This window comes from Blastococcus saxobsidens DD2 (genome assembly GCF_000284015.1).
GTDB lineage: Bacteria > Actinomycetota > Actinomycetes > Mycobacteriales > Geodermatophilaceae > Blastococcus > Blastococcus saxobsidens_A.
The window spans coordinates 858,256-915,134 of record NC_016943.1 but is presented as its reverse complement, the minus strand read 5'-3'; the positions used below and the strand labels follow the sequence as shown (position 1 = coordinate 915,134).

General features: G+C 72.0%; 55 protein-coding genes, 1 pseudogene and 1 riboswitch (1 of these 57 running past the window's edge). Of the genes and pseudogenes, 29 read left to right on the top strand and 27 right to left on the bottom strand.

Features of this window, described 5'->3' with window-relative positions; translation table 11 throughout:
* Window positions 1–52 precede the first annotated feature (52 nt).
* From BLASA_RS23295 to BLASA_RS04325, 3 genes are all read left to right on the top strand, one after another.
* Window positions 53–1,462 carry a sensor histidine kinase gene (locus BLASA_RS23295; protein ID WP_014374803.1) on the top strand — a complete coding sequence of 470 codons (1,410 nt, stop codon included), beginning with the start codon at window positions 53–55 and terminating at the stop codon, window positions 1,460–1,462.
* Window positions 1,459–2,127: a response regulator gene (locus tag BLASA_RS04330; RefSeq protein ID WP_014374802.1), complete on the top strand. Its 669-nt coding sequence runs from the start codon at window positions 1,459–1,461 to the stop codon at window positions 2,125–2,127. Before BLASA_RS23295 ends, BLASA_RS04330 begins: the two co-directional genes overlap by 4 nt.
* A gap of 102 nt (window positions 2,128–2,229) precedes the next feature.
* Window positions 2,230–2,313: riboswitch (cyclic di-GMP riboswitch) on the top strand.
* A gap of 38 nt (window positions 2,314–2,351) precedes the next feature.
* Entirely contained in the window at window positions 2,352–4,091 is a 1,740-nt protein-coding gene (locus BLASA_RS04325) for a PxKF domain-containing protein (RefSeq protein ID WP_014374800.1), read from the top strand.
* Between the two features lie 84 nt (window positions 4,092–4,175).
* Here BLASA_RS04325 and dapC read toward each other — a convergent pair whose 3' ends face one another.
* Window positions 4,176–5,288 carry a succinyldiaminopimelate transaminase gene (gene dapC / locus BLASA_RS04320; protein ID WP_041775601.1) on the bottom strand — a complete coding sequence of 371 codons (1,113 nt, stop codon included), beginning with the start codon at window positions 5,286–5,288 and terminating at the stop codon, window positions 4,176–4,178.
* Window positions 5,289–5,293: 5 nt separating this feature from the next.
* Window positions 5,294–5,620, bottom strand: coding sequence for a ferredoxin (gene fdxA, locus BLASA_RS25470; RefSeq protein ID WP_014374798.1), 327 nt, complete (start codon window positions 5,618–5,620; stop codon window positions 5,294–5,296).
* Window positions 5,621–5,841: 221 nt separating this feature from the next.
* On the opposite strand from fdxA, the gene BLASA_RS23290 reads away from it, so the two are divergent.
* A complete protein-coding gene (locus BLASA_RS23290; RefSeq protein WP_014374797.1) occupies window positions 5,842–8,697 on the top strand; it encodes an EAL domain-containing protein in 2,856 nt (951 codons plus the stop codon).
* A gap of 50 nt (window positions 8,698–8,747) precedes the next feature.
* Here BLASA_RS23290 and BLASA_RS04305 read toward each other — a convergent pair whose 3' ends face one another.
* From BLASA_RS04305 to BLASA_RS25465, 8 genes are all read right to left on the bottom strand, one after another.
* Complete coding sequence (locus BLASA_RS04305; protein ID WP_231839549.1) at window positions 8,748–9,131, bottom strand: DUF6113 family protein; 384 nt, start codon at window positions 9,129–9,131, stop codon at window positions 8,748–8,750.
* A 41-nt stretch (window positions 9,132–9,172) separates the two neighbouring features.
* Window positions 9,173–10,072: an N-acetyl-1-D-myo-inositol-2-amino-2-deoxy-alpha-D-glucopyranoside deacetylase gene (gene mshB, locus BLASA_RS04300; RefSeq protein WP_014374795.1), complete on the bottom strand. Its 900-nt coding sequence runs from the start codon at window positions 10,070–10,072 to the stop codon at window positions 9,173–9,175.
* A gap of 162 nt (window positions 10,073–10,234) precedes the next feature.
* Window positions 10,235–11,227, bottom strand: coding sequence for a dipeptide ABC transporter ATP-binding protein (locus tag BLASA_RS04295; RefSeq protein ID WP_041776108.1), 993 nt, complete (start codon window positions 11,225–11,227; stop codon window positions 10,235–10,237).
* Between the two features lie 70 nt (window positions 11,228–11,297).
* A complete protein-coding gene (locus tag BLASA_RS04290; RefSeq protein WP_014374793.1) occupies window positions 11,298–12,362 on the bottom strand; it encodes an ABC transporter ATP-binding protein in 1,065 nt (354 codons plus the stop codon).
* On the bottom strand, window positions 12,359–13,312 hold the full coding sequence (locus tag BLASA_RS04285; RefSeq protein ID WP_014374792.1) for an ABC transporter permease: 954 nt from the start codon (window positions 13,310–13,312) through the stop codon (window positions 12,359–12,361). Before BLASA_RS04285 ends, BLASA_RS04290 begins: the two co-directional genes overlap by 4 nt.
* Window positions 13,305–14,228 (bottom strand): ABC transporter permease, encoded by a 924-nt coding sequence (locus BLASA_RS04280; RefSeq protein WP_014374791.1) that lies wholly within the window; start codon window positions 14,226–14,228, stop codon window positions 13,305–13,307. Before BLASA_RS04280 ends, BLASA_RS04285 begins: the two co-directional genes overlap by 8 nt.
* Window positions 14,229–14,421: 193 nt before the next feature.
* A complete protein-coding gene (locus BLASA_RS04275; protein ID WP_014374790.1) occupies window positions 14,422–16,077 on the bottom strand; it encodes a peptide ABC transporter substrate-binding protein in 1,656 nt (551 codons plus the stop codon).
* Between the two features lie 320 nt (window positions 16,078–16,397).
* Window positions 16,398–17,183 (bottom strand): (deoxy)nucleoside triphosphate pyrophosphohydrolase, encoded by a 786-nt coding sequence (locus BLASA_RS25465; RefSeq protein WP_014374789.1) that lies wholly within the window; start codon window positions 17,181–17,183, stop codon window positions 16,398–16,400.
* A 27-nt stretch (window positions 17,184–17,210) separates the two neighbouring features.
* Here BLASA_RS25465 and BLASA_RS04265 point away from each other — a divergent pair, with 27 nt between their 5' ends.
* From BLASA_RS04265 to BLASA_RS04245, 6 genes are all read left to right on the top strand, one after another.
* Window positions 17,211–17,693 carry an RrF2 family transcriptional regulator gene (locus BLASA_RS04265; protein WP_419761015.1) on the top strand — a complete coding sequence of 161 codons (483 nt, stop codon included), beginning with the start codon at window positions 17,211–17,213 and terminating at the stop codon, window positions 17,691–17,693.
* 30 nt (window positions 17,694–17,723) lie between these two features.
* Complete coding sequence (locus BLASA_RS04260) at window positions 17,724–17,945, top strand: hypothetical protein (protein ID WP_041775600.1); 222 nt, start codon at window positions 17,724–17,726, stop codon at window positions 17,943–17,945.
* A 106-nt stretch (window positions 17,946–18,051) separates the two neighbouring features.
* Window positions 18,052–19,725, top strand: coding sequence for a nitrite/sulfite reductase (locus tag BLASA_RS04255; RefSeq protein ID WP_014374786.1), 1,674 nt, complete (start codon window positions 18,052–18,054; stop codon window positions 19,723–19,725).
* A complete protein-coding gene (locus BLASA_RS24510) occupies window positions 19,722–19,892 on the top strand; it encodes a hypothetical protein (RefSeq protein WP_197536373.1) in 171 nt (56 codons plus the stop codon). The genes BLASA_RS04255 and BLASA_RS24510 overlap by 4 nt, the downstream gene beginning before the upstream one ends.
* Window positions 19,889–20,599, top strand: a complete 711-nt coding sequence (locus BLASA_RS04250; RefSeq protein WP_014374785.1) for a phosphoadenylyl-sulfate reductase — start codon at window positions 19,889–19,891, stop codon at window positions 20,597–20,599. Before BLASA_RS24510 ends, BLASA_RS04250 begins: the two co-directional genes overlap by 4 nt.
* Window positions 20,600–20,663: 64 nt before the next feature.
* Window positions 20,664–20,957 carry a 4a-hydroxytetrahydrobiopterin dehydratase gene (locus BLASA_RS04245; RefSeq protein WP_014374784.1) on the top strand — a complete coding sequence of 98 codons (294 nt, stop codon included), beginning with the start codon at window positions 20,664–20,666 and terminating at the stop codon, window positions 20,955–20,957.
* Window positions 20,958–21,029: 72 nt separating this feature from the next.
* Here the strand turns inward: BLASA_RS04245 and BLASA_RS04240 are convergent, their stop codons facing one another.
* The 3 genes from BLASA_RS04240 to BLASA_RS04230 form a co-directional block, all read right to left on the bottom strand.
* Complete coding sequence (locus BLASA_RS04240; RefSeq protein ID WP_085972501.1) at window positions 21,030–21,425, bottom strand: DUF3037 domain-containing protein; 396 nt, start codon at window positions 21,423–21,425, stop codon at window positions 21,030–21,032.
* A 20-nt stretch (window positions 21,426–21,445) separates the two neighbouring features.
* Complete coding sequence (locus BLASA_RS04235) at window positions 21,446–22,303, bottom strand: HipA family kinase (protein WP_014374782.1); 858 nt, start codon at window positions 22,301–22,303, stop codon at window positions 21,446–21,448.
* 187 nt (window positions 22,304–22,490) lie between these two features.
* The gene (locus BLASA_RS04230; protein WP_166486467.1) at window positions 22,491–22,721 is read right to left on the bottom strand and encodes a hypothetical protein; all 231 of its coding nucleotides are present in this window, start codon (window positions 22,719–22,721) and stop codon (window positions 22,491–22,493) included.
* Between the two features lie 25 nt (window positions 22,722–22,746).
* Between BLASA_RS04230 and BLASA_RS26490 the strand changes: the two are divergent.
* Both BLASA_RS26490 and BLASA_RS04220 read left to right on the top strand, forming a co-directional pair.
* Window positions 22,747–23,652 (top strand): annotated as a pseudogene (locus BLASA_RS26490) (putative bifunctional diguanylate cyclase/phosphodiesterase); the annotation flags it as partial.
* Between the two features lie 205 nt (window positions 23,653–23,857).
* Window positions 23,858–24,403 (top strand): DUF1990 family protein, encoded by a 546-nt coding sequence (locus tag BLASA_RS04220; protein ID WP_051004824.1) that lies wholly within the window; start codon window positions 23,858–23,860, stop codon window positions 24,401–24,403.
* Here the strand turns inward: BLASA_RS04220 and BLASA_RS04215 are convergent.
* Complete coding sequence (locus BLASA_RS04215; RefSeq protein ID WP_014374778.1) at window positions 24,400–25,221, bottom strand: formate/nitrite transporter family protein; 822 nt, start codon at window positions 25,219–25,221, stop codon at window positions 24,400–24,402. The genes BLASA_RS04220 and BLASA_RS04215 overlap by 4 nt on opposite strands.
* Window positions 25,222–25,411: 190 nt before the next feature.
* On the opposite strand from BLASA_RS04215, the gene BLASA_RS04210 reads away from it, so the two are divergent.
* Window positions 25,412–26,137, top strand: coding sequence for a hypothetical protein (locus BLASA_RS04210; protein WP_014374776.1), 726 nt, complete (start codon window positions 25,412–25,414; stop codon window positions 26,135–26,137).
* A gap of 88 nt (window positions 26,138–26,225) precedes the next feature.
* Here BLASA_RS04210 and BLASA_RS04205 read toward each other — a convergent pair whose 3' ends face one another.
* Together BLASA_RS04205 and BLASA_RS04200 are read right to left on the bottom strand one after the other, a co-directional pair.
* Window positions 26,226–26,864, bottom strand: a complete 639-nt coding sequence (locus BLASA_RS04205) for an FAD-binding oxidoreductase (RefSeq protein WP_014374775.1) — start codon at window positions 26,862–26,864, stop codon at window positions 26,226–26,228.
* Window positions 26,865–26,997: 133 nt separating this feature from the next.
* Window positions 26,998–27,606, bottom strand: a complete 609-nt coding sequence (locus BLASA_RS04200) for a sulfite oxidase-like oxidoreductase (protein ID WP_014374774.1) — start codon at window positions 27,604–27,606, stop codon at window positions 26,998–27,000.
* Window positions 27,607–27,861: 255 nt separating this feature from the next.
* Here BLASA_RS04200 and BLASA_RS04195 point away from each other — a divergent pair, with 255 nt between their 5' ends.
* The 4 genes from BLASA_RS04195 (at window position 27,862) to BLASA_RS04175 (ending at window position 34,465) form a co-directional block, all read left to right on the top strand.
* Window positions 27,862–28,560, top strand: coding sequence for a succinate dehydrogenase cytochrome b subunit (locus BLASA_RS04195; RefSeq protein WP_231839548.1), 699 nt, complete (start codon window positions 27,862–27,864; stop codon window positions 28,558–28,560).
* 12 nt (window positions 28,561–28,572) lie between these two features.
* A complete protein-coding gene (locus tag BLASA_RS04190; RefSeq protein WP_014374772.1) occupies window positions 28,573–30,519 on the top strand; it encodes a fumarate reductase/succinate dehydrogenase flavoprotein subunit in 1,947 nt (648 codons plus the stop codon).
* Between the two features lie 2 nt (window positions 30,520–30,521).
* The gene (locus BLASA_RS04185; protein ID WP_014374771.1) at window positions 30,522–31,328 is read left to right on the top strand and encodes a succinate dehydrogenase/fumarate reductase iron-sulfur subunit; all 807 of its coding nucleotides are present in this window, start codon (window positions 30,522–30,524) and stop codon (window positions 31,326–31,328) included.
* 581 nt (window positions 31,329–31,909) lie between these two features.
* Window positions 31,910–34,465: a putative bifunctional diguanylate cyclase/phosphodiesterase gene (locus tag BLASA_RS04175; RefSeq protein WP_014374770.1), complete on the top strand. Its 2,556-nt coding sequence runs from the start codon at window positions 31,910–31,912 to the stop codon at window positions 34,463–34,465.
* 7 nt (window positions 34,466–34,472) lie between these two features.
* Here BLASA_RS04175 and BLASA_RS23285 read toward each other — a convergent pair whose 3' ends face one another.
* The 5 genes from BLASA_RS23285 to BLASA_RS04150 all read right to left on the bottom strand — a co-directional run bounded on the left by BLASA_RS23285 (window position 34,473) and on the right by BLASA_RS04150 (window position 38,210).
* Entirely contained in the window at window positions 34,473–35,378 is a 906-nt protein-coding gene (locus BLASA_RS23285; RefSeq protein ID WP_014374769.1) for a DUF1028 domain-containing protein, read from the bottom strand.
* Window positions 35,379–35,424: 46 nt separating this feature from the next.
* Entirely contained in the window at window positions 35,425–36,414 is a 990-nt protein-coding gene (locus BLASA_RS04165; protein ID WP_014374768.1) for an LLM class flavin-dependent oxidoreductase, read from the bottom strand.
* Between the two features lie 133 nt (window positions 36,415–36,547).
* Window positions 36,548–37,168, bottom strand: coding sequence for a hypothetical protein (locus BLASA_RS04160; protein WP_014374767.1), 621 nt, complete (start codon window positions 37,166–37,168; stop codon window positions 36,548–36,550).
* 109 nt (window positions 37,169–37,277) lie between these two features.
* Window positions 37,278–37,595, bottom strand: a complete 318-nt coding sequence (locus tag BLASA_RS04155) for a PspC domain-containing protein (RefSeq protein WP_014374766.1) — start codon at window positions 37,593–37,595, stop codon at window positions 37,278–37,280.
* A 162-nt stretch (window positions 37,596–37,757) separates the two neighbouring features.
* Window positions 37,758–38,210 (bottom strand): nuclear transport factor 2 family protein, encoded by a 453-nt coding sequence (locus BLASA_RS04150; protein WP_014374765.1) that lies wholly within the window; start codon window positions 38,208–38,210, stop codon window positions 37,758–37,760.
* A gap of 149 nt (window positions 38,211–38,359) precedes the next feature.
* On the opposite strand from BLASA_RS04150, the gene BLASA_RS04145 reads away from it, so the two are divergent.
* The 5 genes from BLASA_RS04145 (at window position 38,360) to BLASA_RS04125 (ending at window position 41,777) form a co-directional block, all read left to right on the top strand.
* Window positions 38,360–38,899 carry a dihydrofolate reductase family protein gene (locus tag BLASA_RS04145; RefSeq protein WP_014374764.1) on the top strand — a complete coding sequence of 180 codons (540 nt, stop codon included), beginning with the start codon at window positions 38,360–38,362 and terminating at the stop codon, window positions 38,897–38,899.
* Between the two features lie 96 nt (window positions 38,900–38,995).
* Window positions 38,996–39,553, top strand: coding sequence for a hypothetical protein (locus tag BLASA_RS04140; RefSeq protein WP_014374763.1), 558 nt, complete (start codon window positions 38,996–38,998; stop codon window positions 39,551–39,553).
* A gap of 237 nt (window positions 39,554–39,790) precedes the next feature.
* The gene (locus BLASA_RS04135; RefSeq protein WP_014374762.1) at window positions 39,791–40,075 is read left to right on the top strand and encodes a hypothetical protein; all 285 of its coding nucleotides are present in this window, start codon (window positions 39,791–39,793) and stop codon (window positions 40,073–40,075) included.
* A gap of 47 nt (window positions 40,076–40,122) precedes the next feature.
* Window positions 40,123–40,356 (top strand): hypothetical protein, encoded by a 234-nt coding sequence (locus tag BLASA_RS04130; RefSeq protein WP_014374761.1) that lies wholly within the window; start codon window positions 40,123–40,125, stop codon window positions 40,354–40,356.
* A 236-nt stretch (window positions 40,357–40,592) separates the two neighbouring features.
* Entirely contained in the window at window positions 40,593–41,777 is a 1,185-nt protein-coding gene (locus BLASA_RS04125) for an FAD/NAD(P)-binding oxidoreductase (RefSeq protein WP_014374760.1), read from the top strand.
* Window positions 41,778–42,072: 295 nt separating this feature from the next.
* Here the strand turns inward: BLASA_RS04125 and mobF are convergent, their stop codons facing one another.
* Window positions 42,073–45,738: a MobF family relaxase gene (gene mobF, locus BLASA_RS04120; RefSeq protein ID WP_014374759.1), complete on the bottom strand. Its 3,666-nt coding sequence runs from the start codon at window positions 45,736–45,738 to the stop codon at window positions 42,073–42,075.
* Between the two features lie 425 nt (window positions 45,739–46,163).
* Here mobF and BLASA_RS25460 point away from each other — a divergent pair, with 425 nt between their 5' ends.
* The gene (locus BLASA_RS25460; RefSeq protein ID WP_014374757.1) at window positions 46,164–47,189 is read left to right on the top strand and encodes a helix-turn-helix domain-containing protein; all 1,026 of its coding nucleotides are present in this window, start codon (window positions 46,164–46,166) and stop codon (window positions 47,187–47,189) included.
* Window positions 47,077–47,919: an IS30 family transposase gene (locus BLASA_RS25455; RefSeq protein ID WP_197536304.1), complete on the top strand. Its 843-nt coding sequence runs from the start codon at window positions 47,077–47,079 to the stop codon at window positions 47,917–47,919. The genes BLASA_RS25460 and BLASA_RS25455 overlap by 113 nt, the downstream gene beginning before the upstream one ends.
* A gap of 631 nt (window positions 47,920–48,550) precedes the next feature.
* On the opposite strand, the gene BLASA_RS04110 is transcribed toward BLASA_RS25455, so the two are convergent.
* Both BLASA_RS04110 and BLASA_RS04105 read right to left on the bottom strand, forming a co-directional pair.
* Window positions 48,551–49,006 (bottom strand): PaaI family thioesterase, encoded by a 456-nt coding sequence (locus BLASA_RS04110; RefSeq protein WP_041775594.1) that lies wholly within the window; start codon window positions 49,004–49,006, stop codon window positions 48,551–48,553.
* Window positions 49,003–49,473 (bottom strand): winged helix-turn-helix transcriptional regulator, encoded by a 471-nt coding sequence (locus BLASA_RS04105; protein WP_014374754.1) that lies wholly within the window; start codon window positions 49,471–49,473, stop codon window positions 49,003–49,005. The genes BLASA_RS04110 and BLASA_RS04105 overlap by 4 nt, the downstream gene beginning before the upstream one ends.
* Window positions 49,474–49,723: 250 nt before the next feature.
* On the opposite strand from BLASA_RS04105, the gene BLASA_RS04100 reads away from it, so the two are divergent.
* Entirely contained in the window at window positions 49,724–51,097 is a 1,374-nt protein-coding gene (locus BLASA_RS04100; protein WP_014374752.1) for a DHA2 family efflux MFS transporter permease subunit, read from the top strand.
* Between the two features lie 19 nt (window positions 51,098–51,116).
* Window positions 51,117–51,350: a zinc-binding dehydrogenase gene (locus BLASA_RS04095; protein WP_014374751.1), complete on the top strand. Its 234-nt coding sequence runs from the start codon at window positions 51,117–51,119 to the stop codon at window positions 51,348–51,350.
* Window positions 51,351–51,575: 225 nt separating this feature from the next.
* Here the strand turns inward: BLASA_RS04095 and BLASA_RS04090 are convergent, their stop codons facing one another.
* Window positions 51,576–52,799 (bottom strand): ATP-binding protein, encoded by a 1,224-nt coding sequence (locus BLASA_RS04090; protein ID WP_014374749.1) that lies wholly within the window; start codon window positions 52,797–52,799, stop codon window positions 51,576–51,578.
* 196 nt (window positions 52,800–52,995) lie between these two features.
* Entirely contained in the window at window positions 52,996–53,529 is a 534-nt protein-coding gene (locus BLASA_RS04085; protein ID WP_014374747.1) for a hypothetical protein, read from the bottom strand.
* A 309-nt stretch (window positions 53,530–53,838) separates the two neighbouring features.
* Here BLASA_RS04085 and BLASA_RS04080 point away from each other — a divergent pair, with 309 nt between their 5' ends.
* The 3 genes from BLASA_RS04080 to BLASA_RS04070 all read left to right on the top strand — a co-directional run bounded on the left by BLASA_RS04080 (window position 53,839) and on the right by BLASA_RS04070 (window position 55,821).
* Window positions 53,839–54,099, top strand: coding sequence for a hypothetical protein (locus BLASA_RS04080; RefSeq protein ID WP_014374746.1), 261 nt, complete (start codon window positions 53,839–53,841; stop codon window positions 54,097–54,099).
* Complete coding sequence (locus tag BLASA_RS04075; RefSeq protein WP_014374745.1) at window positions 54,096–54,521, top strand: type II toxin-antitoxin system VapC family toxin; 426 nt, start codon at window positions 54,096–54,098, stop codon at window positions 54,519–54,521. The genes BLASA_RS04080 and BLASA_RS04075 overlap by 4 nt, the downstream gene beginning before the upstream one ends.
* 145 nt (window positions 54,522–54,666) lie before the next feature.
* Window positions 54,667–55,821, top strand: a complete 1,155-nt coding sequence (locus BLASA_RS04070; RefSeq protein ID WP_014374744.1) for a tyrosine-type recombinase/integrase — start codon at window positions 54,667–54,669, stop codon at window positions 55,819–55,821.
* Window positions 55,822–55,840: 19 nt separating this feature from the next.
* Here BLASA_RS04070 and ychF read toward each other — a convergent pair whose 3' ends face one another.
* On the bottom strand, window positions 55,841–56,879 hold the 3' portion of the coding sequence (gene ychF, locus BLASA_RS04065) for a redox-regulated ATPase YchF (RefSeq protein ID WP_014374743.1). The gene runs 35 nt beyond the window's last position; only the last 1,039 of its 1,074 coding nucleotides appear in the window; its start codon lies off the right edge, out of view; it ends in the stop codon at window positions 55,841–55,843.

Here is a 56,879-nt window from a genome sequence, read left to right as displayed (position 1 = left end):
ATTCCGGTGGCCGCGGCCAACCGGACCGAGCAGGCCCCTAACCTTGCTCCTGATGTCCACGACGAGGTTCGAGGAGCGGCCGCCCGCCGTCGCGCTCGTCGCCTGGACCGCCGCGGTGGCCGCAGTCGCGACGGTGGCCGTTGCCGTGCTGCCGTTCGTGCGGTTCGCCTACCCGGCACCGGCTCTCCACGTGGTGCTGGAGACGACGAACGCGCTCATCGCCCTCCTCGTTGCTTATCTTATCTACGGGCGGTACCGGGAGAGCCGGCGCTGGCAGGACCTGCTCCTGCTCCTCGCGCTGTGCACGGTGGCCACGGCGAACCTCGTGCTCACCGCTCTCCCGTCGGCGGTCGCCCTCGCCTCCGGTGACGAGCTCCACCGGTGGCAGGCCCTGCTCATCCGCCTGGTGGGCACCCTCGTGCTCACCCTCGCCGCCCTGGCCCCCGCCGAGCGGCGGGTTCGCCGCTGGCACGCAGTGTCGGCAGCCATGTCGATCGCCGCGCTCGTGGTGGTCGTGTCCGTGGCCGCCACGCTGCTCGCCGACGGCCTGCCGCCCACGGTCGATCCGGCGCTTGCGCTGCCCGACGCCAGCAGGCCCCGTCTGGTGGCCCACCCGGTGGTGCTCGTCGCCCAGGCGGTCGGTGCGGTCCTGTACACGGTGGCCGCCGTGGCCTTCACCTGGCGCGCACTGCGGGGCGGGGATGAGCTCATGCGCTGGGTCGGTGCGGGATGCGTGCTCGCCGCGTTCTCGCGGGTGCACTACCTCCTCTTCCCCTCCCTGTACTCGGATTTCGTCTACACCGGGGACCTCCTGCGGCTGGGCTTCTTCGTCTTCATGCTCATCGGCGCCAGCCGCGAGATCCGTTCGTACTGGGCGGTGCGGGCACGGGCCGCCGTCCTCGAGGACCGGCGCCGCATGGCCCGGGACCTGCACGACGGCCTCGCACAAGAGCTGACCTACATCCGGGCCCAGGCGCAGCGACTGGCGGCCGACCAGGACGTCGACATCGCCCGTCGCATCACCGCCGCGGCCGGGCGGGCTGCCGACGAGGCCCGACGCGCCATCTCCGCCCTGACCCGGCCGGTGGGCGAAGCGTTCCCGGCCGCCCTCGAGCGGGTGGTCGACGAACTCGCGCACCGGCACGACATCAAGATCGTCACCGGTCTGGACCAGACGACGGAGGTCGATCCCGCCGTGGAGGAGGCCCTTCTTCGCATAGTGTCCGAGGCCGTGCACAACGGCGTCCGTCACGGCGGGGCGTCGCGGATCGAGGTCCGGCTCACCGCGCAACCGCTGCAGGTCAGCGTGAGGGACGATGGCCGGGGCTTCGACGCCTCCACCAGGGCCGCCGGGGGGTTCGGGTTGACGAGCATGCGCGAGCGCGCCCAGGGAGTCGGCGCAGCACTCGACATCTCCTCCGTGCCGGGCGAGGGGACGACAGTGACGGTGAGGTGGCCATGAGCGGCGTCCTCCGCGTGGTGATCGCCGACGACCACGTGCCCACGCGGCAGAGCGTCCGGGAAGCCCTCGAACAGCAGGACTGCGAGGTGCTGGCCGACGTGGGCACCGCCGAGGCCGCCGTGGCGGCCGCGACCCGACACCGGCCCGACGTCTGCCTGCTCGACATCCACATGCCGGGAAGCGGTATCGTCGCGGCGGCCGACATCATCCGGGCGCTACCGGACACGACGGTCGTCATGCTCACCGCTTCAGCCGATGACGAGGACCTCTTCGCCGCCCTGCGCGCCGGCGCGTCCGGATATCTGGCCAAGGGGATGGCCCCCTCCCGCCTCGGGCCGGCGCTGCGGTCGGTACTGGCCGGTGAATCCGTGCTGCCCCGCTGGCTGGTGCGCAAGGTCGTCCAGGAGTTCCAGCCGCCGGCGCGCCGCAAGATCTCGCTGCCCAACCGCAGCAGCGCCGTCCGACTCACCGAGCGGGAGGCGGAGATCCTCGACCTGATGGCGGAGGGGCTGTCGACCGAGGAGATCGCCGGCCGGCTGTTCGTCGCGCAGGTGACCGTGCGCACGCACATCTCCGCCGTCCTGCGCAAGCTGCGGGTCCCGGACCGCGAGGCCGCCGTCCGACTCGCCCGCGGTGGGAGCGGCAGCAGCGAACCGCCCCGCTGATCGATCCCCGGTCGGGGGCCCGCGTTGAGACTCCTCAACGTCGAGGCATCTCAACGCGACGGCCATTGTGGCCATGACCTGCGGGTTCGTAGCGTTCCGCCTGTCAGACCGTGACGCACTGATCCGGGGCCTCCATCTGGTCGCTTGGGCCCCGGGGAGCGAGTAGCGAAACCACCGCGGGAACCCGGGCTCCGCAACGAGCCCTACATCTCGGGAGACATCTCATGCGGACGCTCACGCGTTCCAAGGCCGTCGCGGGACTCACCGCAGGCCTCGTCGTGGCCGGCGGCGGGATCGCCTGGGCCGACAACATCCAGGACGACATCGTGAACAGCAGCACAGGCGTGACGCTCGTCGCCGGCTCTGCCACAGGAGGTACGGCCAACATCAAGGTGATCGGCAACAACTCCGACGGCGCCGTGACCGACCCGGGATGCAACTGGGACACCGGCGAGAATCCCCTGGTCCTGGACATCGTCACGCCCAGCGGGGTCACCGCGAACCCGGATCCGCTGAGCATCACGGGATGTGGCGTGGACAAGACCATCACCTTCACCGCGAGCGCCACGGCGCAGAGCGGGACGGCCACCGTCACGATCCAGTCCAGCCCGGCCGGGGGAGGCGGCTACAACAACCAGGTCAGCATCCCCATCACCGTGACCAGGCCCAACACACCCCCGACCGTGTCCGTCACCGGGATCGACAGCACGAGCTACGTCATCGGCTCGGAGCCGACCGCCGGGTGTTCCGTGACCGATGCGCAGGAGCCGGGCCTCACCGCCACCCCGGTGGTGAACCGCGACGCGCTGGTCGACGGCCTCGGTGACGTCACCGTCACCTGCTCGGTCACCGACGCCGGCGGCCTCCGCGGCAGCGCGAGCACGAGCTACACCATCGTTGCTCCGCCCAACACCAAGCCCTCCGTCGCCGTCACCGGCGTTGCCCACGGGGCCTCCTACGAGATCGGCACCGCCCCGACGGCCGGTTGCGAGGTCACCGACGCCGAGGACGGCAACAGCTCCCCGGCGGCGGTGGTCACCGGCACCCTGTCGCACGGCCTGGGCAGCCAGACGGCGACCTGCGACTACACCGACGAGGGTGGCCTCGCCGCCGACACGGCGAGCGCGACCTACACGATCGTGGACACCGGCGACCCGACGATCGAAGGCCGCATCTCCCCGACCGCGCCCGACGGGAGCAACGGCTGGTACCGGACCGCGCCGACCATCAGCTTCGCCTGCGACGACGCCGGCGGGTCCGGCATCCAGTCCTGCACGGCCGGCACGACCCTCGGCGAGGGTGCAGGCCAGTCCGTGACCGGGACTGCTACCGACTGGGCCGGCAACACCGCCACCGACGCCGTCTCCGGGATCGACGTCGACCTGACCGACCCGACGGCGGGGTTCGACGGCAGCATCGGCTCCGTCTACTTCGGCACGGTCCCGCCGGCACCGACCTGCACCGCCGGAGACACGGCCACCGGCTCCGGCGCGGCCGGCTGCGTGGTCACCGGTTACAGCACCGCGGTCGGGACGCACACCCTGACGGCCACCGCCACGGACGTCGCCGGGCGGACCGGCACGGAGAGGCTGACGTACACCGTCTCGGCGTGGACCCTCAACGGCTTGTACTCGCCGGTGGACATGAACGGCGTGTGGAACACCGTCAAGGGCGGCAGCACGGTTCCGCTCAAGTTCGAGGTGTTCGCCGGCTCCACCGAGCTGACCACGACCGCCGGGATCGGCGCGGCTTTCACGGCGAAGGCGATCACCTGCCCGAGCGGTGCGGCCACCACCGACGAGATCGAGATCCTCTCCACCGGGGGCACGAGCCTCCGCTTCGACACCACGGCCGGCCAGTTCATCCAGAACTGGGCGACCCCCAAGAAGCCCGGCAGCTGCTACGCGGTGACGGTCACGACGGCGGACGGCTCGAAGCAGACGGCCAACTTCATCCTGAAGTAGTCCGTGAGCGGTAGACGAGAGGGGCCGGTCCTCCGGGACCGGCCCCTCTTCCGTTGTCCGCGCCGGGGTGAGGGGCCCCTGCTGTCAGGCGGTGAGTCGCTCGACCGCCGCGACGATCCGCTCGTCGGTGGCGGTCAGCGCCAGCCGGACGTGGCGGGCGCCCGCGGGACCGTAGAAGCTGCCGGGGGCGACGACGATCCCCAGGGCGGCCAACCGGTCGATGGTGCCCCAGCAGTCCTCGTCGCGGGTGGCCCACAGGTACAGCCCGGCCTCGGAGTGGTCGATCCGCATCCCGGCGGCCCGCACGGCGGCCGCCAGCCGCTCCCGCCGGCCGCGGTACCGCTCGCGCTGGGCGTCGACGTGCGCGTCGTCGTCGAAGGCGGCAGCCATCGCGGCCTGGACCGGACCCGGCACCAGCAGACCGAGGTGGCGGCGCACCTCCCAGACCCGGCGCACCAGCGCGGGGTCGCCGGAGAGCAGGCCACCGCGGTACCCGGCCGCGGTCGACTGCTTGGACAGCGAGTGCACCGCCAGGAGGCCGGTGTGGTCCTCCCCCGCCACGGCGGGGTGCAGGATCGACCGCGGCGCCACGTCCCAGCCGAGGGTGATGTAGCACTCGTCGGCCACGACCGGGACGTCGTGGGCACGTCCCCACGCCACCCAGGCCCGCAGTTCGTCGTCGGTGAGCACCCGGCCGTGCGGGTTCCCCGGGGAGTTCAGCCAGACCAGGGAGATGCCGGCCGCGTCGGCCGGCAGGGTGTCCGCGCGGCGCACCGCGAGCCCGGCCAGGACCGCACCCACCTCGTAGGTGGGGTAGGCGACCTCGGGGACGACCACGGTGGTCGCGCTGCCCTGCAGACCCAGGAGCGTGGGTAGCAGCGCCACGAGCTCCTTGGAACCGACCGTCGGGATCACCGAGGGATCCGCACCCACCGGGTCGGCGACCTGGACCCCCAGGCGCCGCCGGAGCCAGCCCGCCGCGGCCGTACGGAGCGCGGCGGTGCCCAGGGCCGTCGGGTAGCCGGGCGCGTCAGCGGCCTCGGCGAGGGCCGCGCGGAGCACACCCGGGGTGTCGTCGACCGGCGTGCCGATCGACAGGTCGACCACGCCGCCGGGGTGCTGGGCCGCACGGTTCCGCGCCGCGGTCAGGGAATCCCACGGGAAGTCCGGCAGAGCCCGGGAGGGCCCTGCCGGCACAGCCGTCAGTGCTCTTCGCCCTGCGGCGGCAGGGCGGCCACGAGGGGGTGGTCCTTGCCGATCTTGCCGGTCTTCGCGGCGCCGCCGGGGCTCCCCAGGTCGGAGAAGAACTCCACGTTGGCGTTGTAGAAGTCCTTCCACTTGTCCGGGACGTCGTCCTCGTAGTAGATCGCCTCGACCGGGCACACCGGCTCGCACGCCCCGCAGTCGACGCACTCGTCGGGGTGGATGTACAGCATCCGGTCGCCCTCGTAGATGCAGTCCACCGGACACTCGTCGATGCACGCCTTGTCGAGAACGTCGACACAGGCCTGAGTGATGACGTAGGTCACGAAGTTCCCTCCGGGGGACGTTCGGGCAGCGCAACCGGCCGGGACCGGAGCAGCAGGACGGACACCTAGTATCACCTCTCCCGCCCGCCGCCGTTCGGCGGGCCACCGGGACGTCCCCCGGCCGGGGAGGGCACGGCGGGCTGCGGACGCCGGCCTCCCCCCACGGGGGGAGGCCGCGGAGCCCGGCTCAAGCATCCGGTTCCAGGGCCGATCTTGGTCACGTGTCCCAGACGCCGCATTCCCCGGCTGCGCCGCGACGCCTCTCGACCGCCTCGCCCTACGACGCCCAGGCGGCCCTGGAGCAGCTCCTCGACCGGCTGCGCTCGTCGTCCGGGGCCACGCGGGTGTCCGTGTGGGTGCACGAGTCGACCACCGAGCTGGTGATCCCCTTCCGGCAGGCGTCGTGCCCAGGGGCCCAGGTGCCCATGCACCCGGCGCTGCGCATCCCCGCGTTCGTGTCCGACTCCCCGTTCCTCTCCGCCGTCATCGCCAGCCGCCAGCCCGTCGTCGCCCGGGCCGACGGCCGCCGCGCCGCCGATCGCCAGCTGGCCGAGGTCGGCATCCGGTCGGGCCACGGCGAGCCGCTGATCCTCGACGGCGAGGTCGTCGGCATCCTGACCGTCGAACCCGCGGCCGCTGCCGCGCCGCACCTGCTGCGCCAGGTGGTCCCGAAGCTGGCGGCCGCCCTCGCCGAGGCGTGGACCCGCCGCACGGAGCAGCGCCGGCTGGAGCAGGCAGCCGTGCTGCTCGGGCTGATCGAGTCCGCCGCCCAGGCCCAGTCGATGGACCATCTGCTCGGCTCGGCCTGCCGTCAGCTCGCCGAGCTGGGCGAGGTCGAGCGCGCCTGCATCTTCCTGCTCGAGGACGGCCGGCTCGTCCCCCGGATGGCCGCCTACGCCGACGGCCGCCGGGACCTCGCCACCTGGCAGCAGTTCCGCAACGCACCGGTCGCCCTCGAGCTGGCCGAGACGGTGCTGCGCACCGGCACGCCGATGACCGCCGACCGCTCGTCCGACCTGGTCGCGGGCTGGTGGGTGGACTCCTTCCAGATCGCCTCGGCGCTGGCGGTGCCCCTGGGTCGCGGACAGGAGCTGGCCGGCGTGCTGACGCTCGACAGCACCCAGGTGCGCCCGTTCTCCGAAGCCGTACGCCGGCTGGCCGCCGCGGCGGGAGCGCACCTGGGCGGCGTCATCGAGCAGGCCCGCACCAGCCAGGCCCGGGCGGCGTCCCTGGCCACGGCCCAGATCGTCCGGCAGCTGCTGGTGGACGGATCGGCGGTCACCGGGGCGGCGGAGGCGGCCGAGGTGCTCGCCCGCGCCGTCCAGCGTCTGGCCGGCACCGACCGCAGCGCCGCCTACCTGGTCGACGCCGACGGCCGCATCGCCGAGGTCCGCCACGTCGACTGGCCGCAGTCGCACCAGGAGGTCGTCGCCACCCGGCTGGTCGGCAGCCCCGCCGCCGCCGTACCGCTGTGGCGGCTCACCTCCGAGCAGCGCAGCCCGGTCTTCGTCGAGGATGCCGCCGCCAGCGACCTGCTCGACCCCCAGCTGGTGCAGGCGCTGGACCTGTCCTCCTACGTCAGCGTCCCGCTGCTGTCCGGCGACCGCCTCATGGGTCTGGTCGTCACCGGGTCGGTCGGCTCCACCCGCAGGTGGTCCTCGTCGGTGCGGGCCGCCGTCCGGCAGGTCACCCTGGAGGGCTCGCTGGTGGTGGAGAACGCCGAGCTGCGGGCCGCCGAGCAGCGACGGCTCGCGCAGCTGGCCACCGAGGCGCACCACGACCCCCTCACCGGACTGGCCAACCGGCGTCGGTTCATCGAGCAGGTCGAGTCGGCCGTCTACGCCGACGGGGAGCCCCGGTGCGCCCTGCTGATGATCGACCTGGACCGGTTCAAGGAGATCAACGACAGCTTCGGGCACAGCGTGGGCGACGACCTGCTGTGCCTCGTCGGCCCGCGCCTGCAGGACGTCCTGCACGACGGGGACCTGCTCGCCCGCATGGGTGGGGACGAGTTCGCCGTCCTGCTGCCCGACGCGGACGAGCAGCGCGCACGGGAGGTGGCTGAAGGCCTGGGCGCCGCGCTGCGCGAGGCCTTCGTCCTGGACGGCATGGCGCTGCACGTCGACGCCAGCATCGGCATCGCCCTGTGCCCCGGCCACGGCCGTGACCGTTCCCTCCTGCTCGCCCGCGCCGACACCGCGATGTACGCGGCCAAGCGCGGGAAGCACGGCTACGAGGTGTGGGCGCCCGACGGCACCCCCGCCTCGCGGGACCGGCTGGAGACCCTGGAGCAGCTGCGGGCGGCCCTCGACAGCGAGCAGCTCGACAACCACTACCAGCCCCAGCTCGACCTGCGCACCGGTGCGGTGGTCGGGGTCGAGGCGCTGGTCCGCTGGAACCACCCGGACCGCGGCCTGCTGTACCCCGGCGTCTTCCTGCCCCTGGCCGAGCAGGCCGGGCTCATGCGCCGGCTGGCCCTGCGCGTGCTGGAGCGCGCCCTGCGCGACCTGCAGATCTGGCGGAGCGCGGGGCACGACCTCTCCGTCGCGGTGAACCTGTCGGTCTCCAACCTCCAGGACGTCGCCCTCCCGGGGCAGGTGGAGATGCTGCTCGACGCCTGCAAGGTGCCGGCCGGGGCGCTGGTGCTGGAGATCACCGAGGACGTCCTCATGGCCGACGCCGCGCGCAGCCAGCAGGTCATGGCCGGCCTGCGCCGGCTGGGCGTCCGGCTGTCGGTCGACGACTACGGGACCGGCTACTCCTCGCTGTCCTACCTGCGCGCGCTCCCGGTGGACGAGCTCAAGCTCGACCGCAGCTTCGTCACCCACCTGACCACCGACGCGCGCGCCGCCGCGATCGTGCGCAGCACCCTGCAGCTCAGCCGCGACCTGGGCATGAGCATGGTGGTGGAGGGCGTGGAGGACGCCGACTCCCTCGCCGCGCTGCGCGAGTGGGGCTGCGACGTCGCACAGGGCTACCACATCTCCCGGCCCATGCCGGCCGAGCGGGTGCTGTCCTGGCTGACCAGCCGTCCCGTCCCGGCCGCCCTCAAGCCGGGTGTGCGCACCGGCGACTGACGCGGAGCGGCGGCCGGCTCCGCCGCGCCGGCGCTACGCCCGGCACGGCTTCACCGAGCACCACCGCTACCGCTACCGGACGGCGCCGCCACCGGAGCCGGCCGCGGCGGGGCGCCCAGGGCCAGACCCGCGCCGAAGGCGGCGGCCAGCACCCCCAGCAGCAGAAACGCCGTGTTGACGATGCCGGTGGCGCCCCCGCCGACGAGGAGCAGGTCCCCCTCGGGCCGGCGCACCATCGCCGCCACAACCACGACCAGCCAGCTCGCGGCGGGGAGGACGGCGACCACCTTCGATCCCGACAGCCGCAGGGCTGCGCCGACCAGCAGCAGGTTCCCCACCACGGCGGCGGCCACCGACACCGGCACCAGCACGCCGCCCACCCGCAACGGGAGCCAGAAGACCTCCACCAGCGCCAGCCAAGAGGAGGCGGCCACGGCGCAGAGTCCCCAGCCGGCCACCGCCCACCGCGCTCCGCTCACCCGCGGAGCCCGGCGAACAGGTCGTCCTCCCAGCCGTGCCCGTGCCCGTTCCCGGCCGGCCCGGGCTCCCCGCGGACCAGCCGGTAGTACTCGGTGCCGAGGATCTGCTGCCCGAGGTCGTTCGACAGGGCGAAGAACTCCCCGTCGACGGTGATCTGCGTGGCGTGCGCCCGCATGGCCGCCGCCTTCCGCCCGACGTGCCCACCCGCGTCGATCGCCGTCGTCACCTGCTCGTCGGGCACCGCGAACGGCGCGTCCTCCACGGCGCCGGGGCGCTGGAACGGCACCCGCTCCCCCGCGGCGGCCAGCGCCCGGGCCCCCTCCTGGACGACCGACCGCGGCACGCAGGACCAGTACACCTTGGCGACCTCCCAGGGCGCGCCGAGGTCCGGCCGGAACGCCGGGTCGGCGGCGGCCTGCACCGCCCGCATGGCGACGCGGTGCGCCTGGACGTGGTCGGGGTGCCCGTAGCCGCCGTCGGGGTCGTAGGTGACCACCACCTGGGGCCGGACCTCGCGCACGACCGCGACCGCGTGCCCGACCGCCTCGGTCAGGTCGGCGTTCCAGAAGGCGCGCGGGTGGTCGTTGGCCGGCGTCCCGACCATCCCGGAGTCCCGGTGCCGGCCGGCACCGCCCAGGAACCGGACGTCCTCGACCCCGAGCGCCGCCATCGCGGCGCGCAGCTCGCCGATCCGGTAGCCGCCCAGCTGGTCGGCCTGGTCGGCCGCCAGCCGGCCCAGCTCCGGGACGATGATCTCGCCCTCCTCGCCCAGCGTGCAGGTGAGCAGGGTGACGGCGGCGCCCTCGGCGACGTAGCGCGCCATCGTGGCCCCGGTTGTGATCGTCTCGTCGTCGGGATGGGCGTGCACGAACAGCACGCGCCTGTCAGCGGTCACCGCTGCATCATCCCAGGTGACGCTCCCGCCCCGATGCGGACGGCAAGCAGCTGGAGTGGATCGGTCGCGGGGCCCCGGAGGGCCTCCCGACCGGGACATGGGCAACGGCTCAGCGCCGGTCGGGACGGCACCTGGCCGCGGTGTCGTCCGAAGGACGACAGATCATTCCGTAGGGACGACCGTGCGGGCCTCGGCGAAGTGGCAGGCGGACGGGTGTCCCTGGCCGCGGTCGATCAACGCCGGCGGCTCGGTGGCGCAGATGTCCTGCGCCTTCCAGCAGCGGGTGCGGAAGCGGCATCCCGACGGCGGATCGGCCGGGCTCGGGACGTCACCCTGCAGCAGGATCCGGTCCTTCTGCCCGCGCAGACGGGGCTCGTGCAGCGGGACCGAGGAGAGGAGTGCCTGCGTGTAGGGATGCGACGGCCGCCCGTAGACGTCAGCGTCCGTGCCCTCCTCGACGATGCTTCCCAGGTACATGACGGCGACCCGGTCGGAGATGTGCCGGACGACCGACAGGTCGTGGGCGATGAACAGGTAGGAGAGCCCGAAGTCGTTCTGCAGGTCCTCGAGCAGGTTGACCACCTGCGCCTGGACCGAGACGTCGAGCGCGGACACCGGCTCGTCGCAGACGATGACCTCCGGCTGCAGGGCCAGCGCACGGGCGATGCCGATGCGCTGCCGCTGACCGCCGGAGAACTGGTGCGGGTAGCGGTTGACGTAGTCGGGGTTGAGCCCGACCCGCTCCATGAGCTCCTGCGTGCGCTGCAGGCGCCCCTTCCTCGGCGCGATGTCGGGATGGACCGACCAACCCTCGGCGACGATGTCGCCGACCGTCATCCGCGGATTCAGCGAGGCATAGGGATCCTGGAAGATGATCTGCACCTCGCGGCGGTATGCCTTGAGCTCCCGGCGGTTCATCGTGGTGACGTCGCGCCCCTTGTAGAGCAGCTCGCCACTGGTGGGCCGCTCGAGCGCCACGAGCAGCTTCGACACCGTCGACTTGCCGCAGCCGGACTCGCCCACCAGGCCGAGGGTCTCGCCGCGGCCGAGGGTGAGCGTCACGCCGTCCACCGCGCGGACATGCCCGACGGTCTTCTTGAAGAGGACGCCCTGAGTGAGCGGGAAGTGCTTCTTCAGGTCCCGCAGCTCGAGCAACGGCTCGCCGGTCGACCCGCCCCGCTCCGAGGCATTCCGACCGGTCGGCGCCTGCTCGGCGCGATGGACCTCAGCGTCCCTGTTCGCCACGGAGCACCTCCTCGCTGTAGTGGCAGGCCGCCTCACGGCCGGGGCGCACCAGGCGCAGCGGCGGCACGTCGACGGCGCAGTCGGCGCCCGCCCGCGCGGTTGCCCCGATGCGGCGGTGCGAGCAGCGCGGATGGAAGGAGCAGCCGCTGGGGATCGCGGCCAGGTTCGGTGGTTGCCCGGCGATCGGGCGCAGCCGGCCACCCTTGGCCTCGACCTGGGGCACCGAAGCCATCAGGCCCTCGGTGTAGGGGTGGGCGGGACCCTCGAAGACGTCGTCGACCGTTCCGGTCTCGACCGAGGTGCCCGCGTACATGACGGCCACCTTGTCGGCGACCTCATTGACCACGCCGAGGTCGTGGGTGATCAGGACCAGCCCCATCCCGGTCTCCCGCTGGAGGTCCTTGAGCAGGTCCATGACCTGGGCCTGCACGGTGACGTCCAGCGCCGTCGTGGGCTCGTCCGCGATCAGGATCTTGGGGTCCAGCGCGATCGCCATGGCGATCATGACGCGCTGGCGCATGCCACCCGAGAACTGGTGCGGGTAGTCGTCGACGCGCTGCGCCGCCGCCGGGATGCGGACCCGTTCCATCAGCTCGACAGCCATCTTCTTGGCCTCCTTGCGGGAGGTGCCCCGGTGCGCCCGGAACATCTCCCCGATCTGGAAGCCCACGCTGTAGACGGGGTTCAGGGACGACAGGGCATCCTGGAAGATCATCGAGATCCCGGGGCCGCGGACCTGCCGCTGCTCCTCGGCGGGCAGGTCGAGCAGGTTGCGCCCCTCGAACCAGATGCGCCCCTCGGGGATCTCGGCCGGCGGCATGTCGAGGATGCCCATGATCGCCTGTGCCGATACCGACTTGCCCGACCCCGACTCCCCGAGGATCGCCAGGGTCTCCCCCGCACGGACGGTGTAGCTCAGCCCGTTGACGGCGCGGACCAGACCGGAGCCGGTCCGGAACTGGACGTAGAGATCGTCGACCTCGAGGACGGCACCGGGGTCGGTCGGCGCGGACACCGCGGCGGCCGTGGGATCGGAGAGGGTCATGAACGCTGCCTCGGGTCCAGGGCGTCGCGGAGCGCGTCACCCATCATGACGAACGCCATGACCGTGAGGGTCAGCACGGCGCTGGGGAACAGGACGAGGTGGGGTGCGGACTGCAGCAGGTTCTGCCCGGTGTTGATCTGCAGCCCCCACGAGATCGCCGGCCGCTGCAGGCCGACCCCGAGGAACGTCAGGGTCGCCTCCGCGGCGATCAGGACACCGATCGTGATCGTCGTGTAGACGAGCACGGGCGCGACCGCGTTGGGCAGGATGTGCCGCACCATGATCCGGCGGCCGGAGGCGCCCATGGCGCGGGCCGCAGCCACGTAGTCGCTGCTCTTGACCGCGATCACCTGTGACCGGACCAGGCGCATCGCCGTCATCCAGCCGAACGCCGCGAGCGCGACCGCGACCGCGATCGGCCCAGGCCGGTCGAAGGCCGACCTCAGCAGGACGAGGGCGCCGAGGATGAGCGGCAGCGCGTAGAAGATGTCCGCGATCCGGGCCAGGATGCTGTCGGTGATCCCGCCGTAGTAGCCGGCGAGTGCCCCGACCACGACGCCCAGGACCAGGATGACCACGACGGCGACCACACCGATGGCCAGCGAATTGCGCGCCCCGTAGACCACGTTGGCCAGGTAGTCACAGCCCTGCTGGTCGAAGCCGAACCAGTGCTCTGCCGACGGCGGCTCGGCCGAGTTGGTCAGGCTGCAGGCCCGCGGATCGGCGCCCCGCGCGAACAGCTGCGGAACCAGCGCCATGGTCACGAAGAGCACCATGAGGACGGAGCCGATCCAGAACAGCGGGTTGCGCTTGAGCGCCTTCCAGGCGTCGCTCCACAGCGAGTTCTGCCGCTCGTCGGCAGCGGCCGCATGCTCCTCGGTCTGGGTGACGGCGCCGGCGCCCACTTCCTCGTGGCCCAGTTGCGCCTGCTCCGGACGCTGCTCAGTCATAACGGATCCTCGGGTCGAGGACGGCGTACAGGACGTCCACGACCAGGTTGAAGAAGATGAAGAAGAAGACCAGCAGGGTCACGATGCCGACGACGACCGCGCCCTCCTGGGCGAGGATGGCTTCGAAGATCGCCCGCCCCAGCCCGGGGATGTTGAAGATGCCCTCGGTGACGATGGCTCCGCCCATCAGCGTCCCGACGTCGGCGCCGATGAAGGTGATGACCGGGATCAGGCTGTTCCGGAGGGTGTGGCGGACGACGACCGTCCGCGGCGTCAGGCCCTTCGCCTTCGCCGTCCGGACGTAGTCGGCGCGCAGGTTCTCGGACATGCTGGTACGGGTCAGCCGGGCGACGTAGGCGACGGATCCGGCGGCGAGCACCAGGCCGGGCAACAGGTAGCTGTACCAGCCCTCACCGATGCCGGCGATGGGGAACCAGCCCAGCTTCAGGCCGAACACGAACTGGGCGAGGAAGCCGAGCACCAGGATCGGGATGGACACGACGAGCGTCGTCGAGACCAGCACCAGGTTGTCGAAGTAGCCGTTGCGCCGGATGCCGGCCAGCACGCCGGCGACCACGCCGATCAGGATCTCGAAGACCACGGCCACCAGGGTCAGCTTCGCCGTCACCGGCAGCCGCTGCTCGATGGTGTCCAACACCGGCCGGCCCCGGAAATCGGTGCCGAAGTCCAGCTGGAACAGGTCGACCACGTACTTGTAGTACTGGACCAGCAGCGGATCGTTGAGGTTGAAGTCCTCGCGCAACTGCGCGATGACCGCGGGCGCCAGCGGACGGTCGCCGCCCAGGGCGCGGATGGGGTCGCCCGGCAGCGCGTACACCATCGCGAAGATCAAGAACGTCGCCCCGAACATGACGGGGATCGTGAGCAACAGCCGGCGCGCGATGTAGCGGCCCATGGCTCCCCTCGGAAGTTCTGCGCCGACCTCGACGGAGCGGCGTGCGGGTCACTCTGCCAGTCGGTAGCTCGGGGGCATCGACGGGCCGGGACGCCGTGAGGTGACCGCGAACGGCCTCACGGAAGCCGCCGGGGGGCTGCCCTCTCGGGCAGCACCCCCGGCGGCACGGGGCGGTGCTGTTACTCCGTGGGGGTCAGTTGACCTTGACCCGCGCGGTGTCGATCTGCCCGAAGACGTCGATCACCACGTCGGAGACGTCCTCGCTGTGGACGATCTGCTCCACGCCGAAGAACATCGGGATGATCGGCATGTCCTCGAGGATGATGTCATCGGCCTGCTGGTAGAAGTCGATGGCCTCCTCGTTGGTCTCCGCCTGGTTGCCCTGAGCGATCAACTGGTCGAACTCGGGGTTCGAGTAGAAGGTCACGTTCGAGCCGGCCGGGGGAAGCGCAGCGGTGGAGTACAGCGGCTCCAGGTAGTTCTGCGGGCTCGGGTAGTCCATGGCCCAGCCGAGCCGGAACGGGCCGGTGATGCCCTTCGAGTCCAGCAGCGGCAGGTACTCGGCGAACTCGAGGTTCCCCTGCAGCGTGTACTCGATGCCCAGGTTCTCCCGCAGCTGGTTGCCGACGGCCTCCACCCAGGCGTCGTGGCTGGCGCCGGCGTTGAACCACAGGTCGACCGGCATGCTCCGGTCGAAGCCGGCCTCGTCGAGGAGCTGGTTGGCCCGCTCGACGTCGAGCTCGCAGTACTCGCAGGCACCCTCGCGGTAACCGTCGACGACCGGGGCGATCGCGTCGGTGGCCGGGGTGAAGGTGCCGTTGAAGATCGCGTCGGTGATGGCCCCGCGATCGATCGCCATGGAGAACGCCTGGCGCACCCGCTTGTCGGCGAAGCGCGGGTCGTAGGTGGGCACGCCGAGGTACGTGAACGACGACGACGGGCGCTCGATGAACCGGTCACCGAACTCCGCCGGCGCGGTGGCGATGACGTCGGCCGGGATGTCCTTCACCACGTCCAGGTTGCCACCCTGGACGTCCCGGTAGGAGGTGGTGATCTCCGAGTAGACGTCGATCTCCAGGGTCTCGGCGTTGGCCTCGTTCTCTCCCGCGTAGTCGTCGTACTTCGACAGGGTGATGCCCACGCCCTCCTCGAACGGGCCCTCGGCCTGGAAGGGACCGGTGCCGATCGGGGTGTCGAGCGCGGCCGCTTCCGGGTCCTCGAAGAAGGCCTCGGCCATCGGGAAGAAGGCGTTGTAGCCCACCGTCACGGGGAACTGGGCGAACGGGTCGTTGAGGGTGACCGTGAAGGTCTGGTCGTCGACGACCTCGAGACCGGTCATCTCGGTGGCGACCGGGTCCCCGGTGATCTCACCGGCGTCGTCGGTCGGGGCCTGCAGATCCTTGTAGCCCACGATGTTGGAGAGGAAGTACGACCCACCCTGGGCGTTCGGGCTGTAGGCCGTGTAGTTCCACGCGTCGACGAACGACGACGCGGTCACCGGGGTGCCGTCGTGGAACGTCCAGCCGTCCTTGAGGGTGATGGTCCACGTGGTGTTGTCGTCGGACTCGATGGACTCCGCGATGCCCGTGTACTGGACCTCGCCGTCCTCGGCGTACTCGATCAGACCGGTCCAGAGCGCCTTGATGACCTGCGCGCCCTCGCTCTCGGTCGTGTTACCGGGGACGAGCGGGTTCTCCGGGTTGTTGATGGCCAGGCTGTACGAGCCGCCGCCGTCGGCGGAGCCGCCGCCCTCGCCGCCCTCGTCATCGCCACCGCCACAGGCCGTCATCAGCAGCGCGGCGGCGATGGCCGTCGCGACGAGCCCACTGTTGCGCTTGCTCAACTTCACGTGCAATGCCTCCCTCAGCCCGCATTCCGCGGGGGGACCGGACATGTCGAGCGCCGCCTCTCGCGAGGACGACCGGACGACGGGGTTGGTCTCGAGCAGATACGCACCCGGAGACGGGAGTCTCCCGAGTACGACGGGAGGACCCTAGGCACGCCGCGCGAAGGGTGTCCACGTACGTCATCGAGTTGTGACCTCGGGTCACGTTCCGCGGAACAACCGCAACTTCCGTAGCGGGCGGGCCGACAACCGGGCAGCCGTCCTGTGACAGCGGGCACGCACCGAAGACCTTCCGCACCGCCGCGCCCGGCGTGTCGGCGTGCCTACCGGCTGGTACGGCCCCTGCGAGGCGCCCCGCCGAGGCCGAGGAGGGCACGGACGGCGGGGAGGAGCGGGCGGTCGGCGGGGATCCAGTCCAGCGCGTCGAGGTCCGCAGCACCCACCCACCGCAGCTGAGCGTGTTCGTGCGCAACCGGCCGGCCGTGCGCGATCCGGCCCCACCACACGCGCATGGTGGACGCGCCGGGCGCACCACCGGCGACGACGCCGTCCAGCAGCACCTCGCCCAGGAACGCCTGCGGGACGACGTCGACCCGCAGCTCCTCCGCGCACTCGCGGACGAGGGCGGCCAGGTCCGACTCCCCCGGCTCCACCTTGCCGCCGGGGAACTCCCAGCAGCCGTCGTAGCGGCCCCCGGATCGCTGCGCGACGAGCACCCGGTCGCCGTCGACCAGCGCGGCGCCGACCACCCGGACGACGTCCAGCGCCCGGTGGGCGGCCGCCGCGGCGTAGCCGTCCAGGTGCGCCTGCATCGCCCGGACGACCCGGCCGCGCAGCACCAGCCGGTCGACGACGCCGCTGACGATGCCGGGCAGCCCGGTGTCCCAGTCGACCTGCTCGTCGACGAGCGTCCCGGCGCCGGTGGCCGTGAACCGCCGTGAGTGGGTGATCCAGCCGCGGCCGCGGGCGACGGCGTACACGTCCCGCTCGGGCCGTACGGAGACGACCTCCTCCAGCGGCACCGGCCACGGCCGGCCCAGCGCACGGGCGACGTCGAACGCCACGGTCAGCGGCGCCTCCACCAACGTGGTGAAACGCAGCCGGAACACCGGGGCACTGTCGCAGATGGCGGCACTATGTCCTGCGTGCGCATCAACGCCCGCGTCGACTACGCCGTCCGAGCGGTGGTCGAGCTCGCCGCTGCGGCGCCGGGTTCGCTCACCGCCGAACGCATCGCCACCGCCCAGGACATCCCGAGCCGGTTCCTCCAGGCCATCCTCGCCGATCTGCAGCACGCCCGGCTGGTCACCAGCCAGCGTGGCCGGGACGGCGGGTACCGCCTGGCGCTCCCCGCCTCGGAGATCTCCATCGCGCGCGTCATGCGGGTGGAGCAGGGATTCCTCGCCGAGGTGCACGGCCAGCGCCCCGAGGACGTCGTGTACCCGGGTGCGGCTGCCGGGCTGGCGGGCGTGTGGGTCGCCGCACGGGAGGCCTACCGCCGCGTCCTGGAAGGGGTCACGGTCGCCGACGTCGTGGCCGGCCAGCTGCCGCCGCACGCCGCCGAGCTGGTGGCCATCGACGACGCCTGGCGGTCCTTCAGCGCCCCGCCGGAGGAGTGATCCGGAGCCCGTGAGCATCCGGCCCGGGCGGTGCCCGTCACCGACACCTCGGGAACGCTCCCGGCAGGGTCGGGATCCCTCGTCCGGGCGGGGATCGACCGCCACCGGACCGGGCGTGATCCGCTGCACCCGCCGGGTTCCCCGGCACTGTGGCACCATCGACGCATGACCGATGGCAGCGCGTTCCTCGTCGCGCGCCTGCACATCGATCTCGCGCTGGTCTCCAGCGCCGCCTGTCGCGCCGCGCGCTGACCCAGGTTCTCCCGCGCAGCTCCTCCGCTGCGCTCCGATCCAGCAGCGCCCCGTCTCCCCCGGCCCGCAGCTGGGCGGACGGCGAGCGCAGGAAGAAGTACGCCACGTGAGCACCCCCACCCGCACCAGCAACCGGCCGCAGCGCGGTCAGGGCCAGTGGGCGCTGGGCTACCGCGAGCCGCTCAATCCCAACGAACGGATGAAGAAGGACTCCGACGGGCTCGAGGTCCGGCAGCGGATCCTCGACATCTACTCGAAGACCGGCTTCGACGGCATCGACCCGGGTGACCTCCGGGGCCGCATGCGCTGGATGGGCCTCTACACCCAGCGGGCGCAGGGCATCCCCGGCGGCAAGACCGCCGTGCTGGAGCCCGAGGAGCTCGAGGACGAGTACTTCATGATGCGCGCCCGCATCGACGGCGGGCAGCTGACCAGCGACGGGCTGCGGGTGCTCGGCGGCATCAGCACCGAGTTCGGCCGGGACGTCGCCGACGTGACCGACCGGCAGAACGTGCAGTACCACTGGATCCGCATCGAGGACGTCCCCGAGATCTGGCGGCGGCTGGAGTCGGTCGGCCTGTCGACCATGGAGGCCTGCGGTGACACCCCGCGCGTGATGCTCGGCTGCCCGCTGGCGGGGATCCTCGAGGACGAGGTGCTCGACGCCACCGACGTCATCTCCGAGACCGTCGCCACGTACGTGGGCAGCCCCGAGTTCAGCAACCTGCCGCGCAAGTGGAAGACGTCGATGTCCGGCTGCGTCGACCACTGCACCGAGCCCGAGATCGACGACGTCTCCTTCGTCGGCGTCGTGAACTCCGACGGCGAGGCCGGCTACGACCTGTGGGTCGGCGGTGGGCTGTCCACCAACCCGATGTTCGCCCAGCGGATCGGCGTCTTCGTCCGGCCCGATCAGGTGACCGACGTCTGGGCGGCCTGCACCGCCGTCTTCCGCGACTACGGCTACCGCCGGCAGCGCAACCGCGCCCGCATCAAGTTCCTCATGGCCGACTGGGGCCCGGAGAAGTTCCGCCAGGTGCTGCAGGACGAGTACCTGCACGCGCAGCTGCCCGACGGTCCCGCCCCGGCGCCGGCCAAGCACGACCAGCGCGACCACGTCGGCGTCGCCAAGCAGAAGGACGGGCGCAACGCCGTCGGCTTCGCGCTGCGCACCGGCCGGATCACCGGCTCGCTGCTCACCACGATCGCGAACCTCGCCGACGAGTACGGACAGGGACGCATCCGGACGACGACGCAGCAGAAGCTGGTGATCCTCGACGTGCCCGACGCGCGCGTGGAGGCGCTGGTCGACGCACTGGCCGAGCACGACCTGCAGGTCCGGCCGAGCGCGTTCCGCCGCGGCACCATGGCCTGCACCGGCCTGGAGTTCTGCAAGCTGGCGATCGTCGAGACCAAGCAGCACGCGCAGGACCTCTACGCGGAACTCGAGAAGCGGCTGCCCGACTTCGACGTGCCGATCGGCATCAACGTCAATGGCTGCCCGAACAGCTGCGCCCGGTTCCAGACCGCCGACATCGGCTTCAAGGGCTCGATGGTCCGCGACGAGAGCGGCGAGATGGTGGAGGGCTTCCAGGTCCACCTGGGCGGTCACCTCGGCGTGGAGGCCACCTTCGGCCGCAAGTTCCGCGGCCACAAGGTGACCAAGGCGGAGACCGCCGACTACTGCGAGCGCGTGCTGCGCGGCTTCCTCGAGCGCCGGACGCCGGGCGAGTCGTTCGCGCACTACGTCTCCCGGGCGGACGAGGACTGGCTCCTGTGACGGAGGAGCCGGTCGCGGGAAGGACCCGGCAGCTGCCGGTGTTCCACTGCCCGTACTGCGGTGAGGAAGAGCTGTCTCCCCACGGGGAGTCGGCCGACGGCTGGCGTTGCGGCGCCTGCCTGCGCGCCTTCACCGTCCGACTGCTCGCCACGGGGGTTCAGGGATGACGACTGCGATCTCGCCGACGCCGGAGGTCGCCGCCGACGCCGACGCGCGCTTCGCCGGTATCGCCGACCCGGTCGAGCAGGCGCTGGCCGTCCTCGCGTGGGCCGGGGACAACTTCGGCGACCGGTTCGCGATCACCTCGTCCATGGCCGACGGCCTGCTCGCGCACCTGGCGAGCCGCGCGATCCCCGGCGTGCACGTGATCTTCCTGGACACCGGCTACCACTTCGCCGAGACGATCGGCACCCGGGACTGGATCACCGGTGTGCTGCCGGTGACGCTGGTCAACGTGACACCGCCGCAGACCGTCGCCGAGCAGGACCTCTCCCACGGCCCGGGGCTGTACGAGCGCGACCCCGATCTCTGCTGCTCGCTGCGCAAGGTGCAGCCGCTGGCCCAGACGCTGTCCGGGTACGCGGCGTGGGGTTCGGGCGTCCGCCGGGACGAGTCGCCGACGCGCGCCGGGACCCGGCTGGTCGACTGGGACGCCAAGCGCGGCATGGTGAAGGTCAACCCGATCGCCGCCTGGAGCCAGGACGACGTCGACGGCTACATCGCCGAGCACCGGATCCCGGTCAACCCGCTGTTCGAGCTCGGGTACGGCTCCATCGGGTGCGCCCCGTGCACCCGGCCGGTGGCCCCGGGCGAGGACGCGCGCGCCGGCCGATGGGCGGGGTCGACCAAGACGGAGTGCGGCCTGCACACCTGAACACAGCTCCGCTGGGGAACCGGAAGGCTTCACCGTTTCGGCCATCCGGCGGCAGGATGGGCGGATGCCTCGCCCACCGCGCCTCTCCCCCGACGAGCTCACCGCCGCGCTGCACGGCCTACCGCTGTGGTCTGGAGACGGTGCGGGGATCCGCCGGACCGTGGAGCAGCCGAGCTTCCGGGACGCGGTCGCCGCGATCGTGGCGATCGCCGACGTCGCCGAGGAGATGGACCACCACCCCGACGTCGACCTGCGGTACCGGACGCTGCACCTGACGCTGGTCAGCCACTCCGCCGGCGGCGTCAGCGAGCTGGACCTCGAACTGGCCCGGCGCATCGACGCCCTGCTCCCCGCCTGAGCAGCAGGGCATAGGAGGCTATGCCTACGTCTGCGGCCCGCGAAACGCATGCATAGCCTCCTATGCCTGGGGTCAGCCCTCGATGGGCAGGACCAGCAGCCGCAGCAGCCGGTCGGCCTCGGCGTCGGGGGCGGCGGTCAGTCCGGTGTGCACCGGACCGGGCTGGATGACGGTGCTGCGCGGGGCGGTGAGCCAGCGGAAGCGCGACCCCAGGGCCTCCCGGCCGGCGGCGCCGGCCACCGGATCGGCGGCGCAGACGTCGGCGGCCGCCTGCAGCGCCTGCTCGATGGCCGCGGCGTCCGCGGTCGGGTCCAGCGCCCGCAGCCGGGCGGCGTCCAGGTGCAGTCGCGAGCCGAGGTAGTCGCGCTGGCGGCAGTAGACGAGGACGCCCGCGTTGAGCGACTCCCCCCGCTCGATGCGCGGAACGACGCGCAGCACCGCGTACTCGAACACGTCCCTCGATGTCATGGCCCTCGATGTCATGGCGCTCATCGCTGGGTGATCCCCTCGGGCGGCGGCGGGCCCAGCCAGCCGGGACGGTTCTGCCCGACCGGCGCCCGGCGACGGCCTGACCCACCGGCGGCCGCGGCGGCCACCAGCCCCGGCAGCCAGGCGTCGCGGGCCGCGAGCCGGGCCAGCAGCTGGCCCACGTACCGGTTGCGGACGGCGTGCGGCGGGTCCTCCGGGGTCTCCCCCTCCAGCCAGTCGTCGGGCACCTGGGCGAGCACCCTCTCGAGCAGCGGCCGGGTGATCCGGGACGCCAGCGCAGCATCGGCCGCCGGCACGTCCGGCGCGCACTCGATCAGCGCGTGCGCCGACGCGTCGTAGGGCCGGACGACGGCGGCCTCGGCGCCGGGCCAGTGGTGGTGGAAGGTCAGCGCCGCGCCGTGGTCGATCAGCTGCAGGCGCCCGTGCCAGAACAGCATGTTCGGGTTCCGCCAGGAGCGGTCGACGTTGCCGGTCAGCGCGTCGAACCACAGCACCCGCCCGGCCAGTTCCGGGTCCACGCCGTCGGCGCCGGCCTCGAAGTCCAGCGCCCCGGGCAGGTAGTCCAGGCCGAGGTTGCGCCCGGCGGAACGCTGCAGCAGCTCCTGGACCTCGTGGTCGGGCTCGCCCACCGCCAGTTCGCGGGCGACGTCCACGGTCACCAGCGCCGGCACCGGGAGGCCGAGCGCCCGGGCCAGCTCCCCGCACACCACCTCGGCGACGAGCACCCGCACGCCCTGGCCGGCCGCGCGCCACTTCACCACGTATGTGCCCAGGTCGTCGGCCTCCATCAGGCCAGGCAGCGACCCGCCCTCGCGCAGCGGCGTGACGTAGCGGGTGGCGGTGACGGCGGGCAGCACAGTGCGGGTGAACCTACCGCCGTCCGCAGCCGGCCGCCGCGCCGTGTCCCGGTCGCCGTGCCCCGGCGGGGGGACGTCGGCGGGCCCGGCCTCAAGCACGCGCCGGGAGCCGCCGATCGCACCCCTCAGGCCCATCGACGGGGAGGTGCGGATGGCGCGGACCGCAGCCGGTCACGGCCCGGCCTCGCTACGCGCCCGGGTCCTGCGGGAGGCGGCGGTGGTCGCCGTGCTGACCATCGCCTTCGCCGTCGCGGCCATCCGGTGGAACTGGCCCGGGGAGCTCGGCGGGCCGGCCGACGACATCGTCCTGGTCCTGGCCTTCTCCCACCTGCTGATGATGGTGTTCGGAAAGCGCCGGTCCGACGAGCTCAAGGCCGAGGTGGTCTCCCGCCGGGAGGCCGAGCAGCAGCTCCGCCACCGGGCGCGCCAGCTCCCTCACCGGCCTGCTCAACCGGGCGGCGCTCACCGAGGAGCTCGCCACGGCCCTCGACGAGACGCTGGCGGGGGGCCCGCCGACCGCGGTGGTGCTGCTGGACCCCGACCGGTTCAAGGAGGTCAACGACACGCTGGGCCACCACGTCGGCGACACGCTGCTCCGCTCGGTGGCCCAGCGACTGACCGACGAGCTGCGCGAGGGAACCGTGCTGGCCCGGCAGGGCGGCGACGAGTTCGTGCCGGTGCTGCGCGACTGCAGCGGTGAGGAGGCCGTGCAGGTGGCCGGCCGGACCCTCGACGCCATTCGCAGCCCCTGCCAGGTCGAGGGGCTGACCCTGGAGGTGGACGGCAGCTGCGGGGTCGCCGTCCACGGGACCAGCGCCACGGATCTGCTGCGGCACGCCGACGTCGCCATGTACGCCGCCAAGGCCGACCACCTGGGGGTCGCGGTCTACGTCCCGTCGATGGACGCCGACGCCGCGGCACAGCTGAGCCTCTCCGGTGACCTGCGCCGGGCCATCCGGGACGGCGAGCTGGTGGTGCACTACCAGCCGCGGGTGCGGCTGGACGACGGTCGGGTGGTGGGCGTCGAGGCGCTCGTGCGCTGGCAGCACCCCGAGCGCGGATTGATCCCACCCGACCAGTTCATCCCGCTCGCCGAGCAGACCGGGCTGGTCCGCCCCCTCACCGAGGCCGTGCTCGATCAGGCGCTCACCGACTGCCGGCGGTGGCGGGACGACGGCCTGGACCTGGTCGTGGCGGTCAACCTCTCCGCCCGCAGCCTGCTGGACCCCTGCCTGGCCGACCAGATCGCCGGGCTCCTCCGCCGGCACGGTCTGCCCGCCTCGTGCCTGGAACTGGAGATCACCGAGAGCGCGGCCATGAAGGATCCCGGCCGTGCGCTCGAGGTGCTGCAGGAACTCCGGGGGTGGAGACCCGCGCGACCTGGGCGGAACTCGGCCGGCTGGGGTGCGATGTCGCCCAGGGCTACTGGCTGGCCCGGCCGCTCCCGCACGCCGCCGTCGCGGGATCCGTGGCCGAGCTCGAGGACCGGCCGGCCCGCTCGCACCCGGGCCGACCACCGGGCAGGAAGACGCCCCGACCGGAAGACTGCCGGACGTGGGCCTCCTGCGCGCGACCGATCCGGCCGTCCTCGCCGGTGCGCCGTTCACCTACGCCGAGGTGGGGGCGACCGGCGACGCCGCCCTGCCCGTGGGCTACCACCACGCCGAGCACCGGACGGTCGTCGGCTCGGGACGCGCGGCGTTCGAGCGCGCCGCGGCCGCGGTGTTCGACTGGCGGGCCCAGCGCGGGGTCGGGCTGCGGGTGTGCGCCGACGGCCCGGCGAGCACGCCGGGGACCGTCGTGGTCCTGACGGCGGGGCTGCCCCGGCTGGGCTACGACATCCCCTGCCGGGTGGTGTGGGCCGGGACCGACGGCGACGAATGCGGGTTCTCCTACGGCACGCTGCCCGGCCATCCCGAGAGCGGTGAGGAACGGTTCACCGTCCGGCTGACCCCGGACGGCGACGTCCACTACGAGATCCGGGTGTTCTTCCGCCTGGCCTCCCCCGCCGCCCGGCTGGCCGGACCGCTGGGCCTGGCGCTGCAGCGGCTGGCGACCGCCAGGTACGGGGCAGCGATCCGCCGGGCGGCCCGGGGCTAATCGCCCTCGGCGACGGCCCTGCGCTCCAGGTCGATCAGCTCCTTGCTGCGGACCAGCCGCAGCGCGGTGACCACCAGCAGGCCGCCGGCCATGTTGAGCAGTGCCGTGTACCAGAACCAGGCCAGCCAGTCGCCGTAGCCGAGCGGCCCGCCGGCGTGGATGCCGGCGAAGATGATCAGCGAGTCGAGGATCGAGTGGAACAGCATCAGCCCGGCCAGCACGAAGGCACCGGCGACGGCGGCGACGATCTTGCCGGCCTCGCTCTCGGCGCCCTGCTGCATGCGGGTCATCAGGGTGATCGAGCTGCCGGCGAGGAACGCCAGGCAGATCGACTGCAGGTCCAGCGGCGCGTCGACGAAGGTGCGGGCCGACTCGACGGCCGTCGCCCGGAGGTCGGGCAGCGCCTGGACCACCAGCCACATGACCAGCCAGCCGCCCACCAGGTTGGTGACCAGGGTGCCGCCCCACAGCTTGGCCAGCTGACGGCTGCTCGCCCGGCCGGCCACGACGGCGGTGACGGGCACCAGGAAGCCCTCGGTGAACAGCTCGCTGCGGGCCAGCAGCAGCGCGATGAAGCCGACGCTGAAGGCCAGCCCGGCGAGCAGGTGGCTGCCCGTCTCGGCGTAGACGGCGAACAGGACGAGCACGCCCACGCCGACCTCGAGCCCGCCGGCCAGCCCGGTGGTGAGCACCTCGCGCCAGGTGCGGTGCAGGCGCTGGGCCCCCTGGCTGACCATCCGGTCGAAGGCCTCGGTCACCTCGTCCTCGACCGGGGCGTCGGTGTGGCCCAGCTCCTCGCGGGTGTGATCCACGGCCACGGTCTCTCCTCGGATGGCAGGACGCCGGAGCCCAGGCCGGCGATGCGTCCCGGGCGCTCTACCCATGGGCGTCCCGTGCACACCGACCGCCCAGGTGGCGTCGGTCATGGCTCGAGCGGAGGAGGTCCTGGCGGGTGTGGAGCCTCCTGACCTCCGCCGCCACGGTGTCACGCGGCCGTAGTCTCGGGCTGTGGACGCCGACCACGGCCCGGGGCCGGTCACGCTGCACCTCTGGGGCGTGCCGGGTCGCTCGGTTCCGTTGGCGGTGTGGCGCTTGGCCGCGGACCGCCGGTCGCTGCGCCGGACGCCCGGGCTGCGGTTCGCCAAGCTGCTGGGCACCGGCGCCGGCCGGACGTTCACCCCGCGGGACGCCGACCCCCGACGCTGGGCCCTGCTCGCCGTGTGGGACGACGAGGCCACGGCCACCGCCTTCGACGACGGCCCGGTCGTCACCCGCTGGCGGCGGATCGCCGACGAGGAGTGGACGGCGCGACTGCGCCCGCTGGCCGCCCGGGGGCGCTGGAGCCGCCGCCAACCGTTCGGCGATCCCCGGCCGCAGCGCTGGGACGGGCCGGTGGCCGCGGTGACCCGGGCTCGGCTCACGCCGACGAGGACGCTGACCTTCTGGCGCGCCGTCCCGCCGGTGGCGGTGGACCTGCACCGGAGCCCGGGGCTGCGTCTCGCGCTGGGCATCGGGGAGGCGCCGATCGGGCTGCAAGGCACCTTCAGTCTGTGGGAGTCGGCAGCGGCGCTCAACGCCTTCGCCTACCAGCGGGCTCCCCACGCCGCCGTCGTGGACCGCACCGCGGCGGAGCGCTGGTACGCCGAGGAGTTGTTCGCCCGCTTCGCGGTGCTCTCCGGCCGGGGAACCGTCGGAGGCCAGGATCCGCTGCCGACCCGGGACGTCGTGGCGTGACCCGGCAGCAGGTGCTGCTACCGGTCCGGCCCGACCACGAGCGGAGGTGGACGCGGTAGGCGCGGCCCCGTCCTGGCGGGAACGAATGTCAGCCGCTGGGGCCGAACTGCTCCACCCGGATGGCCGCCGCCGGGATGCCCAGCGTCTCGAGCAGACGGGTGGCCGCGCCGGCGAACGCCGCCGACCCGCACACGAAGGCGGTCTGGCCGGGCTCCCACAGCGGCACGAGATCCTCCGCGGTGAGCCGGCCGGCGGGGCGGATGCCGCTCGGCTCCCGGGTGGTGGCGAGCAGCGCGCCGGCGTTCCGCAGCTCGTCGGCGTAGGGCAGCAGCTCCAGCGTGCGGACCGAGACCGCGATGCGCAGCAGGTCGGTGCGCCCGAGGGCGCGTGCGGTGCGCAGCATCGACACGAACGGGACGACGCCGCTGCCGCCGGCCACCAGCAGCGCCGGGGTCACGCCGTCCCACACGAACCAGCCCCCGATCGGGCCCCGGATCTCGAGCACGTCGCCGGGCTCGACGACGTCGGCGAGGTGGGTGGAGACCTCGCCGTCGTCGAGCCGTTCGACGAACACCTCCAGCAGCGGGTCGCCGGGCGCCGAGGCGACCGAGTACGAGCGCTGCGCGGTGTAGCCGTCGGGCGCGGTGAGCCGGACGACGTAGTGCTGGCCGGGCAGGTGGTCGACCCGGTCGGTGACGTCGAGCCGCAGCTGGACCGAGCGCGGCACCGGGCGACGGACCCCCGCCACGGTGGCGGTGCGCCAGCCGCCGCTCGGCGCGCCGGCGACCCCGGCACCCAGTACGGCACCGTCCCGAGGCTCGCCCCGAGCGTGCGAGGGGTGAGGAGGAGGGGGTCCGCCGTCAGTCACCCTGGTACCGCTGCTGCCGCCACGGGTCCCCGCGGTCGTGGTACCCGTTCTGCTCCCAGAAGCCGGGCTGGTCGCGCGCCAGCAGCGAGAGCTTGCTGATCCACTTGGCGCTCTTCCAGAAGTACAGGTGCGGCACGAGCAGGCGCACCGGCCCCCCGTGCTCGGGGGTCAGCGGCCGGCCGTCGAACTCCCAGACCAGCCAGGCCTTGCCGCCGGTGACGTCGGCCAGCGGCAGGTTCGTGGTGTAGCCCGTCTTCGATGTCGCCATGACGAACTGCGCCTCAGCGGTCGGCCGGGCGGCCTCGAGCAACGTGTCGACGCTGATCCCGGAGAAGCGGGTGTCGAACTTCGACCAGGTGGTGACGCAGTGGATGTCGCCCCGGTACTCCGACGGCGGCAGTCGGTGGACCTCGTCCCAGGACCAGGTCGTGGGGTTCGCCACCCTCCCGTCGACGGTGATGCTCCAGCTGCCCGGGGTGATGCGCGGGGTCGGCTCGGCGGTGAGGATCGGCCAGTCGGCGCCGACGTCGTACTGGCCGGGCGGAAGGCGGGGGTCGCGCTCGCGCCGGCGACCGAGGAAACCGCGGGTGGGGGTGGGCACGGGACGCATCCTCCCCCGGCCGGACGGTGCTCGACCAGCGCAGGACCGCCCGGGGAGCCTGTCCGGCCGGCAGTCGGTCGCTGCTTCCGAGAGGAAGCTGGGGCCGACGTCGCCCGCACGGGGAACGGGGCGCTGACGTGCGCGGGAGCCACCCAGGAGCACGCTGACCTGCGGTGAGGGCACCCTTACATGAGGTGTGTCACCTCGTGTTGGCTTGGTGGCGAGCGCGGTGTAGTCCTAGCGTGGTCAGTTGTGGTGACGGTGACGCACGCGCAGCGCAGGACCCCGAAGGTTGCGAAGACCAACTCGGTCTTCAAGAAGGCCGTGATGGCCATCAGCGGCATCATCATGGTGCTGTACCTGATCGCGCACGTGGTCGGGAACCTGAAAGCCTTCTCCGGTGCGGAGGCCTTCAACTCCTACTCCGGCTGGATCCGCACGGTCGGCAACCCGGCGATCCCCGGGGCGACCGCCCTCTGGATCATCCGGCTCGTACTGCTGGCCGCGGTCGTGGCCCACTTCTGGGCCGCCGTCTCGCTGTGGCGCCAGGCCAAGCGGGCGCGCCCGGAGGGATACGTCACCAAGAAGGCGGTGGCGCAGAGCTACGCCTCGCGCACCATGCGCTGGGGAGGCGTGATCATCCTGGCCTTCATCATCTACCACATCCTCGACCTCACCACCGGCACGGTGAACGCCGAGGGCTTCGACAGCACGCCGTACGAGCGGCTGGTGGCTAGCTTCCAGAACCCCTTCGTCACGCTGTTCTACGCGATCTCGGTCATCCTGCTCGGCATGCACCTGCGGCACGGCATCTGGAGCGCCACGCAGACCCTCGGCCAGAGCAACCGGCGCCGGGAGAAGACGGTCAACTACTTCGCCCTCGGGTTCGCCACCCTCCTCACGCTCGGCTTCCTGCTCGTGCCCTTCTCCGTCCTCTTCGGGCTCATCGACTAAGGAGCTCCACCGATGCCTCTCGAGCTTTTCAACGTCGGCGAGCCGATCGCCGACACCAAGGCCCCCCGCGACGTGCCGATCGGTGAGCGCTGGAGCGAACGGCGCTTCCGCGGCCGCCTGGTCAACCCGGCCAACCGCCGCAAGCTGACGGTCATCGTCGTCGGCACCGGCCTGGCCGGCGGCGCGGCCGCGGCCACGCTCGGCGAGCAGGGCTACAAGGTCAAGTCGTTCTGGTACCAGGACAGCCCGCGCCGCGCGCACAGCGTCGCCGCGCAGGGCGGCATCAACGCCGCCAAGAACTACCGCAACGACGGCGACAGCGTGCACCGGCTGTTCTACGACACGGTCAAGGGCGGCGACTTCCGCTCCCGCGAGAACAACGTGCACCGGCTGGCCGAGGTCAGCGTCAACATCATCGACCAGTGCGTGGCCCAGGGCGTGCCCTTCGCCCGTGAGTACGGCGGCCTGCTGGACAACCGCTCGTTCGGTGGCGCCCAGGTGTCGCGCACCTTCTACGCCCGGGGCCAGACGGGCCAGCAGCTGCTGTACGGCGCCTACCAGGCGCTGGAGCGGCAGATCGCGGCCGGCAACGTCGAGGAGCACGCCCGCCACGAGATGCTCGACCTCATCGTGGTCGACGGCCGCGCCCGCGGCATCGTCGCCCGTGACCTGATCAGCGGCGAGATCAGCACGCACTTCGCCGACGCCGTCGTCGTCGCCAGCGGCGGGTACGGCAACGTCTTCTACCTCTCGACCAACGCCAAGGGCTCCAACACCACGGCGATCTGGCGGGCGCACAAGCGGGGCGCGTACTTCGCCAACCCCTGCTACACCCAGATCCACCCGACCTGCATCCCGGTCAAGGGCGACTACCAGTCCAAGCTGACCCTGATGTCGGAGTCGCTGCGCAACGACGGCCGCGTGTGGGTGCCCAAGGAGCGCGGCGACGACCGCGACCCGCGCGAGATCCCCGAGGCCGACCGCGACTACTACCTCGAGCGCATCTACCCGGCGTTCGGCAACCTGGTGCCCCGCGACATCGCCTCCCGCCAGGCCAAGAACGTCTGCGACGAGGGCCGCGGCGTGGGCCCCGGCGGGCTCGGCGTCTACCTGGACTTCGGGGACGCCATGGAGCGGCTGGGCCGCCCGGCGATCGAGGCCAAGTACGGCAACCTCTTCGACATGTACGCCCAGATCACCGGCGAGGACCCGTACGAGACGCCGATGCGGATCTACCCCGCCGTCCACTACACGATGGGCGGGCTCTGGGTCGACTACGACCTGCAGTCGACGATCCCCGGCATGTTCGTGATCGGCGAGGCCAACTTCTCCGACCACGGCGCGAACCGCCTGGGCGCCAGCGCCCTCATGCAGGGTCTGGCCGACGGCTACTTCGTGCTCCCGGCCACGATCAGCGACTACCTGGCCGACGGCCCGTTCGAGAAGGTCGACGACAGCCACCCGGCTGCCCTGGAGGCGCTCACCGGTGTGCAGGAGCAGACCCAGCGGCTGCTCACCATCAACGGCACCCGCACCCCGGCGTCCTTCCACCGGGAGCTCGGCCGGCTGATGTGGGACCTGTGCGGCATGGAGCGCACGGAGGAGAGCCTGCGCAAAGCCCTGGACCGGATCCCCGAGATCCGCCAGGAGTTCTGGACCGACGTGAAGATCGGTGGCGACTGGCACTCCTTCAACCAGACGCTCGAGCACGCCGGCCGGGTCGCCGACTTCATCGAGCTCGCCGAGCTGATGTGCGTCGACGCGCTGCACCGCAACGAGAGCGCCGGGGGACACTTCCGCGCCGAGAGCCAGACCCCCGAGGGCGAGGCGCTGCGCGACGACGAGAACTTCGCCTACGTCGCGGCCTGGGAGTGGACGCCGGAGGGTCAGCCCCCGGTGCTGCACCGCGAAGACCTCGAGTACGAGTACGTCCACCTCGCCCAGCGGAGCTACAAGTGACGATGACCCACGGTGCCACCCGGGCCGGCGACGAGCAGACCGGCAAGCGCGGGATGAACCTGACCCTGCGGATCTGGCGGCAGAAGGGCCCGTCGGTCAAGGGGAAGATGGTGACCTACAAGGTCACCGACATCTCCCCGGACATGTCCTTCCTCGAGATGCTCGACGTGCTCAACGAGCAGCTGATCCTGCAGGGCGACGACCCGGTGGCCTTCGACCACGACTGCCGCGAGGGCATCTGCGGCATGTGCGGCGTCATGATCAACGGCCAGGCGCACGGTCCGCAGCAGACGACCACCTGCCAGCTGCACATGCGGTCGTTCAAGGACGGCGACTCGATCGACATCGAGCCGTGGCGGGCCACCGCGTTCCCGGTGATCAAGGACCTCGCCGTCGACCGGCGGGCGTTCGACCGGATCATCCAGGCCGGCGGCTACATCAGCGTGCCCACCGGCACCGCTCCGGAGGCGCACGCCACCCCGGTGCCGAAGGCCGACTCCGACGCCGCGTTCGACGCCGCCACCTGCATCGGCTGCGGCGCCTGCGTGGCGGCCTGCCCGAACGCCTCCTCGATGCTGTTCACCGCGGCGAAGGTGACGCACCTGGGGCTCATGCCGCAGGGCCAGCCGGAGCGCAACGACCGCGTGGTGAACATGGTCGCCCAGCAGGACCTCGAGGGCTTCGGTGGCTGCACCAACATCGGTGAGTGCTCGGCCGCCTGCCCGAAGGGCATCTCGATGGAGACCATCTCCCGGCTCAACCACGACCTGCTCGGCGCGCTGCGCGCCGGGGCCCGCCCCAAGAGCTGACGAAGGACCCCGTCCTCCTGACCCCTGGCTTGGGCTGAGGCTCGGAACGGACCGCCGGCACGGGCGGGCATCCGCCACGGATGCCCGCCCGTTTCCATCGGCGGGTCAGCCGACCGGCAGCGGCGCCCGCTCGTGCAACCACCGCCATAGCTGGTTCGGCGGAAGCAGCGGGCTCACGTGATACCCCTGGACGGCGTCGCACTGCCATGGCCGGCAGCGCGTGGATCGATCGTCACCTCCACGCTGCATCTGGCGCACGCCCTGGCCTTGGACCTGGTCGCGGAGGGCGCGGGGGGACGCGGGGATGCGGCCACCGTCGCCGCGCTGGCCGGGCTCGGCGATGAACGTGAGTTCAGCGGAGCCGGTTCCGTATCGCACGTCAGCGCTGGTCGTCACCCGCGATGCCCGGCTGCCTCGTCGGAGCGACGGGGGACACACCGCAACGCTTCGGGGCAGCGCATCGGCGCGCCGGTGGCGCGGGCCGACCAGCCCGGACGGGTGACAGACCGTTCAGCTCGCGCGCCGGCGAGCCGACAACCGATCGGATCAGCGTCCGGGTTCGAGCGAGCGGAGGGACAGCCGTGGACATCGAGGCGACCACACCGCGAGCACCCGCCGGCGGGCTGGGCAGACGGGCGCGCACGCTGTGCCTGGCGGTGCTCGTCGCCGCGCTCTTCGGCCTGGCGGCACTCCTGGCACCCGCCCTCCTGGGCCGTGCCCCGTTCATCTCCGGGATCGACGTGCCCTGGTGGGCGATCGCGATGGCCTTCGCCGTCACCGAGGCGTTCGTCCTGCACATCCAGACCCGCCGCGAGGTGCAGACCATCTCGTTCAGCGAGATCCCGCTGGTCCTGGGGATGTTCTTCGCCGCGCCGCTGGCGGTCGTGGCCGGGCGGGTGGTGGCCGGCCTGGTCGCCATGCTCGCGTACCGCCGCACGTCACCGTCGAAGATCCTGTTCAACCTCGCGCTGCTCGCCGGTGAGACCAGCCTGGCGATCGCGCTGTTCCACGCGATCGCACCCGGCAGCGGCTTCCCGGGACCGGCCACCTGGCTGGCGGCCTACGTGGCCACGCTCGCGGCCGACATCCTCGCGGCCGTCTCCATCAGCGTGGTCATCGTCGCCCACGACGGCGGGGTGAACCTGCGGGCGCTGCTCTCCGACGCCGGCTCGCTCGTGGTGCCCCTGATCGGCACGACCCTGGCCCTCATGGCCGTCCTCACCCTGACCGCGTCGCTGACGGCCGGGTGGCTGCTGGCGGCCTGCGGGGCACTCCTGCTGCTGGCCTTCCGCAGTTACGCCTCCCTGGCCGAGCGGCACCTGAACCTCGAGCGGCTGTACCGGTTCAGCCAGTCGGTGAGCGCGACCGCCGAGGCCGGTGACCTGCTGGCCGACGTGCTCGCCGAGGCCCGGGACCTGCTGTCCTGCGAGCAGGCCATGATCGTCCTCGCGTCCACCGCGGAGGGCACGGTCACCCGGGTGAGCCTGGGTCCCGCCGGAGAGCTGCGCCGCCACCAGGACGAGGATGCGACCTCGGCCTGCTGGGTGACCGACCTGGTGGCCCACGGCGGCCGGCCGCTGCTGCTGCCCCGCGGCACCCGCGACCCGCAGGCCCGCAGGCAGCTGGCGTCCCTCGGGATGCGGGATGCGGTCGTCGTCCCGCTCAGCGGCTCCGCCGACCTCACCGGCGCCCTCGTGGTGGGCGACCGGCTCGGTGACGTGCGGACCTTCGACGGTGACGCCGTCCTGCTCCTGGAGACCGTCGCCAACCACGCGGGGGTGGCGCTGCGCAACGACGAGCTGATCGGCCGCCTGCGCTACGACGCCCTGCACGACGCCCTGACCGGGCTGCCCAACCGCACCCACCTGCAGCGCGCGGTGACCGCCGCGCTGGCGGAGGTGGCCGCCGGCCGGGTGACCGGGGCGTCGGTCATGATCCTGGACCTCGACGAGTTCAAGGAGGTCAACGACACCCTGGGCCACCACCAGGGCGACGCGCTGCTCGTCGAGGTCGCCACCCGGCTCACCGCGGCCGTCGGCCCGGCGGGCTCGGTGGCCCGGCTGGGCGGCGACGAGTTCGCCGTCCTGCTCCCCGCAACCGCCGATGAGGACCACGCCTTCCGGATCGCCCGCGCCCTCCTGCGGGCGCTCGAGCAGCCGGTGCCGCTGGAGGGCCTGGCCATCGAGATCGGGGCCTCGATCGGGATCGCGCTGGCTCCGGCGCACGCCTCGGACACGGCGGCACTGCTGAAGTGCGCCGACCTGGCGATGTACGACGCCAAGTCCTCCACCGGCGGCATGCGCCTCTACGAGCCCGACCTGCACGCCACCAGCCCGCGGCGGCTGACGCTGGTGTCCGAGCTGCGCGCCGCCCTGCACGACGGCTCGGTCGTCGTGCACGTCCAGCCCAAGGCCGAGCTCGCGTCGGGCCGGGTCGTCGGCGTGGAGGCCCTGGTCCGCTGGGAGCACCCCGAGCGCGGCTGGGTGCCGCCGGACGACTTCGTGTCCGTGGCCGAGCGCAGCGGCCTCATCGGGCTGCTCACCACCCGGGTGCTCGACGCCTCGCTGGCCGCGTGCGCGCGGTGGCGGGCGGACTGCCACGACCTGGGCGTCGCGGTGAACCTGTCCACCCGGAGCCTGCAGGACCCGGCGCTGATCGACGAGGTCACCGGGCTGCTGCTGCGCTACGGCGTCCCGGCCCACCGGCTCACGCTGGAGGTGACCGAGAGCTCGGTCATGGCCGACCCGGGCCGCGCCGTCGCGCTCCTGGACCAGCTCCGCGCGCTGGGCGTCCGGCTGTCGATCGACGACTTCGGGACCGGGTACTCGTCGCTGTCCTACCTGCAGCGACTCCCCGTGCAGGAGGTCAAGATCGACCGGAGCTTCCTCTCCGCCCTGCGCGGCGACGGCGAGAACGTGGCGATCGTGCGGGCCATCGTCGACCTCGGCCGGCACCTGGGGCTGGACGTCGTCGCCGAGGGCGTGGAGGACCAGGCGACCTGGGACCTGCTCCGGTCGATGGGCTGCCACCTGGTGCAGGGCTGGCACCTGGCCCGGCCCATGCCGGCCGAGGAGCTCCCCGGCTGGCTGGCCGGCCGTCGATCCGCGCCGGGCCGGCACGGTCTGCGCGTGGTCTGACCCCGGGTCACCGAGCGGGAACGGGCGGCATGATCCGCTCGACGACGTCGGCCGGCATCAGCCCGGCCTTGCCGAACCGGCTGGCCGCCTCCAGGAACTGCGGTGCCGAGGCGGCCAGCTCGACCAGCATCTCGCGGGCGGCGTCCTCCCGGCCGGCCAGGGCGGCGACGACGGCCCGCCACATCAGCTGGTCCGGCTCGGTGACCGGGTCCATCGGGCGCAGCAGCTCCAGCTCGCGGTCGGCGGTCACCGGGTCGCCGTCGATGGCCATCTGGAACGCGCGGACGACGTCCTGGTAGCGGGCGCGGGTGACCGTGAGGTCCGCCAGCGCCCCGAGCGGGTCCGGCGAGTCGTCCACCCGGAGGTCGACCACCATGTCGTGCCAGGGCCGGCCGGTCGTGGTGGCACGGATGACGATGATCGCGGCCGACCGCCGCCCCCGGAAGTCGCCGCCCGCCTCCTCCCCCGCCACCAGCGCGCTGAGCAGCCGCTGCGCCAGGGGGCCGGCCGACCCCTCGAACCGCTCGACCATCGCCTCCCACACCGCCGGCGAGCTGGCCATGTTGGCCAGGGCCACGCAGTTGTCCCCCTCCAGGTGACCGGCGTCGTCGACACAACTCGTGCCGGTGTAGGCCGCGAAGTCACCGGCGACCCCGAGCACGGCGACCTGCCGGCGCTCGGGCTGCGGGTCGACGCTGCTGAGCGCCGTCAGCACCTCCTGGGCGGTGAACCCACCCTGCAGCAGGTCCAGGCCGACCGAGCCGTACATCGGCTCGGCCATCGACTGCGTGGCGATCACCCCGTGGCCGGGCAGGGCGAAGGGGACGCTGTTGCCGACCGCGAAGGCCTGGGACTGGGTGGCGACGCCCATCTCCCCGGTCCCCGGGTCGCGGGCCACGATCGAGTAGGTCACCGGCGCGAGCTACCCGCGGCTCCCCGGGTGCCGAAACACCGGGCGGTCATACCGTGACCGACGCCATCGCCTCGGCCAGCAGCTGCACCGACCGCAGCCGGCCCTCGAGCGACCCCGACTGGTGGGCGACGATCAGCTCGTCGGCGTCAGCGACCTGCACGAAGCCCTCGAGGTGCTCCCGCACCTCGGCCGGGGCCCCGACGGCGGTGTGGGTGAGCATCGTGCGCACGTGCTGCCCGGCGCCCTGGGCGAGCAGCTGGTCGGCCTGCCCGTCGGTGAGCGCCTGGCCGCGGCCGAACAGGCCGATGGCCAGGTTGCGCCGGACGGCGGCGAGCTGCTCCTGGGCGGCTGCGGTGCTGTCGGCTGCGACGACGTTCACGCCGGCGATGACGTAGGGCCGGTCGAGCTGGGCCGAGGGCGTGAACTCCCGGCGGTAGGCGGCGACGGCGGGTTCGAGCATGGCCGGCGCGAAGTGCGACGCGAATGCGTAGGGCAGGCCCAGGGCGGCGGCGAGCGTGGCGCCGAACATGGACGAGCCGAGGATGTAGAGCGGGACCCGGGAACCCTTGCCGGGAATGGCGTCGACCCCGGGCACGCGGCTCTCACCGGCCAGGTACGCCTGCAGCTCCAGCACGTCCTGCGGGAACGTGTCGGCCGAGTTCGGATCGCGGCGCAGCGCGTACATGGTGTTCTGGTCGCTGCCCGGGGCGCGGCCCAGTCCCAGGTCGATGCGCCCCGGATACATCGCGTCGAGGGTGCCGAACTGCTCGGCGATCGTGAGCGGCGAGTGGTTGGGCAGCATGACCCCGCCGGCACCCAGCCGGATGCTGCTGGTCTGCGCGCCCACGTGGGAGATGAGCACGCTGGTGGCCGACGACGCGATCGACGGCATGTTGTGGTGCTCGGCGTACCAGACCCGCTCGTAGCCGTGCTCCTCCGCGCGCTGCGCCAGCGCCACGCTGGCGGCGATGGCGCTGCTCGCGGTCTCCCCGCGCGGGATCGGGGCCAGGTCGAGGACGGACAGCGGAATGCTCATGTGCGGTGCAGGCCTTTCACGTCGGTTACTCGGCGCAACACCTGCTGTGGACGGCTGCTTCCCGTGAGCGGGTGCGCATACGCCCGATCCCAGCGCCGCGAACCGGGCGTACCCGCACCCCGTCGTCAGACGGTCATCGGCTCTGCAGCGCGTCCAGGGCCACCGCCATCGACGCGGCGACGCGGAAGTCCAGCCGCGGATCGGGCACGGTGACGGTGTAGTGGTCGCGGAGGGCGACCCGCTTCTGGCTGCTCATCACCAGCGCACCGGTCCGGGTGTCGGTGAAGTCGAAGTGGAAGACGAACGGCACCGGGATGCTGTTCAGGAACGGGATGAAGTTCCAGACCCGGCGCAGCACCGCGATGAACTGGTTCCGCTCCTGCCCGACGGCCTCCACGCCCGGGGCCGAGAGGTTCCAGGTGGAGCGCAGCAGGCTGGCCCCGAACTGCTTGCTGAAGTAGCCCATCGGCCGGCCGTACTCGTCGAAGACGTCGTGCTGGGCACCGACGTCCAGCCGCTGCCGGGCCTTGAAGGAGAACACCCGCCGGCTCTTGGACTCGTCGGCGAAGAAGGCGACCTCCTCGCGCAACTTCATCCGCTTCTGCTCGGCGAGGGCGATCAACTGCCCCTCGCTGCCGTCGGGGTCGGCCGCCAGGATGTCGTAGCGGTTGACCATCACGGTGACCCGCTGCCTGATGAAGAACTGCGGCACCAGCATCGGGGCGGGCGGCTGGTGCTCGGGAGGAACGGTCACGTCGGTGCTCCGTGGCAGGTCGGTGGCGGGGGCGGGCCCATCCTGTCGGAACCGCCATGGTCCAGGAACCGGCTGCCCGCCGTGTCCCGCACGCGGGTGACCGGGTCGATCAGCGCGCCCGCCCCCCGGTCAGCGCCTCGTGCAGCCGCCGGACGAGCTGCTCGAGGGGGCTCAGGGGCTCGTCGCTGCCGGACGGTGCGGGCGGGACGAGCACCCAGAGCAGCAGGTAGATCAGGATCCCGGCGCCACCGGCGACGGTGAGGCCCACGAAACCGACCCGCCAGAGGACGGCATCGATGCCGCTGTGGTCGGCGAGGCCACCGCAGACGCCGCCGGCCATCCGGTCGGTGCTGCTGCGGCGCAGCCGCGGCCGGCCGGGCGTCTGCTGCGGGTCGGACGGGGCGGTGGGAGGGAGCGGGTTCGTCATGCCACGAGCCTGCCGAGAGGGCGCCGTCGGGACCATCAGGTGACGCCCGGATCCGTCCCTGGTTCCGGGGTCAGGGTCTCCCCTACCGGCCGGCCGTCTGCGGGGACGAGCGCACGCCCCGGATCGTCCCGTGCGAGGTGGACCCCCTGCCCTGAGCGGCGGTCACTTCAGCGGCAGCGGCGTCGTGTCGCCGTCCTCCCGCGGGCCGAGGATCCAGCGTTCCTCCAGCGCGATCGGCACGTCGTTGATGCTGGCCTCCCGCCGGCGCATGAGGCCCTCCGCGGTGAACTCCCAGTTCTCGTTGCCGTAGGACCGCCAGGTGCCGCCCGCTGCGTCCTGCCACTCGTACTGGAACCGCACGGCGATCCGGTCGTCGGTGAAGGCCCACAGCTCCTTGCGCAGGGCGTAGTCCCGCTCGCGCTCCCACTTGCGGGTCAGGAAGGCGACCACCTCGTCCCGGCCGGTCAGGAACTCGTCCCGGTTCCGCCAGACGGTGTCCTCGGTGTAGGCCAGCGCCACCTTCTCCGGGTCGCGGGTGTTCCACCCGTCCTCGGCGGCCTGCACCTTCTGGCGGGCGGTCTCCAGGGTGAACGGCGGAAAGGGCGGACGGGACATGGGGCCTCCTCGATGCGACGGCCGCTTCTCGACCGCCCGCCCCTACCCTGCCCGGAGTACGCGGGAGCGGCGAACGCGCCGGTGCGATGAGTTCCGGGCCGCGGCCAGGTCTACTTCCCGACGAACCGCTGCACCGAAGGAGAATCCCCGTGGGACACATCGCCGCCTCGCTGTTCACCACCGTCGACGGCTCGGCCGAGCGGCCCGACCAGTGGCACTTCCCGTACTTCGACGAGGCGATGGGCGAGGCCGTCGATCGCCACATCGGCCGGTGCGAGGCCTACCTGATGGGCCGCGTGCTGCACGACCAGTGGTCGCAGTACTGGCCCGGCAACGACACCGACGAGTTCGCCGACTTCATCAACCCCATCCCGAAGTACGTGCTCTCCACGACGCTGGAAAGCTCGGACTGGGCCGGCACCACCGTGCTGCACGACCTGGAGGAGGTGCGCGCCCTCAAGGAGCGCACCGAGGGCACCATCGGGATGTCCGGCAGCCTGGCCACCGTCCGCTCGCTGCTCGAGGCCGGCCTGCTCGACGAGCTGGTGCTGCTGGTCGACCCGATCGTGGTCTCCGGCGAGCGGCGCTGGGCCGACGAGCTGGGTCGCACGCCGCTGGAGCTGGTCTCCTCCGAGGCGCTCCCGACCGGCGTCCTGCACCTGGTCTACCGGCCGGCACCGACGGGCTGACACTCCCGCGCAGTGTTCGAGGGGGCGTCACCCGGCGGACACCCGCGGCGCCCACTCCGGCGGCATGAGGCAGCGCGGCCGGGGAAAATGCGGAACATGGCGACCAACCCCCGCATCGCGCCGGTCGAACGGGCGACCAACCGGTCGTGGGACGAGTGGCTCCGGTTCATGGACGGGATCGGCGCCGAGAACCTCGACCACCGGGCGATCGCGCTCAAGGTCTACGAGGAGCTCGACGGCACCATGGAACAGGCCGGCTGGTGGACCCAGTCGGTGACCGTGGCCTACGAACAGCACGTCGGCCGGCGGATCCCGGGGCAGCGCTCCGACGGCACCTTCCAGCTGAGCGTGAGCCGGTCGACGCCGCTCGGCATGCAGGACCTGATGGACCGGTGGCAGGAGTTCGCGGCCGCCGACGAGGCCGTGCACGGCATCGTCGTCGACGGCGAGCCACGGATCAGCGGGACCGACCGGCGGATCACCTGGCGGACGAAGGCGCGGGACGGGTCATCCGTCGTCGTCACCAGCGAGCCGAAGAAGAACGGAACGGCGTCGCTCGTGGTGAACCAGGTCGGACTGGCGACGCCGGAGCTGAACGACGGGGCGCGGGAGCGGTGGGTCGCCGTCGTCAGCCGGCTCCTCGAGAGAGCCTGACCCGCCGCCGGATCCGGGCGGCGGGCGTCCGCCGGAACACTGGATCGAAATACCGCCACGCCCTTGACGTGTCCGGCCCGACGGAGAACGTTGGGGGATGAGGCGGGCAACGATCCCGCCCCGGCCACCGGCCATCACGCCGGGTCACCCGAGGGCCGCCGGAGTCGCGACGGACCGACGACTCGCGACACCGTTTCCGGCCTCCCGCCCGGCGTGCGACACCGAGAGGACGTCAGCATGCTGACCTTGACCACGAACGCCGCCACCACCATCCGCACCCTCGTGGAGGGCTCTGAGGTCCCCGACGCCGGAGGGCTGCGGATCGCCAAGGAGCCGGGCGCCGGGGCGCTGACCTTGAGTCTCGCCGCGCTCCCCGCCGAGGACGATCAAATCCTCGACGCCTCCGGAGCTCGGCTGTTCCTCGATCCCGAAGCCGCGGTGATGCTGGACGACAAGACCCTCGACGCCGGGGCCGACGCCGAAGGTCGCCTCACGTTCGGGATCGCCGAGCAGGGCGCCTAGCCCTGGCGCGCACTGATACCGATCACGTCGCGAACAGGAGGACCGTCATGACCACGAGCACCGAGACCGGCAGTGTCACCGGCACCAAGGACAAGGACTACAACCTCATCTGGTTCACCGAGGCGTCCTTGAGCAACGCCCTGCGGATGGAGGCCTACATCCAGGACGCGGAGCGGGACGGCGACAGCGAGCTCGCCGAGTTGTTCCGCCGCGCCCAGGCCGAGAGCCGCAAGGGCGGGGAGCAGGGCAAGAAGCTTCTCGCCAGCCGTCTCCGCGGCTGAGGACCGGGAACAGCCCGAGGTCGGCGGGTACCCGGCCGGCGGGATCGATGCCGCCGGCCGGGGACCCGCCCGCGCCCGCACAGCAGCGCCCAGGTGGCCGACCGACCCGGCTCCCATGGAGCACGGCCGGATCCCCGGCGTCCATGTGATGCGCGATCGCCCCGGAATCGGCAGGCTCGACACCGTGGCCGAGCTGCGGCGGTGACGGAGGTCCGCGGCCTTCAGTCGGGAGCGACGTGGAACGCAGCGAGATCCTCATCATCGGTGGCGGCAACGCCGGCATCTCCCTGGCGGCGCGGTTGCTCCGCGACAGCGCCCGGGACGTCACGATCGTGGCTCCGCAGCCGGTGCACCGGTACAAACCGCTGCTCAACTACGTCGGTGGCGGCGAGGCCACGATGCCGGACCTGGAGCGCCGGATGGCGGACGTCGTCCCGGACGGATGCACCTGGATCCGGGACAGCGTCGAGGCCGTCGATCCGGCCGCGATGACCGTGCGCACGCGCGGCGGGCGGACGCTGCACTGCTCGACCCTCGTCCTCTGCCCCGGCCTGGTGGAGGACTGGGAGGCGACCCCGGGGCTGCAGCAGGCGTACGCCGACGGGTGGGCGGCGTCCACCTACGTGCCGGGCAGCGCGCCGCAGGTGTGGCCGCGGCTGTCGTCGCTGCGTACCGGCTCCGTCGTCTTCACGATGCCGCCGGAACCGGCGTCCTGTGCTCCGACCGCGCTCAAGCCGCTGCTCATGGCGTGCGACCACTGGCGCCGCGTGGGCGTGCTCTCCTCCCTCGAGGTCCGGCTCGTCCTCCCGGCACCGACTGCGACGGGTGTGCCGGAAGCCGACCGGGTCCTGGACGACGCGTTCGACGACTACGGCATCGAGGTGCTGCGCGAGGCGCAGATCGAGCGGGTGGACTGGGACGTCCACTCCCTCACCATCGCCTCCCGCACGGGCCGCCGGGTCCTCGACGACGTCGCCTTCGCCCACGCTGTCCCGCACTACCGGGCACCGGGCTGGATCGCGGACGCCGGCCTGAGTGCCGATGCCGCGCCGGGCCTGGTGGACATCGACCCGCAGACGCTGCGGTCGCGCGGGCACGGGTCGATCTGGGCGATCGGCGACGCGGCCGACGTCGCCACCCGTCCCTCGGGTGGAGCGCTGCGGAAGCAGGTCGACGTCCTCGCCCGGAACATCGCCGCCGCCCGGGACGGGACACAGCTGCAGCGCTACGACGGGTACACGGTCATGCCGATCACCGTGAGCCGGCGGAAGCTGATGCTCGTCGAGGTCGACCGGGACAACCGGCCGATGCCGTCGGTGCCGTTCGTCGACCCGATCAAGCCGCGCCGCGCGACCTGGTTCGTCGACCGCTACGTGCTGAAGCAGATCTACTTCCGCCGCATCCTCCGCGGACGGGTGTGAGCTCAGTCAGACGTTGAAGCGGAACGTTCCCTGCGTGATTGAGCGATCTTGAGCATGACTGGAAGCCGGGGTTGACCTGCGCTTTTGCCGTTGGGTGATGTTGGTGGTCGACGGCCTCGAATGAAATTCTTGTGGACTGAGTGTTGCCTGACGTCCACGCGCTCGGGCGTGTCGCAGAGCGTTCCGCGACGAGCAAATCCGCACTCTCGGTGACGGTCGCGGTGTCTCCTCCGAAGGCCGGTGGCGCAAGTACCCGCTGGCAATTCGCGTGCCGCTAGACGGATCGCGGGGGGGCTCACCGCCCCATACCAGGTCCGGCACCCGGCCGTGGTCCGGGGCTCAGTGGTGGCGGTGGCACATGGATGGGCCGCTGGTTCGGGGTTGTCCGAACGTCGCCTGCTCGGCGGGCGGCCCGCTCGGCGTTCCGTCGGCGGGCGCGCCACGCGTCGTGCTCCTGGGCGAGCCGCTCGGCAGGCTGCACCCGGGCCGGTTCGGCGCCGGGGACGGCGAGGTGTTCGGCCCTGAGGGTGGCGATGCGCGCCCGGGCGTCGGTGAGCTCCTGCCGGGTGGCGGCGATGTCTCGGTCCAGCTCGGCGAGCCGCGCCTGGGGCTCGGGGGTCCAGGCGGCGGGTTCCAATCCTCGGAGTCGCTGGTCGCGTTGGCGGTGGGCCTCGGCCAGCGCGGACCGGGCCTGCTCGTACTGCTGCCGGGCGGCGACCGCGGCGGCGCCCTGGGCGCCGTGCTCGGGGTGGGCGGCTTCGGCGGCGCGTTGAGCGGAGGTGTCGAGCGCAGCCCACAGCGCGGGCCGGTCGTCGAACCAGCCAGCCAGGCGCGCGAGCTCCTTCGGATCGCTGGGCAGGGAGGGAACGTGGGCGCGCCACCGCTCGGCCCAGTCGGCGAGCTGCTCTTTGGCGCGGGCGACCGCGCCCCGGCGCAGCCCGAGCCGGCCGGACCCGTCGAGCACGACCTTCGCCGCCGCGCGGGCGGCGCCGCGTTCGCCGTCCCAGGAGCCCAGCAGTCTGTCGCGGATCCGGTCGGCCTCGGTGGCGACCGCGGCCGCGCTGGCCTGTGCCCGCTGATGAGCCTGCTGGGCGGCGATCGCCGCCCGCTCCCGGACGGCCTCCAGCCTCGCGAGTTCGCCGGCGTGGGGAGCTTCGAGCGTGACCACCTCCCGTAGCTGGTCACGCTGCGGCTGCCAGAAGGCCAGCCGGTCCAGGCAGTTCTGCTCGACGGTCCACGCCCGGTGCAGGTCGGCCACGACCTGCTCCAGCGGACGTGCGGAGTAGCGGGCGGCCTCGGCGGCGGCCTGTTCGGCGGCGTGAGCGGGGCCGAGGTCGGCGCGGTCACGGGCGAAGACGGCGACCCACTGCTCCCTCGCCTCGTCCGCGTCGGCGGCGACGAGGTGAGCGGTGTTCGCCTCGCGTCCACGGGTCATTCCGACGTACGCCGACGCGGCACCGGTGTGCTCCCCGACCACCAGATGGGCAGCGGTGACGCTGTCACCCTGCGCGCCGTGCGCGGTGGTCGCGTACGCGAGCTCCAAGTGCGCGGTGACGTAGTCGCCCGGCAGCCACCGCTGCCGCGTGGCGGTCGGGCTGGCAGATGCAGGAACAAGTCCGGCTGGGGTGACATCGGCGGGGGTGACACGCAACCCGCCGTCCCGGCCGACGCCAGTGACGATCCAGACGTCGCGGTTGGCGACATCGAGGTCGCGGTCGTTGCGGCGGGTGGCCACCCGGTCGCCGACCCCGATCCGCTCCCCCGCGGCGGTGCTGACGACCCACGTGTCGTCGACGCGGCCAGCGACGACCAGCCGGCCGCGGATGGCGGCGTTGAGCATGGCGGCCTGGTCGCGGGTGTCGACCACCACCGCCACCTGGCGGCTGTCGGCGTACGACGCCACGGCGCTGGCGGCGATGGCCTCCCGCAGCACGTCGGGGTCAGGGTGCAATCGGATCTGCCCGCGGGCCAGCAGGGTGTCGAACACCTTGCCGGAGTCGTCGCCGACACGCATCGCAAGGGTCAGGTCCGCGTAGCCGACATCCGGCAGGGTGCGGCCGTCCGGGCCGATGCGGGTGAAGCGATGCACCCCCTGCAATGTCAGGTAGGCGTCGGCGTCGACCTGGCCGACCGCGAGGTCGAGGACGCCGCCGCGGCCGACTGCGGCCAGCTGGTGCCGGTCGCCGAGCAGCGCCACCCGAAGCCGGCACTCGTCGGCGATCGTCAGGACGGCTCGCGCGGTGTCCTGGTCGAGCATGCCCGCTTCGTCCACGACGAGAAGGTCGCCGGGCCGCAGCTGGGCGGCGTTGGCCGGGCCGCTGTAGACGCGGCCGGTGACCGGGTCGGTATCGCTGACCGCGAGGCGGGCCCAGGCGCCGTCGTCGTTCCAGCGCCAGCCGTACTCGTAGACCAGCCGGGCCGCCGACCCCGCGGCCGCGCCCACCTCCGCGGCGGCGACCTTCGCGGCCTTCAGCGTCGGAGTGACAACCACCAGCCTCCGCCCCTGTGCCTCGAGCAGACTGCGGGTCGCGGCGAGCGTGGTGGTCTTCCCGACACCGGCCGCGCCCTCGATCACGACCAGCGGCCGGTCGCCGACCAACGCGGTCACGGCGGCAGCTTGGCCAGCGTCCAGCCGCCCGGCACCCGGCGTGAGCGCGACCGGAGGTATCAGGTTGGTCGGCAGGGGTGTCAGGTCGGTGTCAGGTGTGCCGGCCGCGGCGCGGACGGCGAGCCGGGCGGTCAGGTCGGTCTCCACGGCGAGCACCGGGCGGGAGGTCCAGGCCCGGATGTGCTCGGGTATGCCGTCGCGGTCCAGCAGCGGCACGCAGCGTCCCAGAGCGCGGGCGGTGAGATCCTCGGCCAGCTCGATGCGTACCGCCGGCCCGGTGACGATGCCTTCGGCGGCGATCAACCGCTCCACCTCCCCGCGCACGTCCGCCGCGTTCCAGGCCGACCGGCCGGCCGCGAGCCGCGTCAGCGCCCGCCCCACGAGCTCGTCCCGGTTCAGCGCGCCGACCGGGGCGGGGACCAGGGGCACGGGCCTGCTCGGGGGCCGGAAGCCGAGGCGGTGCAGCTCCGTGCGCCAGCGTTCGGTCACGTTCACCCCCGACTGCGGGGTGACCTTGTCCGGGCGACCCTCGGCCCAGGCGCGCGTGTCCCAGGAGCGGCGCAGGGCGGGGCCGGGGTGTTCGCCCGGGTGCGCGGTGGTCCATTCCCGTTCGTAGCGATCCGCATTCCGGGCGATCTGCGCATGCCGGGCGCTGAAAGGACCGACATAGTCGGAGAGCTCCCGTATTTCTCCGGTCGCGTCCTTGGCGTACCCGTGCGCGGCGAACGTGGCATTCAATTCCGGGTCGGTGTCCATCGCCGCATGCCCGATCCCGTTGATCGCGGCGAGGGAGTCGCGCACATCCACTGTGAACATGCCGCGCCATTTCCCGGCGGCGAACACTCTGGACAGGAACTGGAGGTGCAGATGCCAGTGCGGGTCCCCGGCGCGGGAGGTGAAGTGCCGCACCGTCGCCGCCTCCAGCACCTCCACCGGCATCGGCACCTGCCCACCGCGCGGGCCGACCCGGGTGGTGGCGTGCTCGGACAGCCAGGCGATGATCTGCCCCGCGGCCCGGTCCTGCGCCGCCTCGTACGCCCGGGCGATGTCCGGGTGCAGCGCCGACGCGATCGACCAGGTCTTCGGCCCGTTCACGATGACCTCGACGAAGCGGACGGCGTGCTCGTCGTGGCGCAGCTGCCCTCGTGCGTCGTTGGTGGCCGGGTCGCGTCCGGCCACCCAGGTCTCGTACGCCTGGCCGGTCAGCGGGGCAAGCTCGGTCACCCGACCGTCGCCGGCCGTGAAGCGGCGGGCCACCCCGGTTCCCTCCGCCAGGTAGTAGTCATCCGCCCGGCTGCGGTCGACCTCGACGTAGTGCCGGGCGGCCGCAGGCGCGCCGGCGTAGATCTTCATCCCGCCCTGCATTTCTCAACGCCACCCAATAATGTCCAACGCGCCACCCCTAGAAACACCTACGGGCCCCGCGAAGCGGGGCCCTGGCTACCTCCAAAGGTAGTATGTGTGCCGTTCTTTCGTGAAGACCTGACCTTGGTTCGGGAAGACTGGAGTGGCGGGCGGAAAGACGCCGCGGGCGTCATGTCGTTGATCGTTTACGACAATTGTCGATTGAGAGCAGGTCGCCTTCTTTCGAGCTGCAGCTGCGGATGACGATCAGCTCCGCATGCACCGGCTCGCGTCACGTGGCCCTTGCGACCCGGTGGCGTGGACGTTGAGCGACAGGCGGATGACGAGGCTGCGAGCGGCTGGCAGGGGTGTCCCGGTTGTCCTCCCCCAGGTTCTATCGGTCGACGCAACGCCTTCTTTGAAGGCGGTCATTGGTGCATGCGCGACGGGATTCCGCTACTGGTATCCGGTTCCTGGCGGCGGTCAAGGAGGGGCGGGGTCTCAAACCGTCCGCCCGCGCCGCCGGGATCGGCAAGGAGACTGGCTACCGGTGGCTGCGGGAGGCGTTCCTCGCGCTGCGGGACGAGGGCCTCAGCGTCGAGCAGGCCGCGGCCGAGCTGGGCTACTGCTCGCCACTGATGGTCGACTGGGAACGGCAGCGACCGGGCCCCCGCGGGCGGCATCACCTGGCCGTCGACGCCGGGGTCGAGGACGCCTTCTGGCGCCGCTTTGCAGGCGGCGACTCGATCGGCGCCGCAACTCGAGCCGCCGGGGTGGGTCGCTCGACGGGCTATCGGTGGTGGCGCGCCCGCTACGGGCAGCTGCGCGAGCAGGGCCTGACCGCGCGGGCCGCCGCGCTGCGGCTGCGGATACCGACGCCCCTGACCAGGCAGTGGGAGGACCAACGGCGCCGCGCCGATGAGCACGCCCGCCGGGAGCGGGAGGCCCTCCTGCGGCGCGCGCTTCGCACCTCGGCACGCCATGCCGAGGAACTCACCCGCCGGCGGGCACCGCGCTCGGACGTGCTGGCGCGCGACACGCGCTACTGGGAGCTGATGCGTGCCGGGCTGAGCAACACCGCCGCCTCCACGATCCTGGGCGTGCACAGGAAAACCGGCGCACGCATCCGCGCCCGCCGCCACCAGCAGACCGCCCCGCCGTCCCGGCCCACCGAGCGCTCAAGCCGCTACCTGTCGCTGCGCGAACGGCTGCAGATCGCCGACCTGCTGCGGCTGGACTACTCGATCCGGGTGATCGCCGCCGAGCTGGGCCGCTACCCCTCGACGATCAAACGGGAGCTGGACCGACACCGCGACGAGCACGGCCGCTACCTGCCCCACCACGCCGATCACGTCCCGGCCCAGCAGCGCCGCCCGGCCCCGACAGCACAAGCTAATCGCCCACCCGAGGCTGCGCACGCTCGTCCAGCGCAAGCTCAACCGGTGCTGGTCACCCGATGAGATCAGCGGCTGGCTGCGCCGCACCTACCCGACCGACCCGACGATGTGGCTGTGCCCGGAGACGATCTACCGGGCGCTGCTGGTGCCCGGCGGCCAGGGACTGCACAAGCGCTACTGCCGCAAGCTGCGCACCGGCCGGCGGATCCGCAAGTCCCGCTGGCTGACCCGATCCGGGCACGGCGCCGCCGTCCGCGACATGACCATGATCGACCAGCGGCCAGCCGAGGTGGAGACCAAACAGCAGGCCGGGCACTGGGAAGGCGATCTCATCCTCGGCGTGGGGTGCGCCTCAGCGATGATGACCCTGCGCGAACGCACCACCCAGTACGGCATCGTGATCAACCTGCCGGTCGATCACACCGCCGAGACGGTCAACGCCGCCGCCACCGCCGCGTTCGCGCCCCTGCCCGCGCACATGAAACGCACCCTGACCTGGGACCAGGGCGTGGAGATGGCCCGACACCGCGAGCTGGCCCGAGCCACCGGCGTGGCGATCTACTTCGCCGAGCGCTGCAGCCCCTGGCAGCGCGGCGCGAACGAGAACTACAACGGCCTCCTGCGCCAGTACTTCCCCAAAGGCACCGACCTGTCCGTGCACACCGACGCCCACGTCGCCGCGGTCATGCACGAACTGAACACCCGCCCCCGCAAAGGCCTGAACTACGACACCCCAGCCGCCCGCTTCCGCGCCGAAATGCGAAGCCCTTCCCTCCCACCGTCACACAGCTAGGCTCTGCAACGAAGATCAACACGAGCTCGCGTTGCGTCGACCGCTGGAATCCACCCTCCCCCGTGCGGGAAGGTTCACCGGGCGGGTCTTACGGGACGGCGGACGAGCGGCACCTGCCCTGTCCTGCGGTGTTCCCGGCTGGGGGTTCGGCTTGTGAGACACGCGCTCATGCCGATGAGGGGTTGACCACGCTCTGCGGCAGCGCGCGCCTCGACGCCCCGCTGCTGACGGCTTCGGGCCGCGGGAGGAGGTGGCTCCGCACTGTCCTTCGAAAGCCTGCGGCGCGGGATTTCTGCTTGCGGCACTGTGCCGAACGGCTCGCGGCGGCGCTGCCAGAAAAGCTATCGGCGGAACGTCCGAAGCAGCGCCCATGCGGCGCACCTGCAGCAGACGAACACGCCGGGTGTGCTCCCGAGCTCGGCGGCATTCGACCGGGGCACGCCCTGGCGCAGCACCCGCACGTCACCGTCAACGGCGCGGTCACGACGCGCCCCGCGGGATGCGGACGAGTTGGTCGACCGTCGGCGCTCCCTCCAGCCCCGTATGAGGTCTAGCGCGCGGCACGATAACCCGACGGGACCCGGCTCGTCCGCGCTGGCTGCACTGAGCGCCTCTAGGAGATGGGCCTCGCTCAACCGGCGGCCTGCAGAATCAGGCAGGTGGTGGTGGCGTGGGCGATGAGCTTGCCGTGTCCGTCGACGACCTTGCCCTCTGCCGTTGCGGTGCGCCGGCCGACGTGGATGACGCTGCCGGTCGCGGTGAGGGTCTCGCCGTTGGTCTGGACCGCTCGGACGTAGTTGACCTTTAGTTCGAGGGTCGTGTAGCCGACACCGGCGGGCAGGGTGGTATGCACGGCGCAGCCTACGACGGAGTCGAGCAAGGTGGCGGCGATCCCGCCGTGGACGGTGCCGAGCGGGTTGGAGAAGTCGGGGCGGGTCTTGACGGACATGACGACGTGGCCGTGGTCGACCTCGTCGAAGCGCATGCCGAGCAGCCGCCCGATGGAGGGGGTGTCGGGCGGGCTCTCGGACTTGATCCAGCGGAGCTGTTCGAGGCCGGTCATGGCGGCCAGATTTGGCCGGGTCACTCGGCGGCGTCCTGGCTGGTCAACACGCGTCGCACCGGAGAGCCGTTCACCGGCTCACCGCAGGTACGACAGGTCCACGCCAGATCCACGGGATGGTCGGGGTGGTCGCCCGGCGCGTGGTGCAAGCGCACGGTCGGCTCCTCGGCGACCCAGCGGTCACCCCACTGCAGCAGGGCTTGCAGCACCGGTATGAGGTCCCGGCCGCTCTTGGTCAGGTGATAGCTGGAGCGCGGCGGCGCGGTGCTGTACGGGCGCCGTTCGAGCACGCCTACCTCGACCAGGTCGTTGAGCCGGGCCGTGAGCCGGTCCCGCGGCGCGCCGGTTCCGTGCGCGATGTCGGTGAAGCGGTGGCTGCCCATCGACACCTCACGCACCACCAGCAGCGCCCACCGGTCCCCGACGACCTCGAGGGCGCCGGCGATGGAGCACGCTCTGCCCGGCAGGTCCTGCAGTGGGGTGATCGGCATGCATCAAGGTTTGCACATCAAACTGACAGCCGCTACTTTCGCCTCAGTCCGGTTTCCCCACTGACTGCTCGCCAGGCAGCGCAGTCGCTCACTGAGAGGCCCCTGTGCAGCCGATGACGCCACACCAGCCCGGTCACCCGCCGTCCAGCAGTCCCCGTCCCGGGCAGAGCCGGGGCCGGTCGTGACGGCGGGCGCGGGCACAGCGCCGACTCGCTCCCGCGCGCCGCGGCCACCCGCCTCGCCTGCTGCCGTGCTCGGGGTGCTGTCGCTCGCCGCGTTTATGGCAAGCCTGGACCTGTTCATCGTCAACGTGGCGTTCGGCTCGATCGCCTCGGACTTCGGCGGCGCCTCGTTATCCAGCGTGAGCTGGGTGCTGAGCGCCTACGCCGTCGTCTACGCCGCGCTGCTCGTGCCGCTGGGGCGGCTGGCCGACCGGTTCGGCCGCAAGGCCGGCTTCCTGCTCGGGCTCGCCGTCTTCACCCTGGCCAGCGTCGGCTGCGCGGCAGCCGGTGAGCTCTGGCAGCTCGTGGCCTTCCGCACCCTGCAGGCCGCCGGCGCCGCTCTGCTCACTCCCGCCAGCCTGGGCCTGCTCCTGCACGCGATGCCGCCCGAGCGCCGGGCCCGCGCTGTGCGCATCTGGGCCGCCACCGGCGCGCTGGCCGCCGCGGCCGGTCCCGTCGTCGGCGGGCTGCTGGTTGGCGCCTCCTGGCGCTGGGTGTTCCTCGTCAACATCCCGATCGGCCTGCTGGCTCTGGTCTTCGCCGCCCGCGTGGTGCCCGAGTCCAAGGACCCTCAGCCCGGGCCGCTGCCCGACCTGCTCGGCGCCGCCCTGCTCGCGGTATCGGTCGGCGCCCTCGCCCTCGGACTCGTCCAGGCCCCCGAGTGGGGCTGGGCCAGCCCGGACACCCTTCTCGCGCTCGGCGTCTCGGTCCTGACGCTGGCGGCCTTCTGGCGCCGGTCGGTGCGCCACACCGCACCTGTCGTGGAACCCGCGCTGCTTGCCGTCCGCGCCTTCGCCTGGTCCAACGCGACCTCGCTGCTGTTCGGCATCGCGTTCGCCGGCAACCTGCTCGTCAACATCTTGTGGATGGAGCAGGTCTGGGAGTACTCCGCCCTACGCACCGGCCTCGGGGTGGCAGCCGGCCCGCTGATGGTCCCGGTGTTCGCCGCGGTGGCGCAGAGCGTGGCGCACCGGGTGCCCATCGGCGTCATCGCCGCCGCTGGCAGCCTGCTGCTCGGCACTGGGCTGATGCTGAGCGTGCTCCTGCTCGGCGCCGACCCGGCGTACGCGACCCAAATGCTGCCGTGCCTGCTCATCACCGGCGCCGGCGTCGGCCTGGCGCTGCCGACGATCCTGGCGTCTGCGACCGTCGACCTGCCTCCCGCCCGCGCCGCGACAGGCAGCGCCGTGGTCAACATGAGCCGCCAGGTCGGCAGCGTCCTGGGCGTCAGCATTCTCGTCGCGCTGCTCGGGACACCCGTCGGCTACGCCGCCGTCAACAACGCGTTCGACAACGTCCGGTGGGCCCTCGCCTTGGCAGGCGGGCTCGCCGCCGCCGCCGCCATCGGCATGACACCGCGCACCACGCAGCAAGCAGCAGCGCCCGGGCCCGCACCGCAGTAGCCCACCGCTCGCGCTCGCAATGAGGACCGACCGGCCGCACCCCCGCGGCGCCGGTCTGCCGCCTGCACCGGGTCCCCCGGCTCGCTCACCACTCACCGAGCTCGCGACGCTGGTCGACGCCGGCGTCCTGCGGCCCGTCCTCGACCGCGTCTTCGAGCGGGACGCCACCGGCGAGGCGCTGTCCTACGTTCAGGAGGGCCGGGCGAAGGCCGGCAAGGTCGTCCTCGTCGCCTCATGGTCGCCACGGCAATAGCCGTCGGCAGCGTGACAAGCGATGTCTTCGTGGTTCTTCTGGCCCACCCATCGCGCCCGCTCATGCCGCAATGCGCGCGGTGTCTCGCTCGAGGATCCCATGCGGGACGCCGGTCGACGACTCATCCAAGCGATTTGCTGTCGCCGTAGCGGGTTCCCGGGGGAACAGCACGGATTGCGGCTTGTCCGCGCTGTTCTTCACATCGGCCGAACATCCCGGGCGTGGTCAGTCCGTCTTCCGAGACCGCTTCGGCCGCTCCGGGGGCATCATGAGCTCCGGCATGGCCCGCAGCATGAACTTGTCGAAGTGCGGCACGGTGAACGCGGCGTAACCGTGCTCGGGCGTGTAGAGCAGCCCCATGTTGATCAGCTGTGCGCGTGTTGGACCCATCTGCGTCGACTTACGCCCGATCGCGGCCGCCACGTCCTGAGCCTTCTGCGCCTCGGGACCGAGCTCGGCCATCGCGCGTAGATAGATGCGCTCCATCTCGGTTGCCCGGTCCAGCCGCACACGGAAGAACGACTCGTCCAGCTTCGCCTCGTAGGTGGGCAGGGCCAAGGCGATATCCTCCCGAGTGATCGTGGGGCCGTCGGCGACACCCCACACGGCGTAACCTAGCTCTTGTAGAAAGTACGGGTAGCCGCCGGTGACCTCGATCGCCAGGTCAAGCGCCTCGTCGCTGAAATCGGCGTCCTCGGCTTGGGCAGGCTCAGCCAGGGCCGCGCGCGCGTCCTTGTCTTCAAGGTTCCCGATCCGGGGGAACTTGAACAGCCGCTCTGAGTAGGACTTCGCGTCCCCGGCGAGTTCTGCGATCTGCGGCAGGCCGGCACCCACCATCGTGACCGGGAGTCCTCGCTGCACGGTCTTGTGGAGCGCTGAGATCAGCGCCTCCAACTGCGTGGTGGACAGGAACTGCACCTCGTCGAAGAGAAGCACGAGACCCCTGTTCGTGTCCTGCGCAGCCTCCCCCACCGCTACGAGAAGGTCGGTGAGGTCAGCTTGAAGCTCCTGCTGGTCGGCAAAGCCTTGCGCGGCGTCGACGTCGATCCCGCCGGTCAACGCTCCAGTCGGGTCGACTGAGACGCTGAAAGACTTCAGCACGGCCGCAGCGCGCTGCATACGGTCACCCCAGCGGGCCTTGGGCGACATCTCGAACAGCGAGGTGCGGATCGCGCTCACCATCTGCCGCCGGAACTGCTCGTCGTCGTGCTTGGACGCCTCGCGCTCGACCACCACCCAGTTGAGTTCCTGCGCTTTGCTTCGGAACCGGCCAAGTAGCACGGTTTTGCCGACGCCGCGAAGGCCCGTGATGATCATGGACTGCTCAGTGCGCCCCGCACTCATCCGACGCAGCAGTAGCTCGAAGGTCATGAGCTGTACGTCGCGGCCAAGCACAGCGGGCGGCTGCGCACCGGCGTTTGGCGTGTAGGGGTTCCGAATCGGGTCCACGAGCAGACGTTACCCTTCTTATGATGCTTTATCGAGTCTGGATAAACCCGACTAAAATTCATAACGCGTTCCCCGCTGCAGGGGGCGGCGACGACGATCCCTCGGCCCCATAGCAACAACGTCCCTGACGTCCCGCGCGACGATCCTCGAACGGGGCGTCGGAGGCGACCAGGAGCGGAGATTTGAACAGGAGCCTTTACCGCTTGGTCGCGGCTCTGGCCAGGTACTCCACGAGGACATCGGCCCCGCCGCGCCGTGGGTCGCGGCTGATGCGTGAGAGTGACTCACCACCGTCGGGACCGTTCGTGGCGGTGTGCAGCACGCGGTCGCCGCGCCAGAACTTGATGATGCGCGCGTCCACCGCTCGGTCGTCGAGCACGATTCGTGTGGTGCCCTCGTCGAGCAGTTGCTCCGCGGCCTTCAGCAGTTGCGGCTTCCAGCGCCTCTTCACCTCAGCCAGCGCTGCCTCGTGGTCGGCCCGGTGGCGAACGCGCCGCTCGGTCAAGGCGGCGCGTTCCTCGCCTGTTGCGGGTCGGCTTCCGCTCGGAACACCGGGACCGAAGACGGCCGCCTGTCGATGGACGGGCCCGCCCCAACGCTGGCCCATTGAGTGCCGGTCGAAGTAGACCTGCGCGGGGTCACTCACCCGCAGCAGGAGCCTCGGGAGCATCATGCGCGGACCGTAGTTGGCACGGAGTTCCATCGGCAGCAGGAGCGGGCGGACGCGCATGCGCGATCACGGCAAACCGCCAGCTGCGCCCGTCGTCCGGCCCTGTCTACCGAGCTGGGGCAGGGGATGCGCCGTTCGACGATCCCCAAGCGGAACTGCCGGGGTGCGACGGGTGGTCACTTCCCAGCCAGTTCCCGATAACCGCTTCCAGGCCGGCTGGGGTGAGTCGGGGGAAGGGTGGGCCGAAGGCCCAGCCCGGAGGGCCGCGCAGCGCCCTTCCGGCGACCCACGCCAGCCGGCATACTCACGCGGAGGGAGCGGCTCCAGCGATTTTGGCTCGTGGTCCGAGAACCCCGATACCCTGTGATCATGAGTTCGGCCGACGGCTGGGACCTGACGGTCCCCGAGGATGCAGCCGAGCTGCTCGCCGAGCTGCGCCGTCACGGCGTGCGGCCCGGCCAGCGCCTGCATGTGGTGCGCGCGGATGAGGAGCCCGAGCCGTCAAGCGGCGAAGATGCTCCCCGGCCTCCCCGGGCGAAGCTCGACTTCATCGGCTCGGTCCACGGTGGTCCTTCGGACCTGTCCACCCGCACCGACGAGTACCTGCAGCGAGGCTTCGGCCGCGAGTGATCCTCGTCGACACGAACGTCCTCGTCGCGGCTGCCCGGACCGCTGACACCAACCACGATGCCGCGGCGCGATTGCTCGAGACCTTCGACGAGCCGCTGCTGGTTCCGCCCACCGTGCTGGCAGAGGTCTGTTACCTCCTCAACGAGTGGGGCGGACCCGGTGCCGAGGTCCGGTTTCTCCGCGACATCCGGCCCGGCGGGCTGCAGCTGACAGAGTTGACCGCTGCCGACGTCGCACGCATGGCCGACTTGGTTGAGCGGTACGCGGACCTCCGTCTCGGCGGGACCGATGCCTCGCTCGTCGCCATCGCCGAGCGCCTGCGCATCGATCGGATCGCCACCTTCGACCGGCGCCATTTCACGGTCGTCCGCCCCGCCCACGTCGTGGCGTTCACGCTGCTTCCCGAGGTCACGTCAACCTGACCGGATGTCCGCTGGGCCGGCACATGTGCACGGTCGAGCTCGCGGACGCCGTCGCGGCCAGGGCACGGCGCAGTGTCAGGCCCTCGGACTACGTTCGGCCGCGTCGGTTTCCGGTGAGGTCCATCGGTATTTGAAGGGCGGAGCCATGGCGAGCATCCAGGATCGATGGCGTCGCAGGGATCCGGCCACCGGCCGCCTGGTGCCCACGGAGTTGGACGGCAAGGGGTTGCGCTACCGCCCGCAGTTCCGGGACCCGTCGGGCCGTCAGATCATGAAGGCCTTCGCGCTCAAACGCGACGCCCAGCGCTGGCTGGATGACCAGACAGCGCACATCGCGCGCGGAACGTACGTCGACCCGGGCGCCGGCCGCACCACGTTCGCTGAGTTCTACGCGGACTGGTCCAGCCGGCAGGTGTGGGCACCGGGGACGGTCCTCGCGATGAACCTCGCGGCCGGTTCGGTGCCGTTCGCCGACGTCCCGTTGAGATCGCTGCGCCGCTCGCACGTCGAGGGCTGGGTGAAGGGAATGGTCAACCGGGGTCTTGCCCCCGGCACCGTGCACACGCGCATGAACAACGTGCGCGCCGTCCTCCGCGGCGCCGTCGCCGACAAGCTGATGGCGAGTGATCCGAGTGTCGGCGTCACGCTCCCCCGGCGCCGCCGGGCGGCAGCCGCGATGACCCTGCCCACGGCGGCCCAGGTCGGCGCCGTCCTCCAGGCCGCCGACGACGCCTTCCGCCCCTTCGTCGCGCTCTGCGCCTTCGCCGGTCTCCGACTCGGCGAGGCCGCCGCCGTCCAGGTCGAGGACATCGACTTCCTGCGGCGCACGCTCACCGTCACCCGCCAGGTACAGCGAGGAGGTCGGGGTCGGGTCGAGTTGCGGCCGCCCAAGTACGGCAGTGAGCGGGTCGTCTTCCTCGCCCCGGGGCTTGTCGACCTCCTGGCGGCGCATGTCGCCGCGTTCTGCCCGGGTGGTGGATGGCTCTTCACCGGAGAAGCGGGACAGCCCCCGCACCAGAACACTGTCGGCTACCGCTGGCGCACCACCACCTCGGCCGCCGGCATCGCGGGGCTTCGACTGCACGACCTCCGGCACTTCTACGCCTCGGGCCTGATCGCGGCCGGCTGCGACGTCGTCACCGTGCAGCGGGCCCTCGGGCACGCCTCCGCCACCACAACGCTGAACACGTACAGCCACCTGTGGCCGAGTGCGGAGGACCGCACCCGGACCGCCGCGCAGGCCTTGCTCGCAGATTCTTGTGGACTGAGTGTGGATTGGGAGGAGTCATTAACTCGCTGACCTGCGGTTTTATGCCGATCTACACGTTGAAGCGGAACTCCACGACGTCGCCGTCGGCCATGACGTACTCCTTGCCCTCCATGCGGACCCAGCCCTTGGCCTTGGCCTCGTTCATCGAGCCGGCCTCGACCAGCTGGTCGAAGGAGACGATCTCGGCCTTGATGAAGCCCCGCTGGAAGTCGGAGTGGATGACGCCGGCGGCCTGCGGTGCCGTGGCGCCGACCGGGATGGTCCAGGCGCGGGCCTCCTTCGGCCCGGCGGTCAGGTAGGTCTGCAGCCCGAGGGTGCGGAAGCCCACCGACGCCAGCTGGTCCAGTCCGGGCTCGTCCTGGCCGATGGAGGCCAGCAGCTCGGCGGCCTCCTCCTCGGGCAGCTCGATCAGCTCCGACTCGGTCTGCGCGTCGAGGAAGATGGCCTCGGCCGGCGCAACCAGCCCGCGCAGCTCGTCGAGCATCGCGCTGTTGGCCAGCTCGTCGGCGTCGACGTTGAAGACGTAGAGGAACGGCTTGGTGGTCATGAGCCCGAGCTCGCGCAGGGGTGCGGGATCGAGGCCGGCGGCGAACAGGGTCTTGCCCTCGTTGAGCACCTGCTGCGCCTCGACGGCGGCCTTGTGCAGCTGGGCGCGCTCCTTGTCCTTGCGCATCTCCTTCTCCAGCCGCGGGATCGCCTTCTCCAGCGTCTGCAGGTCGGCCAGGAGGAGCTCGGTGTTGATGGTCTCGATGTCGTCGGCCGGGCTGACCTTGCCGTCGACGTGCACGACGTCGGGGTCGGCGAAGACCCGGATCACCTGGCAGATCGCGTCGCTCTCGCGGATGTTGGCCAGGAACTTGTTGCCCAGCCCCTGCCCCTCGCTGGCGCCACGGACGATGCCGGCGATGTCCACGAAGGACACGGTGGCCGGGATGATCTTCTGGCTGCCGAAGATCTCGGCGAGCTTCGCCAGCCGCGGGTCGGGCACCCCCACCACGCCGACGTTCGGCTCGATCGTCGCGAACGGGTAGTTCGCCGCGAGGACGTCGTTCTTGGTCAGGGCGTTGAAGAGGGTCGACTTGCCGACG

Bases quoted from the DNA above. Each gene is read 5' to 3' on its own strand.
- BLASA_RS04245 (WP_014374784.1), top strand. From the start codon at position 20,664: ATGCCTCGCCCACCGCGCCTCTCCCCCGACGAGCTCACCGCCGCGCTG.
- BLASA_RS04150 (WP_014374765.1), bottom strand. From the start codon at position 38,210: ATGTCCCGTCCGCCCTTTCCGCCGTTCACCCTGGAGACCGCCCGCCAG.
- BLASA_RS04105 (WP_014374754.1), bottom strand. From the start codon at position 49,473: ATGCCGATCACCCCACTGCAGGACCTGCCGGGCAGAGCGTGCTCCATC.
- BLASA_RS04185 (WP_014374771.1), top strand. From the start codon at position 30,522: ATGACCCACGGTGCCACCCGGGCCGGCGACGAGCAGACCGGCAAGCGC.
- BLASA_RS04250 (WP_014374785.1), top strand. From the start codon at position 19,889: ATGACGACTGCGATCTCGCCGACGCCGGAGGTCGCCGCCGACGCCGAC.
- BLASA_RS04325 (WP_014374800.1), top strand. From the start codon at position 2,352: ATGCGGACGCTCACGCGTTCCAAGGCCGTCGCGGGACTCACCGCAGGC.
- BLASA_RS23295 (WP_014374803.1), top strand. From the start codon at position 53: ATGTCCACGACGAGGTTCGAGGAGCGGCCGCCCGCCGTCGCGCTCGTC.
- BLASA_RS04285 (WP_014374792.1), bottom strand. From the start codon at position 13,312: ATGACTGAGCAGCGTCCGGAGCAGGCGCAACTGGGCCACGAGGAAGTG.
- BLASA_RS04330 (WP_014374802.1), top strand. From the start codon at position 1,459: ATGAGCGGCGTCCTCCGCGTGGTGATCGCCGACGACCACGTGCCCACG.
- BLASA_RS04095 (WP_014374751.1), top strand. From the start codon at position 51,117: ATGAGGACCGACCGGCCGCACCCCCGCGGCGCCGGTCTGCCGCCTGCA.
- mobF (WP_014374759.1), bottom strand. From the start codon at position 45,738: ATGAAGATCTACGCCGGCGCGCCTGCGGCCGCCCGGCACTACGTCGAG.
- BLASA_RS04265 (WP_419761015.1), top strand. From the start codon at position 17,211: ATGTCCTGCGTGCGCATCAACGCCCGCGTCGACTACGCCGTCCGAGCG.
- BLASA_RS04130 (WP_014374761.1), top strand. From the start codon at position 40,123: ATGACCACGAGCACCGAGACCGGCAGTGTCACCGGCACCAAGGACAAG.
- BLASA_RS04070 (WP_014374744.1), top strand. From the start codon at position 54,667: ATGGCGAGCATCCAGGATCGATGGCGTCGCAGGGATCCGGCCACCGGC.
- BLASA_RS04280 (WP_014374791.1), bottom strand. From the start codon at position 14,228: ATGGGCCGCTACATCGCGCGCCGGCTGTTGCTCACGATCCCCGTCATG.
- BLASA_RS04140 (WP_014374763.1), top strand. From the start codon at position 38,996: ATGGCGACCAACCCCCGCATCGCGCCGGTCGAACGGGCGACCAACCGG.
- BLASA_RS04155 (WP_014374766.1), bottom strand. From the start codon at position 37,595: ATGACGAACCCGCTCCCTCCCACCGCCCCGTCCGACCCGCAGCAGACG.
- BLASA_RS04135 (WP_014374762.1), top strand. From the start codon at position 39,791: ATGCTGACCTTGACCACGAACGCCGCCACCACCATCCGCACCCTCGTG.
- BLASA_RS04190 (WP_014374772.1), top strand. From the start codon at position 28,573: ATGCCTCTCGAGCTTTTCAACGTCGGCGAGCCGATCGCCGACACCAAG.
- BLASA_RS04240 (WP_085972501.1), bottom strand. From the start codon at position 21,425: ATGACATCGAGGGACGTGTTCGAGTACGCGGTGCTGCGCGTCGTTCCG.
- BLASA_RS04165 (WP_014374768.1), bottom strand. From the start codon at position 36,414: ATGAGCATTCCGCTGTCCGTCCTCGACCTGGCCCCGATCCCGCGCGGG.
- BLASA_RS04290 (WP_014374793.1), bottom strand. From the start codon at position 12,362: ATGACCCTCTCCGATCCCACGGCCGCCGCGGTGTCCGCGCCGACCGAC.
- BLASA_RS04085 (WP_014374747.1), bottom strand. From the start codon at position 53,529: ATGCGCGTCCGCCCGCTCCTGCTGCCGATGGAACTCCGTGCCAACTAC.
- BLASA_RS04080 (WP_014374746.1), top strand. From the start codon at position 53,839: ATGAGTTCGGCCGACGGCTGGGACCTGACGGTCCCCGAGGATGCAGCC.